Source organism: Psychrobacter sp. BI730, assembly GCF_013414195.1.
Classification (GTDB): Bacteria; Pseudomonadota; Gammaproteobacteria; order Pseudomonadales; family Moraxellaceae; genus Psychrobacter.
In genome coordinates this window covers 1-57,671 of the sequence record NZ_JAATTV010000017.1, presented here as the reverse complement: position 1 = coordinate 57,671, position 57,671 = coordinate 1, and the positions used below count along the sequence as shown (strand labels likewise).

Sequence of the window (57,671 nt, the reverse complement as noted above, 5' to 3'; positions counted from 1 at the left end):
GGCTACTAGCCAACCAATAACGAATATCAAAATAGCACCAATGATGGAACCGATAGGTCCACCGAGATAGCCGTTAAAAGATGTGTACATTGGGTTCATCTTATCCTCCTTGAAGCATCTTATATAACTCGCCAAAAACAATGTTCATACAGCGATTAGTGAGCAAGACATACAGATGGTTGTCATAAATAGTATTTTTAGAATCAGTTATATAGAGATATTATCGTTTTTGAGCATAAATTATTATCAGCAGTATCTCTTATTTATATTACAGTGACTTCGCTATCGATATTTGCTTATTTTTGATAAAAATTAACGCTCGGTTACTTATCTCCTTCACTAATTCAGCTTAGCTGATGTATTGATGGATTTAAAGACAGAAAGCTTTACCTGTTACTATATTTGTGTGATAACTTGTTATTATGATAGAAGATATTAACATAGACTATACATTGACCCGATAATTTCGTGCAAAGCGTGGTTCCCAAAACTAAGATTTGTTATTATAGAGGAATGTGACATCTCGCCACTATTCTTACAATTAGAGAGTACTTTATGAAAAAAATCACTACTTTAGGCGTTAGTGCACTTGCTAGCGCTATGTTGTTAGTAACAGGCTGTAGCACCAACAATGGCAATCAAGAAACAGCCGCTCAAAGCGTTTCCATTACTGAACAAAGCTCAGCTAGTGAAAAAGTAGGTTATAGCTTAGGTTTCATGATGGCAGAAGGCAATAAAGACGCTGTCAAAGATCTAGACCTAAATACTTTTGAAAAAGGCTTCCGTGATGGCTACGAAGGCAATGAATCAGCATTGACCCAAGAGCAAATGCAACAAGTATTGATGGACTATCAAAAAGAGCAAGAAGAGCAATTCGTTAAAGACATGGAAACCAAAGCGACAGAAAATAAAGCCGCTGGTACTGCATTCTTAGCAGAAAACGCTAAAAAAGAAGGCGTGAAGCAAACAGAGTCTGGTTTACAGTATAAAGTTATCAAAGCAGGTACTGGTAAATCACCAAAAGCAACTGACGTGGTTGAAGTAAACTACGAAGGTAAATTGCTTGATGGTACGGTATTTGATAGCTCTTATGAGCGCGGTGAGCCAATCGAGTTCCCACTAAACCAAGTAATCGCTGGCTGGACTGAAGGTTTACAGTTGATGAAAGAAGGCGGAAAATACGAGTTCTATATCCCATCAGACATCGCTTATGGCGAAGCGGGTAATGCTGGTATCGAGCCTAACAGCACGCTTATCTTTACTGTTGAGCTATTAAAAGTAAAATAAGTATCTAAAGCAGATATTGTTTAATTTAGGTACTTAGCCTACAAAAAAGCCTTCATATAATTGTGAAGGCTTTTTTATGGGTAAATATTTATGTCAACTTGATATCGAGCTTATAAAGCCGATATTAGGTTGGTAATAAACTATAGATTCTTTTGAAAGACTTTGGAGTTACGGCCATTATGGTATTTCTCTAAACGTGCTTCAGGTAAAGCGCTGGCGTCAACTTCAGCAAAGCCTTGCTCAACAAACCAATGCGCAGTACGAGTGGTCAAAACAAACAGCTTATACAAACCATGACTGCGTGCTTGCTGCTCTAGAAATGCCAATAAATCTGCACCGCGGCTACCACTACGGTACTCAGGGCGCACGGCAACACAGGCAACTTCCGCGGACTCTGAGTCTAACGTATGCAATGCTGCACAGCCCAAAATCATACCATCACGCTCAATCACACTATAATTATCAATCTCTTGCTCCAAGCGCTCGCGTGACCGGCTGACCAAGATACCTTGTTCTTCTAGAGGTGACAGCAGCTCAATAAGACCAACCACATCATCGATATTGGCACGGCGAATCTCTTCATAAGGATCATGGCTAATCAGCGTACCAGAACCATCACGTGTGAATAGCTCTTCTAGTAATGCGCCGTTTTTAGCGTACGAGATAATATGCGTACGATGGACGCCTTGACGACAGGCCAAGCTTGCACAATTCAAGAAATAATTGATTTCGCAATTTAAATCACGGTCACGTAAGAAGCGATCAACTTCATTAGGAATCATTTCACGTAATAAACGATCGTCGTCGTTGATACCCGCTTCTTCACCTAAGAAGATAAGCTTATCAGCACCTAGTGCTACGGCAGCGCTTAGGGCCACATCTTCCGCCAATAAGTTAAATACTTCGCCAGTCGCAGAGTAGCCCATCGAGCCTAGTACAACGATATGGTCATGAAGTAGGTTGTTTTTGATGGCTTCCACATCGATAGAACGCACTTCACCCGTCATTTGGTAATCAATACCTTCACGGATACCATATGGGCGCGCTGTCACGAAGTTGCCCGATATCGCATCGATACGAGAACCATACATCGGAGAGTTGGCCAGTCCCATTGATAGCTGAGCTTCAATCTGTAAACGAATAGCACCAACGGCTTGTAAGATAGATGGCATCGCTGCACGTGGCGTAATACGGATGTCTTGATGTAGCGGCGATTCAATATTAGCGTCTTTTAAGTTCTTCTCGATTTGCGGTCGTGCCCCGTGTACCAGTACTAGCTTGATGCCCAAGCTATGCAACAAGGCAAAATCATGAATAAGTGTGCTGAAGTTCGCATGATTGACCGCTTCACCACCAAACATAATCACGAAAGTTTTGCCGCGATGAGTATTAATGTAGGGTGCAGAGTTACGGAACCAATGGACGTATTCAGGGTTGATCTGGGGCATGGAGCTAGTAGTCATAATGGGAGCAGTAGTCGTTAGAATAAGAAAAGGGGCGCAGCAAAAAAATGCCTAACGCTAAAGATTTACCATAGCAAAAAACGCGGTTATGAGCTATCTTTTATTTCAGCTGTATTCAAGCATTCTTATTGCCAATCGCTGATATACACAACCTCAACACTGGGTTAATGTACGCACAAATGCTTTTTGTTATGCTAAGCGCTATTGCTTTACAGATGCTGAGCGAAGATAATCAGGTTAGATAAGTGAGTTCGTGTGTTTCATAGATTGCATGAACTATTTCACAGCGATATCTTATGTACATCGTAATGCTTTTTATCTGTTGAACAAATTATAAAAATAACTTAAGTTGCACCATCTGTGTTTTACCGATATATCAACCAGGGATAATGAAAATCATGAAAAAAAGTAACCAGTTTGCTAGCCCGTTCAGTGCTTGGAGCGGCCACCGCTTATTTCACGTTGTTGCCGGTACGCTCATCGGTGCAATGGTAGTCACACAAGCCTCAGCGATGTTACCAACACCAGAGCAAGCGGTTGATAGCTCAATGGCTATTCAGACAAATGCCAACAAGAACAGCAACTCAAGTGCTCAAGCCGTTAATAGTAGAATCACAGCGTCGTTGGTCAGCGTTGATGCCAACGGTCAAGAAGTGCTTGTCCCTGTAGATACCAATACTCGTTTGCAGTCAGGCAATGTATTGGAATATCAAGGATACTTTACCAATACCAATGCAGATCGCGTCCGTAAAATGACCGTTACGATGAGCATTCCAGAGCAGGTAGAACTATTAAAAACCGTTGCTCCTGAATTCCCATATGGCAGTGTAGATGGCAATAATTTTGCTCGTATGCCATTACGTACCAAGGTAGATAATCAACTACAAGACGTCGCGCTTAAATATTATAAAGCAGTACGTTGGGACCTAGAAGGCGTAGGTCTAAATGATACTGTCGCTGTAAAATATCGCGCGCGCGTTAAGTAGCCCTGAATTTTTGAATTAGAATTTAGCTAGCATTGATATAGTTAGCACTGAAAACTATCCATTTAGTACTGAAAGCTACCAATAAAAAAGCACCACAGTTTATAGCTGCGGTGCTTTTTTATTGGTGTGTTAGGGCTTTCAACAACTTTACTGATAAGTAAGTAAAAATACTGAGCTACAGCGTGGCATATTTGCTAATAGATTCCTCTTGGATAAGTTGTTTAATTGCATTGATCTGTGGCGTTGTAGCTTGAGCGCCTGCTTGTATCAGACTGCGTCGCTGCCTAGTATCTATTGAGCTGTTACGACCGACATTGGGAGTAATAACAATATCCGCTCGATCCCGCTCGCTCTGATTTGACGCGGAGCGATTAGCAGTCAGGTTGGGAGCTAGAATATTGTTTTCTAGAAAGCCCCAGAAGTCACTTAATGAGTTCATAGTCGGTATTTGATTATTAGTATTATCACTGCCTTGAGCTCCCGTTACATCTACAGCAATGACAATATCAGCACCTAAGTCATAGGCGCTATCTACTGGTACTAAACTGACTACACCACCATCGATATATTTTTTACCGACCTTTTCAGGAATGCGCGGGGCAATAAAAATATCAGGTACGCTACAGGACGCTTGTACGGCAAGCCCAGCGTCGCCAGTGGTAAAGACCGCTTTCTTCAGAGTGTGTTTTTCTGCTGCGATTGCCGCAAAAGCAATGGGGAAATCCTCTATGGTACGCGCATTCACTTTGCTATTAATAAAGTTTTTTAACTTAATACCTTCGATAAAACCTTGATTGGATAAAGTAAAGTCTGTGAGCTGGCTATCAGTAGTGGTCAGTGCCAATTGCTCAAGCTGTGCCGGCGTGTAACCACTGGCGTATAAGCTGCCAATCAAACTCCCCACACTTGTACCGACCACCAATGTTGGTTTGATACCGTTTTCCTCTAGAGCTTTGATGACGCCCACATGGGCAAACCCTTTTGCACCGCCACCACCCAACACCAGTGCGACAGTAGGGGCTTTAATAACAGGCTCTGGAGTTTTGGGAGTAGTAGATGTCAACGTGCTACACGCACTAATATAAAAACCGAGAATAGGTATTAAGCTCAACCTCAGTAGTTTTAGATTATGACGAATTAAGTTATGAAGCAACTGACGAGGCAAAATAGAAACAAGCATAGAAAAACACCTTATGAAATTGCCAGAATTCAAAAAATAAGACATCAGTTATTGGTATGATGAGGAGAAGCGGTTTATCTATAGTAGATGGACTGTATAGGTGCTATTTTACTAAATAGCCTAGCATAAGCAATTGTATTGTCAGCTATAATGAAATGAGTGGACTTTTTTATACGTACTATTAAAAATGCTCGATTTAGCATACAAAAATTAAAAATAATATTGTTAGGATCTTTAATGCCAATATCGGAGAGTCATGCCTCAGCCAACTCGTCAGATCACTTTAGATCTGACATACCGTTGTCAGCACTAGATATGCCAGTGTCTGCGCTAGCAGGTGTAGGGGTAAAAGTCGCAGAGCAGTTGGCGCAGTTAAATATCAAGCGGATATTCGATTTGCTATTACATTTGCCCCGTGATTATGAAGATCGTAGTCGACTGGTATCAATCGCTGATGTAGAGCATGGACAGTCAGCGCTAATTACTGGTCATATCGTTCATGTCGATACCAAGCGCAGTGGGATGACTGTGACGGTGGACGATGATACGGGTACGATATCGTTACGGTTTTTTAAGGTCTATCGTGGTCTGGTACAGACTATGAATTTGGGAACACGTTTACAGCTGTTTGGTGAAGTCAAAGTCAGCCGCTACGGTAAGCAGATACATCACCCTGAATATCAAGTTATCACTGACAATACAGTCATGACCGATACGGGATTGCAGCCTATTTATCCTACTGTCAAAGGTTTACATCAAAACAAACTGCGCACTTTAATTAAACTGGCATTGCAAACGGTTCGGAGCCAAGGTCTGCCGATGACATTGTTTACGGCTGAAGATTTTGCAGTTGTATCCGATTTGCCATTAGTGCCTTTTGAGCCATCTAAATCAACAGTATCAGAGGCCGAATATACCGAAGATATTTTCTCAACGTTAGCACGCAGTGTGCCTGACAATGTGACTAGCAATGCGATTGGCAATAGCGTATATAAACCCAATCCTTCTACCTATCAGGCAGATAATGACATACATAACGTCGCTGCCAGTATTGCTCAGCATAATGTCTATAATTTAACGATATTTGAAGCATTGGTACTGCTGCATACGCCGCCTACTTATACTAGCGCGTCTCAGCAATACAAACTATTCACTCAACTCAGTGCTCGTACGCATGCTGCCTGCCAGCGCTTGATTATTGAAGAGTTGACTGCGCATCAGCTCAGTCTGCTATATCGTCGCCAGCAGTTGCATCAGCATAAAGCACCCAAATGCACTACCAATAGTCCTCTTGCTGACAAGCTGTTTTCTGCATTGCTTTTTGATTTAACGGGTGCGCAAAAAAGAGTGATGAAAGACATCACTGCGGATATGGCGACCTCAATTCCGATGCTACGACTGGTACAGGGTGATGTGGGTGCTGGCAAGACGTTGGTGGCAGCAGGGGCGGCAGGCTATGCGCTCGATAGTGGCTGGCAGGTCGCGGTAATGGCACCGACTGAGATTTTGGCAGAGCAGCATCTACTGAATTTTAAGCAATGGTTTGAGCCATTGGGTATTGGTGTCGGTTGGCTCGCAGGTAAGCAAACGGCCAAACAGCGCCGCGAAGCATTGGAAGCAGTCGCAGAAAATACCGTGCAAGTGGTGGTCGGTACTCATGCACTGTTTCAGGAGCAAGTTCAGTTCGCTAAATTAGGCTTGGTTATCATTGATGAGCAGCACCGATTCGGTGTCGAGCAGCGCATGGCATTGACCAATAAAGGCGTGGCTAATAGCACACCTCACCAGCTAATCATGACCGCAACACCGATTCCAAGAACCTTAGCGATGAGCGTCTATGGCGATATGGATACTTCAATCATTGATGAATTGCCACCGGGGCGTACGCCAATTACGACGGTAACCATTGATCGCAATCGACGCGATGAAGTCATAGAACGTATTGCGATTAATTGCGAAGCGGGCAGGCAAGCGTATTGGGTATGTTCACTGGTAGAAGCGTCTAGTGTCTTGGATGCGCAGGCAGCCGAAGCCACTTATGAAGACTTAAATGAACGTCTAGATATTCGTATTGGACTGGTACATGGCAAGATGAAGTCTGCCGATAAGCAAGCCATCATGCAAGAGTTCAAAGCAGGTAATTTGGACTTGCTGATTGCGACGACTGTCATCGAGGTAGGGGTCGATGTACCCAATGCGTCATTGATGGTTATCGAAAATGCGGAGCGTTTGGGACTATCACAATTGCATCAGCTGCGCGGGCGAGTCGGACGTGGCTCGACCAAAAGCTTCTGTGTACTGTTATATCAAAAGCCACTATCGGAGACAGGTACTGAGCGACTAAACGTCCTACGCGATAGTACCGATGGCTTCGTCATTGCTCAAAAAGACTTAGAGCTACGTGGGCCAGGAGAGCTGTTAGGCAAACGTCAAACGGGTAACGTTGGCTACTATTTGGCTGATCTAATCCGTGATGAGCAATTATTTGCCATTGCTCAGCGGTTAGCGAAGCATTTGATAGCAGACCCTGCGCGAAAAGCAGATGTCAGTCAATTGATTCATCGCTGGATGCCTGAGGCAAGTCGCTATACCAATGCCTAGTGCTTAGTGCTTAGTGCTTAGTGCCTGCAAGTAGGTTCAGTATGTCATTGAACCTAGCTCTGGATATAATCAAACAGCATGGCCACAACGTTAACATTCTTTATAGACGATACTCAATCCATAGTCAGTCGTTGAATAAATCAAATATTCAACAGCTGGCTGCACGCGATCTTATTTCTTTAAATCAGTTGATATGCCTTGAATATTGAACATATATTCGATCTAAGTTTCAATTAAATTTATGAACGCTAGACCCTATATATAAAAATAAGATGATGACTAAATATATGCTATTCTCGATAATTTGATGGACTATTATAATAATAAACAGTGCTTTAGAGAACATCGTAATACTCTCTGTAAGTAACGCTCATAGCCCTATATCAGGCTATCCAAACATTGCTTCGATTGCGTGCCACTTTTTATTATTGCTATGACTGATTGATATTTTTAGTCATTCTATATCGAGTATTTTAATATTGACTGTACCTACAGAGAGCTATCATGAGCGATTTTGAAGAAACCCATTCTAAGCCGTCAGCTGAAGCTGAGTTGCCGCCATATCGTCAAACTGACACTGTATCTCAAAGGCCATCTGCGAAACCACCAATATGGTTGTGGCCCGTATTAGCAGCCGTGCTAGTGATTGGAGTACTGCTTGGCAAGTATTGGGGCAATGATAGTAATGCAGCTACAGATGAGTCAGCAACTTCTAACTCTGTCGCAAACGATCAGGCAACTGGTAGCGATGCTAGTATTGAGCAATCAGTACTCTCAGTAGAAACAATCAGTCCAAGCCAAGATGATATCGGCAGCACGCTCAGTGCCGATGGAACCATTAATGCTAAGGATATTGCGAACGTCAGTGCAAAAGTCAATGGTGTGGCTATCGAGCGTATCTTGGTCGAAGAAGGCGACCGCGTCAGAGCGGGTCAAGTTTTAGCCGTGTTCGACACCGATGCTATGGAGCAGAAAGTACTACAGGCGCAAGCAGATGTCGCAGAAGCGGAAGCAACCCTTGCCAATGCCAGCGCTGATGCTGCACGTGTGCTGCCATTGATCGATATCGATGCCATCAGCAAACAAGAAGCCGACCGCTACCGTACCTCGGAAGTCCGTGCCAGAGCTTCTTTGCAAGCATCCAAAGCCCGTTTGAGCAATCAGCGTTTAACGTTAGAGAACGCAAAAGTCGTCGCTCCTGTCAGCGGTATTATCAGTAAAAAAATGGTAGAAGTCGGTCAAGTGGCAGGTGGGGATCCATTATTTACGATTATCAAAGGCGGGGTTTTGGAATGGCGAGCAGATATAGATCCTAAGCTTATCGGGGATATAAACGTCGGTACGCCTGTACAAGTCAGTCTACCGGGTGGTGATACAGTGATGGGGCAAGTAAACCGCATCGCACCAACCGCAGACAACAACCGCCAAATTACGATTTATGCCAGCCTAGCTAGCAACTCAAAGATACGTGCAGGCATGTATCAAACAGGCGAATTCCTATTAGGAAGTACCAGCACGCAAACGATTCCTAATAGCGCCGTGGTCAGTAATGATGGTTATGATTATGTGATGCTCGTTACTGAATCGACTACTCGAGACGATCGATCAATGGGACGTATCAAGCAGCAGCGAGTCACATTGGGTGAGCGATTGGGCGAGAGCGTAGCAGTGCTAGAGCCTTTGCCAAGTGACAGTCGTATCGTAAAACAGGGCGGTAGCTTCTTAAATGATGGTGACCTAGTGCGCGTTGTTGATGGTGTAACTCAAACTAGTAAGCCAGTGCAGGCACAGCCATGAGCTTAAACGTCTCCGCTTATTCGATAAAGAACCCGCTCGTTGCTATCTTGCTATTTGTGCTGCTGACGTTGGGCGGCATTTACGGTTTCATGAAAATGAAAGTCCAGCAGTTTCCGGATATAGATTTGCCAGCGGTGGTAGTCACGGTGACGCTACCGGGTGCTGCGCCTTCACAGCTCGAAAACGATATCGCCAAAAAGATTGAAAATAAACTGACCAGTATCGAAGGCGTGAGTCATATTCGCACCACGCTACAGACGGGTGCGGCAACCATTGCCACTGAATTTACCTTAGAAAAAGACATTCAAGAAGCGGTAGACGATGTGCGGTCAGCAGTCGGTGAAGTACGTGGTGATCTACCAGCTGCGGCTAATGATCCTATTATTACCAAAGTATCTACTGCTGGGTTTCCAGTGGTTACTTACTCTGTCGCTGCTGAGAATATGAGCGTGGAGGATTTATCTTGGTTTGTTGATGATACCGTTACCAAACGACTATCTGATATACCAGGCGTCAGTACCGTGAGCCGTGTTGGCGGGTTGCAGCGTGAAATCACGGTTGCTGCTGACCCAATTGCATTAAGTGGTCTAAAGTTTTCTATTTCGCAATTATCGCAGCAAATCGCTGGTATCCAGCAAGACAGTTCTGGTGGGGAGGCGGAAGTTGGCAATACGACTCAGACCATCCGTGTTCTCGGTGCTGTTGAGCGAGCAAATGAGCTAAACGATTTGCAAGTGGCTGTCCCTACAGGAGGCACACAAGCTTTAGGGCGTATGGCAAAAATCACTGACGGCGCAGCAGATCCAAGCTCAATTGCCAAGCTAGACGGTCAAACCGTAGTGGCATTTAACATCACTCGCTCGCGCGGTGCCAGTGAAGTCGATGTAATGGAGCTGGTTGATGAAGAGCTTGCCAAGCTGACTGCTGATGTCGGTAACATCAGTATTGAAAAAGTCTATGATCGAGCCACACCCATTGCAGAAGATTATGAAGCTTCGTTAAGAATGCTCATCGAGGGTGGTCTGTTGGCTGTAGTGGTAGTCTTCCTGTTTTTGCGCAATATTCGCGCGACTATCGTTGCTGCGGTTGCTTTGCCATTATCAGTGATTCCAACCTTTTTGGGTATGTATCTGTTTGGCTTTAGTCTTAATATCATCTCACTACTGGCATTATCATTGGTCATTGGAGTGCTGGTTGATGATGCAATCGTTGAAGTCGAAAACATCATACGCCATTTACGCATGGGTAAGACGCCTTATGAAGCGGCGATGGAAGCCGCTGATGAAATCGGTCTGGCCGTTGTCGCGACTACTTTTACGTTGATTGCGGTATTTTTACCAACGGCCTTTATGGGCGGTATCGTTGGACAGTTTTTCCGTCAGTTTGGTTGGACGGCTGCCTTATCAATTTTTGCCTCGCTGATGGTAGCTCGCCTGATTACACCGATGATGGCAGCTTATATCTTACGACCTGAGAAAAAGCACGTCGAAAAACAAAGCGCGATGATGAAGTACTATCTTAAGATTGTGTCTTGGACCCTACATCATCGCTGGCTAACCATGGGTGCAACGCTTGTTTTATTTGTGGCCTCATTAGCTTTGGTTAAGCTGCTACCGACGTCATTTATCCCTGATAATGATATCGATCAAACTCGAGTGGCTATTGAGCTGACACCTGACGTCTCTTTGGAAGATACTGAGCGCGTGGCGGCGCTAGCAAGTGATCGTATTTTGGCTATGCCTGAGGTGACTAATATTTTTACTTCAGTGGGAGAGGCGCAGGCGTCGATGGGTGCGTCAGATGGTGGCGGCGGTAAGGCTGAAAACATTGCCGGTTTGGATATTGTGCTTGCACCGCGTGCAGAACGAGGCACCAAGCAAGAGATAGAGCGCAAAATTAGCAAACTGATGACAGAAGTGCCAGGAGCACGGTTCACAGTCGGGCTATCGAGTGGTGGTGAGAGTGGATATAACTTTTCATTAACCAGTACCAATCCGCAATTGCTTGAACAAACTGCACAAAAAATCATGTCTGAGATTCGGGGACTACCAAGTGCAGGCGCTGTGACCAGTGATCGCAGTCTACCACGCCAAGAGCTAACGGTAACGCCAGATAGATTGGCAATGGCTGACAAAGGGGTGACCACGCAAGATATCGCTACGACTCTACGTGTGGCGACTGTAGGCGACTACGAGCAGCAATTGTCCAAGCTTAATCTTGATACGCGCCAAGTACCAATCGTCGTACGTTTACCTGACGTGGCTAAGCAAAATGTTAGCCAACTAGAAGGTTTGTACGTGCCGAGTACTATGCCTGCAGGTCAAGGCGTGCGCGTCGGTGAGGTTGCTACGCTAGACTTTGGCACTGGACCTGCGCAGATTAGTAGATTGGATCGAGAGCGTGCCATTAGTATCACGGTACAACCTGCGAGTGGCGAGCTTGGCGATTTGGTACAAGCAGTCAAAGCAGTGCCGACTATGCAGCAACTGCCGCCTTCGATTACCATTATCGACCAAGGTCAAGCCGAAAACATGGCAGACCTCTTTAGTGGTTTTATCATTGCGATGTCCGTCGGTGTGGTTTGTATTTTAGGCGTACTTATTCTACTGTTTGGTCGTTTATTGCAGCCCTTTACCATTCTGATGGCGCTACCTCTGTCGATCGGTGGGGCGTTTGTCGGCTTGGTTATTACTAATAGTAGCTTATCTATGCCTTCGATGATTGGCTTTATTATGCTTATGGGTATTGCGACTAAAAACTCAATCCTGCTGGTCGATTACGCGTTGATTGCCCAGCGTCGAGGGCTGGCGCGTTTTGAGGCTATCGTAGATGCATGTCGCAAGCGTGCACGGCCTATTATCATGACGACCATCGCGATGGGTGCAGGTATGTTGCCCCTAGTATTTGGTTGGGGTGATGCAGATCCTACCTTTAGGCGACCGATGGCAGCAGCGGTACTGGGTGGTCTGGTGACCTCTACGCTATTGAGCTTGGTTGTTATTCCTGTCGTCTATACCTTAATGGATGACCTATCAGGATAGTTTGCTAAATGGCTGGCTCCACATGGTAAGCCTAGTGACCCCTAATAGTTACTTCTCATAGAGAGCCAAATAGCTAACCAACTAATGAGCCAAGACACGACACAATAATAGCAATCTGGAAAACGATGTATGATTAACACGCTCTCAATTAGGTCATATACTCGTCAAACTAGAGGGCATTCTCATAACTTTCATCAGATTGTTTTGCCTTTGCGAGGGGCAATAAATATCGAAGTTGGGAGCTATACTGGAAAAGTTATCCCAAGCGAATGTGTTGTGGTTAAGACAAATGAAAAGCACTACTTTAGCGCTGAGGAGAATGCAAAGTTTATCGTTGTGGATACAGATCTGTTGCCAGATAATGTGCTTCATTCATCACAAATTGTCTTTTCTATAAGTTCGCCATTGTTGGCATTTTTGGAGTTTTCAGAAAGTCAGTTAAGGTATCAAATCAATCCAGAAGTCGAGAAACTGATGTTTGATACCTTTTGTAAGCTTCTAGAACAACAAAATCTATTTGTGCAATATGACGCTCGAATTAGAGAAGTCGTCGCATATATTCATCATAATTTTGCTAAAAACCTTTCTGTCGAAGTGTTGGCGGATATCTCTTGTCTCAGTGCCACACAGTTTAAAAAGAACTTCAAATCGCAAACAAACCAGACCGTCACTGAGTACATTACAAAGATCAGAATGCAAAAGGCGCAAGCTTTGTTACTACATACTGATTCACCTATCGCTATCATAGCCGAACTGGTTGGTTATACGGATGTTAGTGCTTTTAGCCGCCGATTTTCTAAATATTTCGGTATTGCCCCTTCCAAATTAAAACACGTCTAACCAGACATACAAACCGTCTAATCTGCAAAAATTCTATTCTGTAACTCTCTATAATAATGTTATTCATTATAACGTTAGAGGTAGCTACTATGCTGCAGAATAAATCTAGTCTAAGTGCTGTTCTATGTGTGATAGCTGCCAGTGTCCTTTGGGGAACGACAGGTACAGCCTCTGCTTTTATACCTGATGTTAGTCCATTAGCCGTTGGTGCGTTTTCGATGGGGGTGGGTGGTGTATTGCTAGTATTGAATGCTAAGAATAATTTATTAAGCGATAGACAAAAAATATTTTCTCAGCCCAGTCTCTTATTCATCGGTAGCCTATGCGTTGCTATCTATCCTTTAGCTTTTTATTCCTCTATGAGATTGGCAGGTGTCGCTATTGGTACAGTGATCTCAATTGCTAGCGCACCATTTTTCACTATTATCATGGAGCGTCTGATTAGCAATAAAATAGTCACTAGTCGATGGGTGGTAAGTTTTATATTTGGTGTGGTTGGTGTTATTTTTCTGACTTTAGGGAAAACCCAATATTTAGATATAAACGCACAAGCAAATAATCGAATACTAGGCATTTTATTAGGATTAGTCGCAGGATTGACCTATGCCACATATTCATGGACAGCACGTCAGATGATAGAGAACGGGGTAAACTCGAAATCAGCGATGGCAAGCATGTTTGGTCTGTCGGCGATCTTATTGTTGCCATCATTATTATTAACAGGGGAAAACCTGTTTTTGGATGCAAAACATATAAGCGTTGCCCTATATTTGGCAATTGCGCCGATGTTCTTTGGTTATTTACTTTTTGGTCAAGCGTTGAGAGTGATTGAGGCGAGCAAAGCGACGCTTATTACGTTATTAGAACCTATTGTAGCCACTATATTGGCTATCATTATAATCGGTGAAACATTCTCTCCTATCGGCTGGCTAGGAATGTCACTCATGATAATCTGTCTCTTGCTGCAAGTAATAAAGACGCCAAAACTGACAGGTTATCGAGGAAGGCGTGCACTGTACAAGTAACAAAGCAATATAAGTAACAAAGCAATATTTCTGACGATAAGCAGTATTTTTGATGAGTTACTGCCTATTAAGTATGACTCTTTGTATGACGTTAGTCTAAAACTGGTAAGTTGAATGGATTAGTTGGGTTAGTCTTTTCTATAGTCTGTCCAATCAAATTAATTGAAGAAATTGTTTATATCTTATAGCACTATTTTAATTTTACTAATAGGTGAGTAGCTGCTAGAACGATAAACCAATCTCTACAAACTAATCTCTAAAAAACTAGAAAATAAGGAATAACTATGATTAATGCATACGCAGCAAAAGAAAAAGGTGGCAAGTTTGAGCCTTATGAATATGACCCAGGTGCTTTAGGCGATCACGAAGTAGAAATCGAAGTACATAGCTGCGGCATTTGCCATAGTGATTTGTCAATGTGGCAAAACGAATGGGGTATGACTCAATATCCGTTTGTCGGTGGGCATGAGGTTGCAGGTAAAGTCCTCAATAAAGGCAAGCAAGTCAAGCATCTAGAATTGGGCGATAAAGTCGGACTTGGCTGGCATAAAGGATACTGTAACGTCTGCGATCTATGTATCGATGGAGACCATAACCTATGCCCTGAGCAAGAAGGTACGATCATTGGTAACCACGGCGGCTTTGCAGATAAAGTACGCGCAAAAGATACTAGCGTCATCAAGATACCTGAAAGACTTGATTTTAACGCGGTAGGACCACTGTTATGTGGCGGTATCACAGTGTTCAACCCACTTATGCAGTACGACATCAAACCAACTTCTAGAGTGGCTGTAATTGGTATTGGTGGTTTGGGTCATTTGGCATTGCAGTTTGCCAATGCGTGGGGCTGTGAAGTGACGGCATTTACCAGTGAATCAAAAATGGAGGAAGCAAAAGAGATGGGCGCTCACCATTCACTAAACTCAAGAGACGATAGCGAAATTGAAAAAGCCGCAGGTTCTTTTGATTTAATCATCTCAACAGTGAACGTTGATATGAACTGGGATGTCGTGATCAAGACGCTAAGACCAAAAGGTAAGCTGCATTTTGTTGGACTGTTAGAAGCGCCACTAGAGATATCGGCTGCACCAATGATTATGGCTCAAAACAGTCTATCAGGCTCGCCAGTTGGCTCACCAGCGACGCTGCGTAAAATGCTAGATTTTGCTGCGCGCCATAATATTCAGCCAGTCACTGAAACTTATAAAATGTCTGAGATTAATGAAGCGTTTGAGCGATTAGAGAGTGGTAATGCTCGCTATAGAGTGGTGCTAGAGAGAGACTAAACGTCGTTACAGGCAACTTAATGTAGCCACCAAATAAGCGCAATAATAGTGATACTCTAATTAATAGATAGAGTGTCACTATTTTTTTGTATTGAAATTCTACTTTCTACCAGTTTTTAATACATGCGAATTATTTGGAACTGGATCTAAGTATTTTTATTTAATTTTTGCTCAGGCAATTATTACTATTTTTTCTAAACTGCTAGTAGGTCGTTCTAAAATTATAAAAACCCCCTGCTACTGAGTTTACAATAGCAGGGGTAAATACTTATCTTTTCAGATCTTACGTAGAGTAATTCTTCTTATTCTACCGTGACTGATTTTGCCAAATTGCGTGGCTGGTCGACGTCTGTGCCACGCATCACTGCTACATGGTATGACAACAGTTGCACAGGCACGCTGTAAACGATAGGGGCAAGCGTCTCGCAAACATCAGGTACATATACTAAGTGCAGTCTATCTTCCGCGACCATTTGACTGGCTTCACTAGCGAATACAAATAGCTCGCCATGACGCGCATGCACTTCTTGCATGTTGGCTTTTAATTTATCAAACATACTGTCTTTAGGCGCTAGTACGACGATAGGCATGTCTTTATCGACCAATGCTAATGGACCGTGTTTGAGTTCACCTGCCGCATAACCTTCTGCATGAATGTAAGAAATTTCTTTAAGCTTTAACGCGCCTTCTAGCGCAATCGGGAACTGTAGCCCGCGACCTAAAAATAGACAGCTTTTCTTATCCTCAAAGCTTTCACTCATGGTCTTGATAGGAGCATCAAGGTTTAAGCTGGCGTAGAGTTGTCCTGGTAATTGATGTAACTCACTTAATAACGTATTTAAGTGTTCGTCAGTCATGCGTTTCTGCGTGACACCAACTTTTAATATCAATAATATCAATGCCACAAGCTGAGTGGTAAATGCTTTGGTAGAGGCGACGCCAATCTCAGGCCCTGCTAACGTCGGCAAGAAAATATCTGTTTCGCGTACCAGCGATGAGGTCGGTACATTACATAATGCCAAGCTGACTAAGCCTGCTGGTGTTTGCTTCTGGATATCACGTAACGCTGATAAGGTGTCAGCCGTTTCACCAGATTGAGAAATACAGATGACCAAAGTATTATCGACGACGACAGGATTGCGATAGCGGAATTCGCTGGCAACCTCGACCGAGCAAGGTATACGGATAAGGCTCTCAAACCAGTATTTTGCGACCATACCGGCATGATAACTGGTACCACAAGCAATCACTTGCACATGACGAATACCTGACAACAGTGTCTCATGACGCTGTAAAAAATCGTCGCGTAGTTTAGTCGTTTCGCCATTATCCAAAGCCATCTCTATCGTACGAGCGACGGCATCTGGCTGCTCGTAAATCTCTTTGAGCATATAATGTTTGAACTCGCCTTTATCGGCATTGTGCTGGGTTGCATCAATCTCATGTATTTGACGTTGGACTTCAACACCATCTGCATAAACTTGAATGCTATTGCGAGTTAATTTGGCGATATCGCCTTCTTCTAGATACATAAAGCGGTTAGTCACTGGCAGCAACGCCAACTGATCTGATGCGATAAAATTCTCACCGATACCAACACCAATCACTAAAGGTGAGCCTAGACGTACAGTAATGAGCTCATCAGGGCAATCTACATGGACGATACCCAATGCAAAAGCACCATGCAGTAACGGGATAATGGTGCGTACTGCTTCTAACAAGTCAGGTGTCTTTTTGTAGATATCATGGATTAGATGCGCCACAACTTCAGTATCTGTCTGTGAAGTAAACACGTAGCCTTTGGCTATTAGCTCTTCTTTTAGTTCAGCGTAGTTTTCGACGATACCGTTATGAACGACCGCAATTTTGCCTGACACGTGTGGATGCGCATTACGTTGTGCTGGCTCGCCATGGGTTGCCCAGCGCGTATGAGCAATACCGATATGACCATCAAAAAACTCTGGATTGATAGCGACGGCATTAACTAGTGCCTGTACTTTACCTACTTGGCGCTCACGGTGTAGTTCACCATCACGAATAACCGTCAGACCAGCTGAGTCATAGCCGCGATATTCTAAACGCTTTAGGCCTTCAAGTAAGATATTAGCGATATTTCGCTCAGCAACGGCGCCTACAATTCCACACATGGCTATTCCTTAGATTTAAATTTTAGTAGTTCAATATATAATGGTGCAAGATCAAAAAATTTGGTTGGTCACTAATGATGAATCATCAACAGATAAATATGATGAAGCAGCACCACAAAGATTGCCGTACTGCTTAGGTTTATTCAAAAATGACTGAGGTTGGCTAAACCACCAATGAGCAATTATTTTTTAGTGGGTCGTTGGAAGTCATTTTTTTGTACCTGACGCGCACGACCAAATGCCAACGCACTACTATCAACATCTTTGGTAATCACAGAACCAGCGGCCACAGTAGCAGTATCGCCAATCGTCACTGGCGCGACTAAGCTAGCATTAGAGCCGATAAACGCATTATCTTCAATGATGGTTTGTGATTTATTAGCACCGTCATAATTACAGGTAATAACACCAGCACCGATATTCACGCCTGCACCGACTGTTGCATCACCGACGTAGCTTAAGTGATTTACTTTACTGCCTTGACCAATAGTCGACTTTTTAATTTCGACAAAGTTACCAACTTTGCTATTATCAGATAGTACGGTATCAGGACGCAAGTGCGCAAAAGGCCCGATATCAACACCAGCACCGATATCAGCGCGATCGATCACGCAATACGGTTTGATGTAGCAGGCATTACCAATCTTGGCATTTTTGATGACACAGCCCGCTTCGATATAGACGTTGTCACCCAAGGTACAGTCACCTTCAAACACCACATTAACGTCAATAAATACATCTTGACCAGCGCTTAACGTACCACGGATATCGACACGAGTAGGGTCGGCAAACTGTACGCCAGCTTCTTGTAAGTCAGCAACTAGCTTACGTTGCCAAGTGCGTTCTAGACTAGCAAGCTGTTGACGATTATTAACCCCTTCAATCTCAAACGTATGCTCAGGCTCAATCGCTGCGATAGTAATACCATCGGCAACTGCCATTTTGACGATATCCGTCAGATAATATTCTTGCTGTGCATTATCGTTAGAGAGCTCAGGCAAATATTTGTGCAGTAATGCATTATCGACGCAGTAGATACCGCTGTTAATTTCTTTAATACTTTGCTCTTCAGCATCGGCATCTTTTTGTTCAACGATGGCTTCAATATTACCTGCTTGGTCGCGTTTAATACGACCCAATCCAAATGGATTATCGACAGTCAACGTCAGCATCGACATACCATTAGTATTGGCAGTTTTTAATGCCGTTAGCGTCTCACAGCTTACCAATGGTACATCACCGTAAAGAATGAGACTTTGTCCTGACTTAGGTAAATCAGACAGTGTCACCTTGACCGCATGGCCAGTTCCCAATTGCTCAGTTTGAGCAACCCAAGTAATTGATGCTTGTGTATATTGATTGGTAATTTCTGACTTTACTTGATCGCCACCAAAGCCATGAACAATGATGGTTTCATCAACAGTTAACTGATGACAAGTATCTAGCACATGACCTAATAAAGACTTCCCAGCCAATGTCTGCAATACCTTTGGCTTTGCCGATTGCATACGTGTGCCTTTACCGGCAGCTAAAATAATTACAGAAAGAGGAGATGTCATAATAGGCTCGCAAATGTAACAAAATATAATATTGGATTATAGCGCAAATGTTCAGTTAGAAAAACACTGTGATGTGCAGGCTTTGTAATGAAACCTGCTGACAATAAATCAATCATCTATGCAGAAGAGTAGCGTTCAAATTGATAACGTTGCTGGGATTAGCGGTTGTAGAGTAGTTAGCTCAGTATCGTGGTAGTTAGGGTAGCTTATAACAGCACGCCAAACATAACCGCTACCCATACTACTGCTGCCATGATACCGGCGATGATGTCATCAAGCATAATGCCTAACCCACCAGCAACCCTTTTATCAGCCCATCCAATCGGTGGCGGCTTAACGATATCAAAAAATCGAAATAAGATAAAAGCGAAAACAATGGCGAAAATAGAAAGCTCTTGAGACACATTTTGCCAAAAGTTATCGTCAGCAATCCCCATATAAGACAAGGGTAGTAGGGTAATCCAAATACCAGCCCACTCATCCCAAACGATATGCGGATCGTCGTGACCTTGCATTAGCTCAGCAGTGCGTCCGCAAATCCAAACGCCCAAAATACAAGATAGAATTGTCAAAATGAGAAAAGGTACAAAGCCCAAACTCAACAATGGTATGGCAATGATTAACCCACCAACAGTACCCCAAGTGCCAGGTGCACGGCGCGGCAGACCACTACCTAAACCTAGCCCAAGCCAATAAACCACACGGTCAAGCATACTGGCACCGACCGGTAAGGGTGGGCAGTCATTTGCTTTACGGATGTCAGGCTTAGATAAGTCGTGATCAGTCATGGATTAGCCTGTAAAGTGTTGGTAACCAGTAAGATTGGGCCACGTTAAAAACGGTACGGGCTGAGTTGGCGTCACTGGCTGATTTTGATAAAACAGTTCAAGACGTGAGTTATCAGGAGACTTGGTATCTGTCGTTATAGGATCTGATAGTGCAGTTACCTCACCGATACAAGTAACAGACGTGTTGCCTATAGGCGGTTTGATATGTGCAGGCAAAGTAAATGCCAATTCATAGTCATCGCCGCCCGCTAGCTGACCTAACAAACGATCAGACAAATCGACAGTAGATAATGACTCGCTACTCGGTAGCTTGTCTAAATGGATGCGCATGCCTACAGAGCTTTGCTGACAGATATGACCAAGATCTTGGTAAAGGCCATCGGAGATATCTATCATCGCTGTTGCGCCTATCTTTGCCAATGCTGCACCTAGCGCAATACGCGGCGTCGGCATATGTAGACGATGTGCTAACTCGATACCTTGTGCGCTGTCAGGATGCTGTAAGGCAAAAGCGGCATCACCAAGTGTGCCTGATACATAAACCTTATCACCCACTTGTGCACCTGAGCGATAAATGGCTGGTGTATCTGCGGATAGCAATCCCTGAGCACTGATACTAAGTACTAAACGCTCGCTGCGCGTGGTATCACCACCTATCAGCGTCACGCCAAACAGCTGGCACGCATGAAATAAGCCTTTGGCAAACTCAGTAAGCCATTCGTGTTTTGCCAAACGTTCAGGTAGTGCCAGCGCTAGCATAATGCTATGCGGCGTCGCACCCATAGCAGCGATGTCTGAGACATTAACGGCCACGGCTTTATAGCCAATGGCAAATGCCAGTTCATCAACTCTTTGCCAGTCAGCATGAAAGTGACGACCTTGAACCAATGTATCAATACAGCTAACCAAGCGTGATCCTGTTGGCAATGCCACCACAGCCGCGTCGTCACCGATACCTTTTTCGATACCAGTTAATGGTGCATGTGTGGCCTGCATCTGTGAGAATATACGCTCAATCAGCTCAAACTCGTTCATGGTTAGTCTTAGTCTTTGGTATCGTTAGCGTTCTTCTTGCTCGCCTTAAAGTCACTGATATTTGCACTGGCTTTACTGGCACTACTGCGTTTAACATTGGCTTTGTTAGCACTGATACGCGGCTTGTTTGATGCAGTCGGCTCATCGACGATCGCGCTTTCTGTTTCAGCAGTCGCTTCGATATTGTCAGCTACCGTTACTTCAGCCGAACTCGCTTCAGATTGTTTAGCCGCCGCTTTTTGTGACGTACGTAGATTGGCATTGGTATCTGCTTGCACCTCTAAAGCGCGCAGCTCACCAGCCATTTTATCCAGTACCGCATTAATCAATTTGTGAGCATCAGTCGCCCCAAAGTGATTATTTAGCTTCATCGCTTCATCAAGCACGACTTTATAAGGAATCTCTACACGGTTCTGCAGCTCATACGCGCCAATCAACAAGATAGCGTGCTCAACAGTATCTAGCTTATCAACCTCACGATCGAGATGCTGACTGATAAGTGCATCGAGTGCTTCAATCTGCTCTGGGATGTCGCGCATCATTTCATGATAATAACCGATATGGACGGTATGCATGGCATTGGTTGCACGCGTGCGAGCAGCAATATCGTGCGGAGCATTGGCTTTCCAGCCAAGCTTACCATCTACATCAAAGCGGCGATCAGTGACGAGCCATTCGTATAGGCCTTGCATCGCAAAGCGACGTGCCTTACGGATAGCAGTGTGACTGGTCTTGTAAGAAGACTCACTCATATCGAATGTTTGATCACCCGCACTACTGCTCGCTATACGGGTAGCTTCAGCTTGTCCATCATTGGCTTGTGCGGTTTTCGCAGCGCTAATAGCGCGCTTGAGTTGGTCAGTCATAGGGGGTCTGTACCTAAATTTTTGAGATGATACCCAGTCAAAATATAAATTAGCAAAGTAACTTCTTAGCTATGCTGATTCAAAGCTTTAAAGGGTATGGAAATACGGCGAAAATTCAAAAAGTAGCCAATTGTTTCGATAGCTGGCTAGTGCTATGAGGTGCTGTTATTACTAAATAGCAGCACCAGTTAAACTAATAAATTTGAGCTTCAAAGCTTACGCTTCATCGATATCATCAATATCTAGCTGTGACAAAACAGCGATCATTTCTAGTACAACCATCGCAGCTTCAGAGCCTTTGTTGCCCGCTTTCGTACCAGAGCGCTCAATGGCTTGCTCGATGCTATCAGTAGTGATGATACCGTTAGCAACAGGGATATTATAATCCATTGCCACAGCGCTCAAACCTTTGGCCGACTCGCTAGCTACAATATCAAAATGCGGCGTGCTGCCACGGATGATTGCACCCAGTGCCACAATCGCGTCAAAACGATCTGATTCAGCAGCACGTTGGGCGACAAGTGGTAGCTCAAATGCGCCAGGCACACGAATAACAGTAATGTTGCTCCCCAATACACCATGACGGAGTAGGGCATCGATTGCACCATCAACCAATGACTCAACGACAAAACCGTTAAAACGACCGACAACGATACCAATGCGCGCATCAGTGTTTTGATGTAAGTTACCATCGATATGAGTCACGTCTTTGCGCTGCTGTTGTAAATTCGACATAAAAAATCCTTTGCTTAATAAGCGTTCAATTGAAATATAGGCGTCAATAAATAGCTAAATAGTCTGATGCGTTCAATCGATTCGGTCACCTATTGTTTTGGCGTTGCCCTAGTTAATTGAACGAAAATAAATGGTTAGCGCTATGATAGCATTTTTTTGGGTTTTATTTGTATATTACGAGCGTGCTAAAGACGCATCTGTATTCCTTGCGCTGCCATGTACTCTTTGGCCTCCAATACCGTGTACTCACCGAAGTGAAAAATACTGGCGGCAAGTACGGCATCGACGCCGCCTTCTAGTACGCCTTCTGCCAAATGTTGCAGGTTACCGACGCCGCCTGAGGCGATAACTGGTACATTAACACGGCTCGTAATCTGCTGCATCAGCGCCAAATCATAGCCTTTTTTGGTACCATCACCGTCCATCGAGGTGACCAGTAATTCACCAGCGCCCAGCTCAGCCATTTTGCTCGCCCAAGCAACGGCATCGATACCCGTTGGCTTACGACCACCGTGGGTGAAAATCTCCCAACGTGGTACGACAATACCATCGACGTTGATATCAGCGACACGTTTGGCATCGATGGCGACGACAATACACTGGTTACCAAATTTCTGTGCGGCTTCACCAACGAACTCCGGCGTAAATACGGCTGCTGAGTTAATGGCCACTTTATCCGCGCCAGCATTGAGTAAATTGCGGATGTCAGCGATTTTTCGTACGCCGCCGCCAACGGTCAGCGGAACGAATACCGTTTCTGCCATGCGTTCAACAGTATGATAAGTGGTATCGCGCTCATCATTGGTCGCAGTAATATCCAAAAAAGTAATCTCATCAGCGCCCTGTTCGTTGTAGCGTTTGGCTACTTCGACAGGATCGCCTGCGTCTTTTATATCGACAAACTGCACGCCTTTGACCACGCGGCCATTGTCAACGTCCAAGCAAGGAATGATACGCTTTGCTAACATAGGGTCTTTCACCTTATAATCAATTCATAGGCGCTAGTCTAGCAAAATCACTGCTATTTCAGGCAGGTTTTCGCAAGATTATTACGCTTTTCACCATAGTTTTATCATGCGCGGTACAATTGCTGTCATTACCGCATAAATTTATCCTATTTAACTTCTTATCCAATTGCTATAAGTGAGATGTCATGTCCGTCTATACCCAGTTAACCGATGATCAGTTTGCCGCCTTTTGCCAGAGCTTTGGCGTGTCTTTTGTGCGTGCCATTCCGATTACCCAAGGGATAAAAAACTCAAACTGGTTTATTCAAACGACTGACGATGTAGACGGCACATACTCTTACGTATTTACTTTATTTGAAGAGCGTCCGCCCGCTGATATCGAAAAAATGGCCGTTATTCTTAATCAATTGAATGGCAAGTTACCAGTCGCCGCGCCGCTAGCCGTTATTGAATCAAATGGTTCGCAAACGGACGGCGACGATAAGCGCTATGTCATCCATTATGAAGACAAAGCGATTACGCTAGTACCGTGTCTAGCAGGCTCACATCCGGATCAAACCACGCAAGCGATGTGTCATGACATTGGCGCGGCATTAGCGATGCTGCATGAAACGCTACAAGCACTACAACCAAGTGAGCAGTATGGCGTGCCTTTGTACCCATGGGCAGACGTGCGCGACCGTGAAATGCAGTTTATGCCAGGTGACGAAGCTAAGCTGATGAGCGATATCTGGCGCTCTTATTCGGAATTACCACTGGCAACCTTGCCAAAAGGCCTGTGTCATCTAGATATGTTTGCCGACAATACCTTATGGAATCTACAAAAAGGCGAAGCGCGTTTGACGGGTCTGTTGGACTTTACCGAAGTCAGTGTCGAGCATTATGTGATGGATATTGCTATTACTATCAATGATTTTTGTACCACGTGGGGCGTTGCAGAACAAGGCGAATCCGTTAACTTTGACCGCAGTAAAATGGCGGCGTTATTACAAGGTTATGAATCGATACGCCCGTTAAATAACGATGAAAACCGTGCACTACCTGTTATGCTGGCAAAAGCGGCAGTGATTTTCTGGTTATTACGCCTAAATGTGATTCACTACAATCGTACCGAAGGCCGTACGGGTGATAACATCATGGTCAAAAATCCTGACTTGATGAAACGCTTGGCCGCTTATCATTGGGCGCATGTTGAAAAGTCGCAAAATACCGTATTTGTACTATTAAGCAAACCAGACAATCAAATAGTTGGTGTATTTAGCAGTATCTCGCAAGCTGAGCAAGCGCAGGAAACATTAAATAGTAGTGAGTTTGCAATCAAAGAATATATGCTAGATCAATTATCGTAAGCATTGCTTATTCATTTATTCTAGTACCAATGCTAGTAATAATTTTAGCACCGAAACCTTAGAGGCGACCCCATGACCGATCAATTTGATAACTGGCACAAACTGGCGCGCTACGATACCAATATGCAGGGTGAGCTGCACGCAAACCTACTACGTAATAACGGCATTACCGTGTCCTTGCAACCGCTAAGCGCTATCCCAGGTATGAACTCGGGTATCGTTCTTTGGGTAGAAAGTACCGATCTGGCAGAAGCTCAGCGCATTTTGGATACCATCCCAACTGATGGTGCCGCCTTACTGGATGAAATGAGTGATGCTGACTTTGATGCGCTATCTGCCGCTCAAAGCAACCCTATTCAAGGCAACTCGACAATAAATGATGAACCGAGCATAAACGATGATTCGCTCAATAATAACAATGGCGGTAACGATTAAATGTGTCAACTCTTAGGAATGAACTGTAATACCCCAACGGATATTGGCTTTAGCTTTGCAGGATTTCGCAAGCGCGGCGGGATGACGGACAGTCATGAAGATGGCTTTGGCATTGCCTTTTTTGAGCGCAGCGAATGCAGCAATAATGACAAAACCAACGATGAGACGGCAAATGACTCAACGGGTCTGCGTTTGTTTCATGATAATCGTCCAAGCCACCTGTCACCAGTCGCCGATTTGGTCAATAACTACCCAATCAAAGCCATGAATGTCATTGCGCATATTCGTAAAGCGACGCAAGGGCAGAACTGCTTGGCCAACACTCATCCATTCGTCCGTGAAGTATGGGGCGAGCAGTGGGTATTTGCTCATAATGGGCAGATGAATAGCGAATTTATCAAACGTTGTCAGCGCTTGCAAGATAACGGCAACGCCTCACACTGTCAGCCAGTCGGTTCAACTGATTCTGAGATGGCATTTTGCTATCTGGTCAATCGTCTAAAAAGTAGCTTTAAATCGCGTCCTGATGACAAAACACTGTTTAATTTTTTGACCACGCAGTGTCGTTATCTCTCTGCCAATGGGTTATTTAATTGCTTAATATCGAATGGCAGGTGGCAACTGGCTTATGCGGGCAGCTTACTGTTTTATCTCACGCGTAAAGCGCCATTTGGTGAAGCCAAACTCGCTGATGATGATATGGCGATTAACTTTGGTGATGTGACTACAGACACAGATAAAGTCACGATTTTGGTCACTGTGCCATTGACTGAAAATGAAAAATGGCAACAGTTGGCCGTCAATGAGTGCTTAATTTTTCAAGACGGTGATGTCATTTATAAAGACAGCCCAAGCCAGCGCAAGTTTTTAACAGTGGACGAAGGCATTGCGATTGCACGCGCGGTTGGGGCGAGTGTTTAGCTGTTGCTTCTATTTTGAGTTATTAGAGAAGATAACGAAAGGTTATGGTCAAACTCCTATAGAAATAATCTACTTTAAGAAAGTTTTTTAAGAAGTATGACTATAAAATTTTAACTAGATTGAATTATATTCGCTCTTTATTTAATCATCTATTTTATACTTTGCTTTGATTGAGCTGATAATTTGCTGTGTTGATAGTGCATTTTGAGGAACATTAGATAAATTAAAACCTTTTACTACGACTTGAGTATCGTGTTTAGATACTACAGATGTGACAGGAGCAGATGTTGATGTATTGATGCGTGTTACACCACTGTAGCTATTTATCAAAGTGTTTTGCTGAGTTTGTGACCATTCAACGTTCTTAGCAATGGTACTTGTATCTCCTTGCAGAACAATAAAGTAAGGATAATTATTGTTTTGCATTATTTCAGCTGCCATCAAAAGAGCAAAATCTCTTGTTTTACTCTCAGAAGTATAACCATTACCTTGAAAATTGACAGCATACGTGTTTTTTGCAAGAGGAGTATCTGAGAAGCCACCTTTCATACCTTGAGCTTTATATGAGGTAGCACAACCCGATAGTCCTATGACAATACCAAAAAAAGCTGCAAAGAATAATGGCTTCATAGTTATCTCTTGAGGTTTGTGAATACACCAACTAAATATATGACAACTTGTACTAAAACTCGATAAGTTTAAACTAATGTTTTTTCTTAGGAAAATTGAGTAAAAACGAGTGGACATAGCATAGCTTACAAATAACCCCCACAACACCGTTTAAATTTCTCCCCAGAACCACAAATACACGGTTGCTTTTGTGTCACAGTCATCGCAATCGTCGGATCTAAGAAGTACCAGCGCGCATCATGATTAGCTTTGTTTGTAACCTTTACAAAAGCAGACAGTTCATGGTGTGCCTGTACTTTTTCTTCTAAACTAGCGGTATTATCTTTTGCATTAAAGTAAGCCTTAAATTCAACCTGTGCATGACGTTTACCAAGTTTTGGCGTGTGCTCTACAATCTCTAATCCTGCCCAATCTGTCTCTTTTGCCCAACTCTCAATCGCATTGACATCAAGAAAGCTTTGCTGCGTAGGCACTGTGGTCTTAACGATATACTCTGGCTTTACGAGCACAAAGGCACTATAGCGCGTACGCATAAGCCGTTCGGCTGTTTCCACTTTTGAACCATCTACTTCTTCATTATAAAACGCATCATGATATGGCTGGCAGCAGTCTTGGTAGGATAAAGTAGAGCTTGTCGTATCTGGTGTTGGATTGATTTGGCAAGGGCAAGTACTTGGGTAAGATTGCATGTTTTACTCTAATTTTTGTTTGGGTTTATTCGTTTAGGCTCAGTGGTCTTATGATAACTTTATTGCAGCATGCTTTTTATTAATTCTGGCAATATGCCGACTTTGAGCTGCGCCCATGCTGAAGGATCACTTAGTCGTGACCAAAACATCTCAAAAGGTGGGGCGGCATACACCAGTAGCCCCAGAATAGTATATAAAAGCAGATACCACCATTTGTCTTTTGGCTGATAAAATTTCATTGCCGTGCCCGATGAACGTTTCATTTTCATATTGGACAGATTGACGCTATACAGCTCGTCCAATGATAAGTGCACCATCGCGCCACCAAATAAAAACAGCCCATAAAACCAGCTAGTCGTCAGTGGTAGGTGCAAGCCATAATAACTTAGGCACGTCAGACCCAATCCCAGTATCGCCATATACGGCACAGAGTGGATGACGCCGCGATGCACCGTCATAGTAGTAAAAATATGAAAAACCACGTAGCGCATGAAACCGTAGCCTGCTAGCCACAATACTATCAATGCCAGTAAGCTCAAGTCACTACGCCAATGCATGACCAGACCAAAAGCAAATATGAACGAGGTGATATTAAAACCGAGCTTAATCGGTGTTGAATTATCAGAATCCAAGTCTGGCAGCAATCCACCGATAGTACCAAGCGCTACGCACACCAAAAACCCTGAATCATCAATCAATCCAGCTTTATAAACCGTCAAACTCAGTGTGCCGCTGACCATAAAGGCGACATTTAAGTGGGTATTAAAATTTGCCATAAAACTCATTCATCCATAGCGCTCAAAAAGTCCTTTCGAGCGGCGTATCTAGCAGTAAAAAAGCGCACCATGATACCATAGACCGTCCATACGTCTAATAGAGATAGCCCGTAAGAGAGAGCTTCTATGCCTGCCAATGATTTACCCGCCACACTTAACTCTGATACTCATACTAAGCAGCTGCCGGTAGTAGAAGGTCAGCTTGATAACAGCTTTGCTGATATTGATTGGCAAGCACCATGGTTGTCACATATCGTTCAACTACATTACCTCAGCAACAGCATTGAGCATCTTAGTAGGCCAAGTCAGCAGAATAGCTTAAGTGAATCGGATAGTTTAGATGAGCACGATATAAATGCTTCTGACATCAATACGCCTGACACGATTGCCAAAGTCTTAAAAACGGCGATGATGCAGCAGGCTGAACATTTGCAACAGCCGTTACCACATACTAAACCTGCTCATGACCACAAATCTCAGACGCTACAGTTCGTCTCTCAAAATGCATTGCCTGAAGGGGAAGCCTATGAACATTTCATCGGCACAACTGGCAATATCCCGACGCGTGACAACTTACATGACTTGTTTAATGGCAGTATTTGGCTGACCTTTCCAAAGACCAAAGCGGTGTTAAACTATCACCATATGCTAGAAATCGCTAAGCAAGGTATTAGTGAGCGTCGAGGGCGTGTGCGCGACACTATTACTGTCTTTGATGAGAATGGGGCGGTGCTAGTGACTTTTGATGCTAATATCGGTAAAGCATTAGTCAATTTTGACTGGCAGGCAAGTTTGGTGAAACCACGTGCTAAATGGGACAACCCAGCACAACCAAATACAAATGTTCAAGCCGCAGTCTATATCTTTGGGCATGCCTTGCTAGAGCAGTTGGTACATCCTCGCAAACCTCTATGCGCTCACAGCATTGTCATTCACGTTGCACAAGAATTCTTTACCCTATCCTTAGCTGAACGTATGAGCTATTTGGATGACAAGGTTGCCGAATACATGGACACATTACTGTCAAAGGATGACGTGACACCGCGCCAGCTTGCGCCGCTTCCTATTTTAGGCGTGCCGCATTTTTGGGCAGAAAATACCAATACTGACTTTTATGAAGATAGCTATGTATTTCGCAGTGGACGTCGTCAGAAAAATAAGAAATAAATAGGAATGAGTCACTTAGGATTGGTTAGCCAAACCTTTGTTACGTTTACGATTGTGCCACGATTTGACAACGTCCAGACGTTAACAAAGACTCATATGTTTGTTATGGTAAAAGGACGTTTCTGTTAAACAGGAAAGAGATGGTTATCTCTTTTGTTAACACAGAGTCACATCAGACAGTTTAATAAAACTGCTTTGCTGATTAAAGATATATCGATCATCTATTGAGCCACCCGTTATACATAAACTTATAATAATTTATGTCTAGGATCTATAACAACGATAAGGAAGCTATCATGAGTGATATTTTTAATGTAAAAGACACCCTTTCGGTTGCTGGCAAGGAACATGCCTACTACAGCCTGCCGAAGCTGACCGAAACTTATGAGCATATCAAGACACTACCATTTTGTATGAAAGTGGTATTAGAAAACCTATTGCGTAACGAGGACGGCGGCCAGTCAGTTGGTAAAAACCATATCGAAGCGGTTGCCAACTGGGATGCAGGGGCTGAGGCGTCAAAAGAAATCGCCTTTATGCCAGCGCGTGTGGTATTACAGGATTTCACTGGTGTACCTTCAGTAGTCGATTTGGCGGCGATGCGTGATGCAGTGGTCGAGCTTGGTGGTAAGGCTGAGCAGATCAATCCGTTTATCCCTAGTGAGCTAGTTGTCGATCACTCTGTACAGGTCGATGCTTATGGCCGCGAAGATGCGCTAGATTTGAACGAAAAAATTGAATTTAAGCGTAATAATGAACGCTATGAGTTTTTGCATTGGGGCAAGCAAGCCTTTGAAAACTTCGTCGTGGTACCGCCAGCGACAGGTATCGTGCATCAGGTTAACCTTGAGTATTTAGCCCGTGTGGTGATGGCAGCAGACGTTGATGGCGAGCTGACAGCTTATCCGGATACGGTATTTGGTACAGATAGTCATACTACGATGATTAATGGTATTGGTGTGCTTGGTTGGGGTGTGGGCGGTATCGAAGCTGAAGCCGCGATGTTAGGCCAACCGTCTTCGATGCTGATTCCACAAGTGGTCGGCTTTGAGCTAAAAGGCAAGCTAACCGAAGGCGTCACGGCGACCGATTTGGTACTACGTGTCGTTGAGATGTTGCGTGCACATGGCGTAGTGGGCAAGTTTGTCGAGTTTTATGGCGAAGGCTTACACAGTATGCCGCTAGCGGATCGCGCCACCATTGCCAACATGTCACCAGAGTATGGGGCGACTTGCGGTATTTTCCCAATTGACCAAATGGCGATTGATTACCTGCGTCTATCAGGCCGTGATGAAGAGCAGATTGAGTTGGTTGAAAAGTATGCTAAGGCGCAAGGCTTATGGCACGATGCCGATACACCTGCGGCGACTTATTCAAGCAAATTAGAACTAGATCTGTCGTCAGTACAGCCAGCACTTGCTGGTCCGAACTTGCCACAGCAGCGTATCAATTTGTCTGATATGCATGAGAAGTTCGGCGAAACGCTAGAAAAAATGACCAAAGATCGCAAGTCAGAAGTAGAAGGCAAAGTACGCTTTGATCAAGAAGGCGGCGAGCAAGAGCAAGCTGAACACTTAGCGGCTGAACCGAATATCGAAGTTGATACCAGTGATGACAATGCAGGTTACGCGCCAGCAAATAATGTCTTCTCAAATGTCAGCATCGATGACAAACAACACAAACTACGAGACGGGTCGGTAGTTATTGCTGCTATTACTTCTTGTACCAATACTTCCAATCCAGCGGTAATGATTGGTGCAGGTCTAGTGGCTAAGAAAGCTGCTGCCAAAGGTCTTAAAGCCAAGCCTTGGGTGAAGACATCGCTCGCACCGGGTTCTAAAGTGGTCACCGACTATTTAGAAAAAACCCATCTGATGGATGAGCTAGAAAAGACAGGCTTTTACCTCGTCGGTTACGGGTGTACCACTTGTATCGGTAACTCAGGGCCATTATCAGAAGAGATCGAAAAAGGCATTGAAGAAAACGACTTAGTCGCAGCAGCGGTACTGTCTGGTAACCGTAACTTTGAAGGTCGTATTCACTCGCATGTCAAAGCCAGTTACTTAGCATCACCACCACTAGTGGTTGCCTATGCGCTAGCCGGTACAGTCGATATCGATCTGACCACCCATCCACTAGGACAGGATCAAGATGGCAATGATGTATTCCTAAAAGACATCTGGCCAACTTCAGAAGAAATTAACGAGTTAATTGCCAATAATATCGATGCTGACATGTTCCGCAAAAACTACGGCGAAGTATTTGATGGTAGTGCCGCATGGAACGCAATTAGTTCAGCGGATAGCCAATTGTATCCATGGGATGAAGGGTCAACCTATATCAAAAACCCACCGTTCTTTGATGGTATGACCATGGAGCCAGAAGGCATTCCTGATATCGAAGGTGCGCGTATTTTAGGTCTATTTGGTGACTCAATCACCACCGATCATATTTCACCAGCAGGTAATATCGATCCAGACTCACCAGCAGGTAAGTACTTGCAAGAGCGCGGTGTGATGGAAGCAGACTTTAACAGCTATGGTTCGCGCCGTGGTAATGATGCAGTCATGACTCGTGGTACCTTTGCCAATATCCGTATCAAAAACACCATGATGGGCGGTAAAGAAGGTGGCTATACCTATTACTTCAAAGATGACAGCGCTACGCTACAAGATGGGGAAGAAATGCCTATCTATAACGCAGCGATGAAGTATAAAGAAGACAAGCGTCCACTCGTCGTACTTGGTGGATCAGAGTATGGTTCTGGTTCGAGCCGTGATTGGGCAGCTAAAGGTACCATCCTGCTAGGCGTAAAAGCCGTATTGACCAGCTCGTTCGAGCGCATTCACCGTTCAAACCTAGTCGGTATGGGTGTGCTGCCATTGACGTTTAAAGACGGTCAAAACGCAGAGACATACAAACTAGATGGTTCTGAAGTGCTGAGCATCACAGGTCTAGATAATGGTGAGAGTAAAACAGCCACGGTTACGGCTACGCGTGCTGACGGATCGGCAGAAACCTTTGAGGTAAATGTCGGTCTACAAACGCCAAAAGAGCGCGAATATGTGCGTCATGGTGGTGTATTGCACTATGTACTACGTCAATTAGCTGCTGAGAGCAAAGAAGCAGGCTAGTAGTTAGTTAAGCTTTATATGACAAAAAGCCCAATCTCCGTCAAAGTAGGGGGTTGGGCTTTTCTATGGAAGACGTTTTTTATTCTTGTTACTTTACTCTTCAAGCCTTTTCAGTCAACAGCTTAATTCCTAGCCCCATAAATACGACACCACTTGTTTTATTCATCATGGATTCAATTTTTGGATTCTCTCTTAGTTTTTTGCTGAACTTTGACGCCAGCAGTGCCAAACTCAAGCACCATATAAAGCCAGTGGTGGCAAAAGTCAGTCCCAACATCAAAAATGACAGCATGCCATAAGCATAACTAGCGTCGATAAACTGCGGGAAGAACGCCAAGAAAAATAAAGCGACTTTTGGATTAAAAGTATTGGTCAACACACCTTGCTTATATATTTGCCAACCATCTACAGACTTTCGGCTAGTCACGTTCGGATCTTTGGATAAATTGTTTGCTATCGAGCTCGAGTTTTTGCTCAGTAGCATTTTTAGACCCAAATAGCACAAGTAAGCCGCACCGATATATTTGACGATCATAAAAGCGGTAGGGGAGTTGGCAAGTAAGACGGACAATCCTAGCGCTGCCAATAACGTATGTACCAAAATACCCGAAGTAATGCCAAGAACAGAATAAAACCCTGCTGTTTGCCCCTGTGAAATACTACGGGTGATGATGTACATGCTATCCGTACCTGGCGTTAGGTTTAACAAAATAGCCGCCAAGATAAACCCTAGATAATTCTCGATACCAAACATCGCAATCACTTCCCTTTAATCACGCCAAGCCCCATCATTTATAGTATGTGGCTGTATTTTATAAATATGCTTATCAGGTCGATATTAACGAGTATTAGATAGGTTGGCAATAGTGCTATCAACAGTAAGCTAGCAGCGATTAATAATAAGCTAACGACAATAGAATAGAGGATGTTGAGAAATGACAGACATAAAAAAGCCCAGTCACCGTATGATGACTGGGCTTTTTTATTGTTCGCTTACTAGTCTAATCTGATGCTAAGCAAAAGTGCTAGTAAGTGACGCCGAATAGTGGCGTCCCCAGGGGGATTCGAACCCCCGTTACCGCCGTGAAAGGGCGGTGTCCTAGGCCTCTAGACGATGGGGACGCATAGAGTGTTATAACCAGTGGTTACAACGGTACTTCACAATATCAGATAGCTTAGTAAATAAGCATTGCCTAGGTGCTGATATCGTCCTACTAGCGAGTATTTATTATTACGTTTCAGTAATACTGAGCGTTGCTATAAATAAGTATGGTGGAGCTAAACGGAGTCGAACCGTTGACCCCTTGCATGCCATGCAAGTGCTCTACCAACTGAGCTATAGCCCCTCGCTAAGAGTGTGCATATTCTATGTAAGAGCGGCAGTCTTGTCAACCACTATTTTAAAAATAATTCATAAATATGCAAAAAAAAGTGATTTAGCCTGTTTTAAAGGCTCAACAAGCCCAAATTAGCGTGGATTTTGCTTAAGTGCAATCTCTTTTAGGGCTTTATCGGTATAAAACTCTTCTTCGCTACCATCAGAAAAAATAATCGCACAGCATTCAGTTGGCATATATTGACCGCCTTTTTCTCGGATCGTTCTTATACCTTTGACGCCAATGATGTCATATTTGCCCAATTTATCTAGATTATGCTTGGTGTAACTACAGTAAGTGCTGTATATCCATTTTAAATCTTCGAAGTCTTGGCCCTTGGTCAGGGTTAGAGTTGCATCAAAAAGCTCCTTTACGATGGCATCATAATATTTTTGGGCTTCTTTTAGCGTGTTAAAGACATAGTCTTTGCTTTCTATTGTGACGGTTTTTGCGGCCATGTTTGTTTCCAGTTCATAAGAAGGTTTAGTGAGTTATAAAATATACAGCCCATCTATTTTATAGGTTCTTATCTAGAACTTGTGAGTTTTACAAACATACTATTCGAAATAGACTATTAGATAGCATTACCACCGGCACTATTCCATGCTTTAGTAAAGCCTATTACAGGAAAGTATGTTTTTTCATTATTAAACTGAATCTCAATAGGTGAGATAGCTATCTTAAACAGGTTAACAACGTAACTATGTCCACGATCTGTTTCAGGAGTCATACTTAGATAGAAATTACCTGTATCATTATACTTTTTACACCACTGCAACATTTTTACAGCTTGTCCATTAAATATAATCGTACTATTTTTAGGAATAGTACTTTCATAGCTGCAAGTACTATTTCCTAAGGAAGAATGATCAGTAAAATAGATTCTTTGATTTCCTGTTCTTGAGTGATTGATCTCAGCTTCAAAATACTTAACTTCGTCATCATAGTCACTCTTATACTCAATTAATGCTTTACCATTTTTAAGGTCATCCCAAGACACATATCTTTCGATTTCTGTGGCATAACTTTGTGTTGAAATCATACTGCCTAGAAATAATGATATTAACAGCTTTGTAATTTTCAAATTTTTCATCTCCAAATGAATTAAAATATGTAAGGCTTAGGTAAGAGTCTACAACATTTTAGTTTTATTGAGAAACTCAAATTTTTGATAAGAAAAAGCGTGAATTTTGCTATTGCAAAACCCACGCTAATTAATCTTAATTTACAGAATAAACTTCTTTCAAGAATGTTTCGACGAGTAGGAGTTTAGGTGATTTTTAATAATGAAAGCTCCAGCAGTACTACTCAGCAGCAGCCAAAAAGTCTGGCAATTCTGCCGCTTGTTTCTCAAGTTTTTTCAGTTTCTTTTTACCGAGGCCACCTAATACATCAACGGCGTGACGCAAGCGAGTCAAGGTCATGTCAGCGCCGATAATCGCCATAGAGTTCATGACTGGCGTCGATGAGGTGCTACCAGCGATAGCGATAAAGAACGGCGCCATAAAGTCACGCATCTTAATATCTAGATGCGCAGCAAGGCCTTTTAGCGTGGCGTAGATATTTTCTTCTGACCACGTTGGTAAGACTTCTAATTGCCAAAGCGCTAATTGCAGCATCTCGATAATTTGCTCAGGGGTGAGTGATTTATGAGTGAAGCTCTCAGCATTGATGTCAGGTAGGTTTTGGAAGTAGAAACCACCCCAATTAACCGCATCAGACAATAGCTCGATACGTGGCTGAATCGCCGCTGCGATAGCGGTTAGCTTGTCACTGTTGCTGGCCCACTCAAGGATTTTATTCTTTAGCTCTTCAGGGCTAAGCGCACGTAGCCATTCTGCATTGAGCCAGTTTAGCTTTTCGATATCGAAGATAGGGCCACCAAGCGACACACGCTGAATGTCAAAGCTGGCAATCATTTCTTCTAGCGTAAACTGCTCAGCATCATTGGGCATTGAGTAGCCCATACGACCGAGATAGTTTAGCAGCGCTTCAGGTAGCACGCCTGCATCACGATAGTAGGTGATAGAGGTTGGGTTTTTACGCTTAGACAGTTTTGACTTATCTGGGTTACGCAGTAGCGGCATGTGGCAAAGCGTTGGCATTTCCCAACCAAAATAATCATATAGCAGTTGATGCTTAGGCGCAGAGTTCAGCCATTCTTCACCGCGCATGACGTGGGTGATTTCCATCAAGTGGTCATCAACGACGTTGGCTAAATGATACGTTGGCATGCCGTCTGTTTTTAGCAGTACTTGCATATCGACTTGAGTCCAAGGGAACTCAACGGTGCCACGTAACATGTCTTGTACCTGACAAGTGCCTTCGGCCGGTACACGCATACGAATCACATGCGGTTTGCCCTCGCTTACCAATTGCTCAGTTTTTTCTGGAGCAAGATGAGCGCAGCGACCATCATAACGTGGGGTTTCGCCATTGGCCATTTGCTCAGCACGCATAGCGTCTAACTCTTCACTGGTACAAAAACAGCGGAACGCATGGTCTTTTTCTATGAGTATCTCGGCGTGCTTTTTGTAGATATCGCTACGCTCGCTCTGACGATAAGGGGCGTGTGGGCCGCCAATATCTGGGCCCTCGCTCCAATCCAGACCAACCCAACGTAGGGCGTCCAAAATCATTTGTTCTGATTGCTCAGTCGAGCGAGTCTGATCAGTGTCTTCGATACGTAAGATGAATTCGCCGCCGTGAGCTTTGGCAAAAGCCAAGTTAAACAGGGCAATATAGGCAGTACCTACGTGTGGGAAGCCAGTTGGTGATGGGGCGATACGCGTACGTACAGGGCGCGTGCTGTCAGTAGAGGTTTGCATGATAAAAGTCTCAAAGTTTGCTATCGATATAAGCTATCAGTATAAATAGCGATGAAAGATATGAAGTCGATGTTAAGAAATAGCGTAAAATATAGCGCTAGTATAACAGAGACATGTGATATTTTTAATGAAAAGCCCTTCTAGTGCTTGACTACAGGTGTATCCTTGCGATAATAATGCTAAGCAAGTCATAACTTGTTTATTTTCATCTAATTACTGGCCAGTACGGTCGTCATCTATTGAGTTGTTTGTGTCCCTATCAAAGTCTAAGCCAAAATCGAAAGCCAGTCCTTCTGCCGCCGCTGATCTCTCTGAGTCAGTGTCCAATCCTTCTGTTATAAAGGATGCGTCTACGCAAGATGTCGATCTGGATGTTACTCACGCCCGTCATGAGGGCGATATCACGTCTGATGAATTAAGTTTTGTCCATGATGCGGTGCTGCTGCAAGAGACTGTCGCAGCAGTACTGGGTGTAAAATCCTTGCCTAAGCAAAAAGAAGGCGACCAAAATAGCTTAAATATAAGTGGTATCTATGTTGATGCGACCTTTGGCCGTGGCGGCCATAGCCGACTGCTATTAAGTCAACTCGCAGATGACGCCACACTGATTGTCTTTGACAAAGATCCGACAGCCATCAGCGTGGCGCAAGAGCTGGCAAGCAAAGACAGCCGTGTGCGTGTGGTGCATGATAGTTTTGCGACGTTGACCGACAGTCTGGCTGCTATGGGCATCAGTGAAGTTGATGGCTTGATGGCGGATTTGGGCATTTCATCACCGCAGATTGATGACGGTAGTCGCGGCTTTAGCTTTATGCGTGACGGGGCAGTAGACATGCGTATGGACACCAGTCGTGGCCAGTCAGTTGCCGAATGGCTCGAAACAGTCGATGATGAAACGTTGGCCAATGTGCTTTATGAGTTTGGCGAAGAGCGTCATAGCCGCCGTATTGCACGCGCTATCAAACAGATGGAGAGCTACGAGTCTACGCTTGAATTGGCAGAAGTGATCAAAGTAGCGCATCCCAACTGGCAACGCGGTAAACATCCAGCCACACAAAGCTTTCAAGCCATGCGTATTTTTATTAACAATGAGCTGGGCGATGTTGATGACTTTTTAGCGCAAAGTATTCCTATCTTAAAGTCAGGTGGACAGCTTGCAGTCATTAGTTTTCACTCATTAGAAGATCGCCGTATCAAGCAGTTCTTGCAGCGACATAGCAAAGGGCAGTATCCAGAAGACGAAAACCTGCCAATGCCGCCGAATCGCCCGCGCTATTTTAGCAAGCCGAAACGTGTTGGCCCAAGCAAAGCTGAAACGAGTCAAAACCCGCGCGCGCGTAGTGCATGGCTGCGTATGGCAACGCGTACTGACACAACTTATGAGCAGGCAACAGGGCTATAGAAGAACATCATGACGGCATAAGTCATAGTCGAATATGATTATTGAGTAGTCTAAGATTGCTAATGTTTGTCTAAATGATGCGCAAATGTCCTAATGGCTACGCCACTGTTAAAAATCTGTAAATATTGTCTGTTAGGCTCAGCAGTTGGTTTTTATCTGCTTAATAGTTGAGTGGCTTTATATGTAGTACAGCCATGCAACGTGTTTGGTTTTGGTATGACCTATTGATAGCCATGAGTTGTGATGACTTATGGCTCCTGAATATATTAGCTATTGAATGTGTTTTTTACATTCGGTTTTTTGAGTTTAGTTTTTACATTTATAAGTGTCTTTGGTTTTATATTTATCGATGGTATGACCGAATAATGACACGTTCATCTTTCGCAATCCGTTATCTACTCTATCGTTTACGTTCACTTTTTTGAGATCGTCATGGCAATATCTGACAAACCTGCGAATCGCCGCACTGCTACACCTTATAATACCGATGTCGGCGAGCTGTTCGTGCGCCGATTTAATGTGGTGAGCATTTATGTGGTCGTGCTACTGCTATTGGCAGCCACGATTGTATGGAGTGGTATCAAAACTGCCGAAGAAGTTCAGCAATATCATCAGGACTACAAAACCTTGCAAGACATGAAAAAACAAGAACGTAAGCTACAAGTAGAGCATCAGCGTCTATTGATTGAGCAGCAGACCTTTAGCGCCACTCCGCAGATTGCCAGTCGAGCGGTTGCTGAGTTGGGTATGTATTCACCAACATTAAAGGATAAGCTGATTATCCAACCTGGCGTCGCAACTGCATTGGTGCCAGTGGTTACAGAAGACTCAGATGAGGATGCATCTGACGTCATCGGGCCACGTGTCTCTACCGATATTTCTCCTGAAGAACCAGCGACGGAGGCAGGACAATGAGTGAGAAAAAGCCTAAATCCACCGCAAAAAACACCAGCAAAAAACCAGCCAGCGGCAAGGTAACCAAACCTCTCCGCCGAGCCAGTGCGGCTAAATCTGGTCAGACGAGCAGCAAGCCCGATAAAGCTGCAAGCAATCGTAAGGCAAAATTGTTTGGACGCATCAAAAAAAGCGACACCCAAGGCGCTTATACCAGTGTAAAAAATCGCAAAAGTAAAATGGTTTTTTCGAGCAAAGCGTCAGGTGCGTCAGCTCTCGGTGGTTTCGAACAAGACAAAAACCGTTTTCGTATGGTCTGGGGTCTAGCGCTGGTCATATTAGCGCTACTGATTAGCCGCGCTTATTATATTCAGGTTGCTAATGCACAGTTCTATCAAGACAAAGGCAATGAGCTCATTACCAGTGAGCGCACCCAAAAATCCTATCGCGGTATGATTACCGACCGTAATAATCTACCGCTTGCAGTCAGTGCGCCGCTCGCGACAGTTTCGTTTAGTCCGCATGATTATTCTCGTGAATATTACGAGCTAAAGCGCATTATCATCACCAACCCTAGCAGTCCACAATTACAGGCGCGTATGCAAAAGCGTCTAGATAATATGGACCTGACAAAGCTAGCCGCTGCTGCCAATATCTCGGTCGATGAGTTGAAAAAAGTCACGGCCATTGATGACAGTATCGATGTGACCGATGAGAAAGCGGTAAAAGCTGCTTTGCCATCTGGCGCAGGATCGCACTATTTGCCACTGCTTAATAAGGTCACACCTGAGATTGCCCAAAGCGTCAGTTCGCTTGATTTCCCTGGCGTCTACGAAAAGAATTTCTTTCAGCGTTATTATCCGCAGCCACAGTCTAATGCGCAGCTGCTGGGCTTTATGGGTCAAAACGCCAAAGATCCTGAAGGCGGTTACGAAGGCCGTGCTGGTATTGAGCGTCAGTACGAAAAAGATCTGGCAGGTGATGACGGAAAAGTACTGGTTCTAAAAGACGCCAAACAAAACAGCCTAAAAGAAATCAAACAGATCGAGCCAGAAGTACCTGGCAAAGATGTGGCATTGACGATTGATTCGCGCTTACAGTATTTGCTGTATAAAGAGCTAGAAAAAGCTGGACGCTTACAAAAAGCACGCTGGTCAACAGGTATGATCGTTGACGTGCAAACTGGTGAAGTATTGGCGTTATCGACATGGCCGTCGTTTAACTCGAACAACCTTAATGAGATGACGGGTGAAAATCAGCGTAACCGCGCACTGTTAGATGTGTTCGAGCCAGGTTCGGTGATGAAACCGTTTACCGTGGCGGCAGCGTTAGACTCGGGAAAGTATACGCCAACCACTTTAATTGATACCAATCCTGGTTCGATTCGCGTACGTGGCTATACCATTCGAGATCATAATAATTTGGGCATGATTAACATGGCCACGCTACTACAAAAATCCAGTAACGTTGCCTCTACCAAGATTGCGCTATCACTGCCAGCCGATGCTATTAGTAATATGCAACGACAGTTTGGCTTTGGCTCAAAGACACCTTTGCAGTTCCCAGGTGAGGGCAGTGGTCTAATCGTTACGCCAAAAGAGAAAGAAACCTCGCGCCGTGCAACGGTCAGTTATGGTTATGGTCTGCAAGTGACATTGGCACAGGTTGCACAGGCGTACTCAGCCCTAGCAGCAGGTGGAGTCATGCATCCATTAACTTTAATTAAAGATGATAAGTCGCAGCCAAGCAAACGTATTATGGCGCATGAGCAGGCAATGTCGATTGTACAGATGCTTGAGAGCGTGACTGAGCCTGGTGGTACGGCAAAAGCCGCTGCCATTGATGGATATCGTGTGGCAGGTAAGACAGGTACGTCACGCCGTATCAATCCAGACGGTGGTTACTATACGGATCAGTATCGTAACGTCTTTGCTGGTATGGCACCTGCATCCAATCCAAAGCTGGTAGGCGTAATGCTTATCGAAGACCCGCGTGGTCAGATTTATGCTGGTCTAACGGTCGCCCCTGTCTTCCATAATGTAATGAAAGAAGCATTGCGATTGTATAACGTGCCTTTGGATAAGCCACTAAAAACGGAAGCGCAGTAAGCGTTCAATTATTTTAAATGTCCAGTTCTACTGAGCTGACACGTTTTAACTGTTTAGGATTTATCTATGACTATATCATCGCTAGATAGCGCTACTGTTACTTTACAACAGCTTATAAATGCCAATAAAAGCCAGCAGCAAAAACTGGCTGAGCAGCTTACAGCGATGATAGCAACATCGATTCAGAAAGCATCTAATCAGGCGAGTTTAGATCAAGCTCAATCTATTGCCCATATTCCGTTTCAACAGTTTCGCTTAGACAATCGCCAGTTGGAAGCGAATGACGTATTTGTCCTTTTAAAAAGTCAAACAGCCAATTCTGAAAAAAGTCGCGACTATTTACTGCAAGCCGCTGAACAAGCCGCGTTTATTCTCTCAGAGATTGACCCTAGTATTTTGCTTAGCGAAGCAGATAATTCCTCAAATACCATTAATGAACCGCAGACAGATAGTATTGCTAATGCACAGCAGCAACTAGCAGCATTATCATGCCATGTATTATACGTTCCTAATATTCGTGACTTTTTAGGTAGCTTAATTCAAGCGCGCCTCCAATATCAGCAGCCAGTGACTCTACCGACTGTGGTTGCGGTAACTGGTACGAATGGTAAAACAACCATCAGTCAATTAGTAGCACAGCTTACTCAATTGATGGATCAGAGTAGCGCAGTAATGGGTACTGCAGGTAATGGTAGACTTGGTGCTCTGGTGCAAGCCAGCCATACCACGGGCGATGCGTTAGCTGTCCAGCAGTTCCTATATCAAATGGGAACAGAGCAAGCAGAAATATTAGCATTAGAGGCCAGCTCTCACGGGTTGGACCAGCAACGTCTACAAGGTATGCCAGTCACTGTAGCGATTTACACCAATTTGAGTCGTGACCATTTAGACTATCATGCCGATATGGCAGAATATGCCGCTGCCAAAGCAAAGCTGTTTGATAAAGCTCATTTCCCAGATTTAACCCATGCCATTATCAATATCGATGATGAGCACGCTCAGGTTATGTTAGAGATGGCAAACGCCAGCGGTTTAACGGTATGGACATACAGTTTGGATTCATCAAAAATTGCTACTTTTGTTGCCGCTGATATCATACCAAGTCTGCAAGGCGTCAAAATAAATCTGCGCACTGATTTTGGTAATGAGAGAACTGACAACATAGAGATTGTCAGTCCATTATTAGGTCGCTTCAATGTAGCCAATTTGCTCGCAGCGATCGCAGCTGTCGTAGCACTTGATACTGACTTGGCTATAAATATTGAGCGTATTGCGCCTGCTGTTGCACAGTTGCAAGGTGCAGTTGGGCGTATGCAGCGTGTACCGTCAAATGATGGCTGCTTTATCGTTGATTATGCGCATACTCCAGACGCTCTAAGCCAAGTGCTGGCAAGCTTAAAAACCCACTGTAAAGGTCAGCTTTGGGCAGTATTTGGTTGCGGCGGAGATCGTGATGCAGGCAAGCGACCGTTGATGGCACAAGCAGGTCTGGCAGGTGCTGATCAAGTTGTTCTGACTGCGGATAATCCACGTACCGAAGACCCAAATGTAATTTTGCAAGATATGCAGGCTGGTATGACAGCTGAGCAATATCAACGAACCCATATTGAACCTGCCCGCCAAACCGCTATTGAGTATGCAGTTAGTCACTCAGGTGTAGATGATATCGTTGTCATCGCAGGCAAAGGTCACGAAACCTATCAAGAGATTAACAACGTTCGTTATGATTTCGATGACAGTGTTGTTTTGCAGCAGGCATTGAATCAAGCGGGACGTGTGTAATTGATTGGCTCGCGTTACATGCATTAGTAAAAATTGATCATTAAATATAAAAATTAAGTAGTCATCATATAAGGTAATCATTATGACAGCCGACACCGATAATACTGCCCAATCGCAAGGACTCTATGTCTGGCAAATGGACAATCTGCTCGCAGCGACCACGTCGCTCGATGGGCAGTGGCAACTACCACAAGGCCATACAGCAGAGCAGACGGCCTTGTCCAGTAAACGTATAGCCACCGATACCCGCACGATAAAGCCAGGTGATATATTTTTGGCGCTAAGCGGCGATAATTTTGATGGTCACGATTACATCGAGACAGCAGTATCAAAAGGCGCAGTTGCCGCTGTCGTCTCGCGTCCTATCTCGTTGTCAGGTCCAAATGCTATTCCGCAATTGGTAGTCAGCGATACTCGTTTGGCGCTAGGTCAATTGGCAGCGTATCGTCGTCAGCAGCATACAGATTTGACTGTAATTGCTATTACGGGCTCTAGCGGCAAGACCACTTGCAAAGAAATGCTTGGCAGTATTTTTGGTAGATTGGCACCGACCTTGATCACTCGTGGTAACCTCAATAACGATTTGGGTGTGCCAATGATGTTGCTTGAGCTATCAGACCATCATCGCTATGCTATTTTAGAGTTAGGCGCAAACCATATTGGCGAGATTGCTTATACGACTGAAATCGTTCAGCCTGATGTGGCCTGTATCTTAAACATCGGTACAGCGCATTTGGGTGAGTTTGGTAGCCGTGAAGGTATTTGCCAAACCAAGGCTGAGATTTACCATACGTTGACGGACGCGCAGTTTGCAATCGTTCCTGATAAGGATGATTTTACCAATCAGCTACGCCGTATCGCTGAAAAGCATACCTCACATGTGATTGGCTTTGGTAATACGGATGTGAGTGCAAGCCATCTAGACGTAGAGCCTGAACGTAGCGAATTTAAGCTACATATCGGTAACCAAGTCCATGATATCAACTTGCCATTGGCAGGTGAACACAATGTCAATAATGCCTTGGCTGCTGCTGCCTGCGCGCATGCGCTAAATATTGAAGTGAGTGATATCGTCATTGGGCTTGAAAATGCGCGTCCTGCTAAAGGTCGTCTAAATAGCCAGATACTTGGTATGCATCGTCTCATTGATGATACTTATAATGCCAACCCACATTCGGTACGCGCAGCAGCCAAAGTACTGGCGGCGCAAACGGGCACCCAAGTCATGGTCTTGGGTGATATTGGTGAGCTGGGAGATGCGGCAGTCAGTGAGCACCAAAGCTTGGGACGTACCATTGCCACTACTGGTATCAATGTGCTGCTTTGTGTTGGTGAATATGCCCCTTATACCGTTGCGGGTGCGCAAGAAGTGTCTGATATCAGTGCTCATGCCTTTGCTGACAAAGACAGTTTATTACAGTATTTACAGCCGTATTTGCAAGCGCAACAAGCTAAGCCTTGTACTGTGTTGTTCAAAGGCTCTCGTTCCATGGGAATGGAAACACTTATTCATGCGCTAGTAGAGGAGTAGGCGGTGTTAGTTTGGTTGTTTGGCTGGCTTGGCCAGTATTATTCGCCGTTTTCTGCGGTTTCTTCGTTGACACTGCGAGCATTGCTTGCCGTTGTTACCGCCCTTGTATTTAGCATGATGTTTGGTGGCCGTGTCATTCGGCACTTACGATCGCTCAAATATGGTCAGGCCATTCGTAATGATGGGCCTCAGTCGCATTTGGCCAAGACTGGTACGCCAACCATGGGCGGGGTATTGATCCTAAGTGCGATTGGTATATCGACGCTACTATGGGCACGACTAAACAATCCTTATGTTTGGATTTTGCTCGTGGTCATGGTTATCTTCGGCGCCGTAGGTTGGGCTGATGATTGGCTAAAAATTAAGTACAAAGATCCAAAAGGCTTAATCGCTCGCAAAAAGTATTTTTGGTTGTCTATGGGTGCATTGTTTGTCGGTGTATCTTTGTATTATATCGCCACACTACAACCCGATATCAACACCACGCGCGAGATGCAGGATCTACTATTGCCAGTATTCAAAGACTGGATGATTCCATTTTCAGCGGTGCCATTTGGTATTGGCTTTATCATCTTTACTTACTTTGTGATTAATGGTGCTTCTAACGCAGTCAATCTAACCGATGGTTTGGATGGTTTGGCGATTTTGCCAGTCGTTCTCGTCGCTGCAGGTTTGGGTGCGATGGCCTATGTATCAGGCGATGTACGCTTTGCTGATTACTTGCATGTGCCTTATATTCCTTATAACTCTGAGGTCATCATCGTTTGTGGCTCAATGGTCGGAGCAGGTCTTGGTTTCCTATGGTTCAACGCACATCCAGCACAAGTATTTATGGGTGATGTTGGCGCACTAGCACTAGGTGCAATGCTAGGTACTATCGCCGTTATGACCCGCCAAGAGATTGCCTTTGCGATTATGGGTGGTTTGTTTGTCGCAGAAGCGCTATCAGTTATGTTGCAGGTTGGCTCGTACAAACTGCGCAAAAAACGCGTCTTCCGTATGGCACCGCTGCATCATCATTTTGAGGAAATTGGCTGGAAAGAAACGCAAGTGGTAGCTAGATTTTGGATTATTGCCATTATTCTTGTCATCCTTGGGCTAATGACGCTAAAACTGCGTTAAGCTATAACCGCCAAATATCTATATAGATATTTGCAAAACTCCAAAAAGCCGTTTCAATCGTGATTGAGGCGGCTTTTTGTCGCTCAGGACCCATGAATTTTGTTAAAATGCCAAGCATACTGCTATCACTTTGAGATGCCCGTGTCGTTATTTATTTGTCCACTTTGTCAGTCACCGCTACAACCCGCCGCAGATACTTGGCGCTGTGATGGTAGTTTGCACCCTAAGCAAACTTCACATCCCTTTGATGTAGCGCGTCAAGGCTATGTTAACCTGCTGCCAGTACAACAGAAAAAGTCCAAAGCACCTGGTGATAGCCAAGAATCTATCGATGCACGTAAGCGGTTTTTAAATCATGGTCACTACGCACCACTCCAAAACCTAATTAGTCAAAAAATGACAGAGTTGCTGTCTAACGATGAGCTAATAGATAAGCAAGATAACAAGTCAGTCAATTGGCTCGATATTGGCTGCGGAGAAGGCTACTACACGCAGGCAATGGCACAAATGGGATCGGATGTTATAGACACGCTGATAGCCGCTGACATCAGTAAGCCTGCAGTGGTTGAGCTGGCTAAGGTTAGTAAACTATCAGGTCGTCTATGGTATCAGCCGTGCCAAGAAGATACTACCAAGACGACAGCGGTCTACCCATTAGTGACCAGTGCTGCACATTTACCATTACACCCACACAGTGTGACGGGGATTAGTAGTATCTTTAGCCCTATTTTGCCCGAGGCATTTGATAATGTATTGATGGATAATGGCTATCTGGTTATTGCCAAACCTGATGTCGGGCATTTGGCAACGATGCGTGATGCGCTATTTGATGATGTGCGTGAGCATGACTCTGATAAATTTTTGCAAGAATTGGCACCATATTTTACGTTGGTTGAGACCTGCCGTGTCAGTACAGAGCTGACGTTATCCGCAGAGGATTTGGCTGATTTGACGACGATGACACCTTATGCGTACCGTGCCCGCAGCGAAAAAAGGCAAGCACTACTGGCAGCAGTAGAAAAAGAAGCATTTAGCACAGAGGCAAAGTTTGTGGTTTATATTTTGCAGAAAACGTCTGTTTAGCACATTTAGCACATTTAGAGCATAGCAGTATGGGGTATTGCTATGCTCGTTTTAAACATTAGCCATTAACTCCTAATGAGTTAGGTTTTTCGAATACCAAAAATATTGATATCAGGAAATTTGGCTTAACCGTTTCCGTATTTGCATTCTTTATCAATCAGCTAGTCATTCGCGTTTTTATAAATACTCTGTCTACAATGCTTACCGATGAATCGTAAATACGCTGTCATTTAACCAAACATTACGCCAATACCTAACATGCCTTTGATTGTGCATGCCCTCGTAACAATCGCAACCTTTCTTCAAGTTTCATAAATCTACTTAATACTAGAATCATTTATCATTCTCTTTGTCGATAGAGTAAAGCTTTATCACGATAGTTCCTTTAACACTAAGTGAATTATCTATAACTACTCTAAATATGAATTCAAAGGAATAAAATGATGAAAAAGATACTAGTTAGTTCGATTTTAGCCGCTACTGCTTGTTTGTCAATGGTTGGTCAGGCCAATGCTGCGCCCAGTTATGACCAACATCATAAAGTCCAAGTACAGCAACAAAAACACAGCAGCAGTAAAGCGAGTAATAACTATAAGCATGCCAAAGCTAAGGCAGCAAAGTCACATCACAAAGCTAACGTAGTGGCTGCTAAGCACAAAGTAACAGCCAAAAATGTTCATGCTAAAAACAGCAATACTAAAAACAGCCACGACAAAAACAATCATGATAAAAACAACCATGATCGTCGCTCATAAAAATACGATCCTAGCATCCAAAAATAGCGCCTTCATTAGGCGCTATTTTTTTGTTTTTATATGACAATATTGATCGTTACTAGTTAGGTGAACACTACTGACTGATAAACGTCATTGATTTAGAAGTGCCGCTTTTATTAGGCTGAGTGAGTGTGACTTTACTACTCAAAACATCGCCTTTGGCATTGATTTTATAGCATTCTGACGAAGTACCTGCAGCACCAGAAGTCAAAAGTAGATTGCCTGAGGTTTCTATACAGAGCCACGCCGTGTTATTTGTATCCTGTGTGAGCGACCAGTCCTGCTTATAGGTAGCGGTTTTCTGACGCATACTGCTGTCAGCATACACGTTTTCAGTGATAAGCTGACTTGAGTCGCCTACAGTAGCCATTTTAGGGATACTCGTCGTTTGGTTAGCGATTGAATACTCACCCGTACTGTCCGTAAAACCATGGAACACCAATGGGTTTAGCGTAAAGTAATTGATAGCGACGGACTGATCCGTAATCTGCTGATTCACTGTGTTGATTGTGCTGACTTCTGCGCCTTGTACCATCTTATTATTAAAGCGCATGCTGCCTTTAGGGGTTATTTGAATATCTGCGGCTACGCTTTGTCCGCCGACAGTAGCGACCAATTTTTCACTCCGTTGTTTGGTATAGATATTGAGTAATGCAGTCTCAACTGGGTATTGAGTGACTACGTTAGCAGAGTTGTTATTTTGATTGGTATTACCTGTTGCCATGCCGCCCATGCCAGTAGCGCAAGCACTCAATCCGAGTCCTGCTACGATACACATTCCTAGTGTTTTCATCGTTATATCCTTTAGTTTATTTAAATAAATATTACCAATATCTACTATAATCCAATTTTTGGACAATGGCATCTGCCGAGTACCAGTGACTCTATTGTGATTACATTTTTGTACGGTATAGCAATGATGGTAAATATAGATATCAAGCTAGATTGAGCGCCACAGAAAAACTCAAAGCCTTTTCGTATAAGGGTCTGGGAATAAAATTAAGCTGATAATAAAACGAATTATAATAGAGTATCTACTCATTTTATGAGTCACTCTCAGCCCATGGTACGAGTTTTTTAGATTGGTCAATTAATGTGTTATTTGACGAGGTATATAGTTATTAGACTCATACAACACCCAGAATTAAGGCTAAACAGAAGTGTTTCAGACAGCAGTAGAGAATAAGTATAGACTGAAAGTCTTACTATTAAAAAGTATAAAAAATATCTAAAGAAGGGTAGAACAAGATAGAAAAACTGAGGTTTTGCTTAAGCAGAATAAGATTGGCGGTGAAGGAGGAAGTCGTACTGTTTATACAAGATATTGATTTTTAATTAAATTTTATTTATAACTATAGGTATAGACCAACTATTAGACCAACACCTTCTAAGTATTGGATGCGAGACAAATAACGGGATTTATATCTTGACTAAGTGTAACTAAATGTTTCTATGGCGCTATTTGGTTTTAAACATATACTATCACTAAAAAAGCGTTTTTTGCTTCAGGATATTTTAATATATCATTAATATATGAATTGAGCTACAGCACTAATAGAGAATACTTTCAACAGTAAAGTGATAGAAAAATTCAAGTTTAACTTTGAGTATGGATCTCGTATTGTGTACGGATAAAAAATTACTTTACTGATTCTATTCTCAACGCTGATGCTATAAAGGACTCATACTGCGTTAAAAGTCTTGTTAAGGTATTAATCTTATCCTTAATTTAAGCAGTATCTAGAAACATTTTAGCCATCAGCAGTATCTATTTTTTCATTCTATATAGTCTTCAATAAGCTTGCCGCCAAAAGAAATCCTCTACAAGAAAAGACATTAAGAAGTTCATTATTATCAAAAATTTAAGTCTTCTCTACAACTGAGATTAGTATTAGGTTCAGCTTTGTAAAGGCTCAAAAAACATCACACTCGTTTCAGTAGGTGCATAAGGCTTATTGTCAATATTCTTAGGAATAACGACCATTTCTCCAGAATTTACTTCTACAGTCTTGTCTCTTAATATAATAAATAATTGTCCTGATAATACATAAAATAACTTGTCCTCATGTTCATGACGATGCCACTCGTATTCGCCTTCTAATTTGGCTAGCTTGACGGTTAATTGATTAAACTGTGCGATATCAGTAGGTTTCCAGACCTCTTTAATATTATTAAGCTCGTTTTTTATATTAGCTATCAGCAGACTCATTATTACTCCATATTAGTAGGTTAGTTACAGCTATTTATGTATAATTGATAATCATTTACATTAAAATGATTGTTTGTTGCTATTTACTTTAAGATTCAGTAACCCACTATTTATCCAAATAAAACGATTCTTATCTGGATATATCATAAAACGTCTACTATCTACTCGCTTAAACCACCTACTAAAACATCGTGATTATATTAATATGGCAGACCTAAATACATTTTATGATCATTATCAGGATAAATATTGGGCTTTTGATCGCTCTGATTCTGATTATTTGATTAAACGTCCAATCTATAATGGAGGTTTTGGCTATGGCGATCTATTGAGCTTACATAACGGTATCGTGCTAGGTCGAAACTGTATTACTAATAGCCAACCTTTGGTTGAACCCGCTGCACCATTTTCTTGTGATGTGGGTATGCACTTAATTGTAGATGCGAACTATAATTTGCATGCTAGTAATTTACGTGCTGATACAATCATTCACTCACAGCAAATTTGGCGACGATCAGGAGATTTTGGCAATATAAGCTCTACTGTTGATACTGAGTATTTGCAAAAACCATCCATAAATAGTCATGTAGTATCGATCGATTTCAATCAAGACTTATTATCACGTTGGGCAGAAAGCTTCGCTCTACCGACATGGCTATTATCATCTAACCAAGATCCTGAAATGATCCAAGTTAGACTATCAAATCAGCCACGCTTACTTGCTCGTGCTGCTTACATTCTCTCATTACCTTGCCGTACGTTGAGTGATCGATTAACTTTAGAAAGTCAAGCCTTACTCCTCTGCCAAGATATACTAGGCATACAGGATACATCAGGCCAATTAATGAACCAAAGAAGTCAAATTGATCAGGCAGTTGACATCATTCGCCAAGAGTACAGTAATAAACTAACAATCTCCTTGTTGGCCCAACGAGTGGGTATAAATGAGTGCTACCTAAAACAACAGTTCAAACAACAAACGGGTAAAACAATTGGTAGCTTTATCCGTGAATTACGTATGCAAGAAGCAATGCGTTTGTTGTTGGATGAATATAAGAGCGTTCAAGAAACTGCATGGTATGTTGGATATCATGATCCTAGCAATTTCAGTAAGGCTTTCGCCAAATTTTATGGCGTTACACCCACACAACTTATCTAGTCAAACTATTTCTGTCAAGCCGCTACTATTCCCAAAAATCCGCTAAATAACCATTAGCTATATACAACTTATTTAAGCCAATCCTATATTGCGCTTGAGCTCATCTAATCTTTTAACTTTATTAAATGATTAGGTGCCGTTCTGAATAATTTCCTTTATTCACGGTATAACTTCCCAGTTTCACCTTATATTCAACTTACCTATTCAAATAAGCATAGTATGATTGATTCTAATTTATATGTTGGTGACAAAAATTCTAGCAACGAGTTTTATAGACTGTTGATGATATGTTGCAGCGTAATAAAAAGTCATTCGTATCCATATAAGTAAGAAGAATCTCAATAATGCGCTCACTATTTCTGTTGCTTATTTTACTCTGTGTCACTTCTTTAATGTTGGGGTCAAAGCAGACATCAATTATCGCGCTTTTTAATTTATCAAGTGACGCATGGTTGACTCTAACGGCCAGCCGTATACCACGGTTAATTGCGCTCATACTGACAGGGGTAGGTTTGTCTGTCAGTGGGGTTATTTTGCAGCATATTGTTCGTAACAAATTTGTTGAACCAGCAACTTCAGGCGGTTTGGATGCAGCCAAACTTGGTATTTTGGTCTCGCTTACTATTCTCCCTAATGCTAGTACGAGCAGTAAAATGATCTTTGCGATGATTTTTTGTTTTACAGCAAGCTTACTTTTTATTCTTATTATTAGCCGTATAAAATTTAAAAGCTCGGTACTCATTCCTGTCCTTGGTTTGATGTATGGCAGTGTGCTGAGCTCAATAGCAGAATTCTATGCCTACAGAAATAATATTTTGCAAAGTATGCAGGGATGGTTATTGGGAGATTTTTCAAGGGTTGTGCAAGGTCATTACGAGCTGATTTATATTATTTTACCTATCATTATTTTGGCTTATGGTTATGCTCATCGCTTTACCGTCTTGGGTATGGGTGAGGATATGGCTGCAAGTCTGGGACTGGGTTATGCATCAACAGCCGCCTTAGGCCTTGTATTAGTCTCAGTCACGGTGGCCGCTTCAGTCATTACCATCGGTGCCATACCTTTTGTGGGGTTAGTTATTCCAAATCTGGTCGCTCTAAAGTACGGAGAAAACCTGTCACGGACATTGCCAATTGTCGCCTTAGGTGGTGCTTGCTTATTACTGATATGCGATGTTTTTGGAAGATTGATTATTTATCCTTTTGAGGTTCCCATTGGTCTTACGGCTGGCGGGGTGGGCGGTTTGATATTCCTTATATTAATCATGAGGGGTGTCAAGTGAGTGCAACTGTGAAGATTCGAGTAACCTTGATACTCATTATATTGTTGGCTTTTGTTTTTTTGTTTATAGGATCTGGGCTAGATTTTGACTACTTAATTCCTAAGCGCTTAATGCGCCTAGCTACTATCGTTCTCGGAAGTATTTGTTTGGCTTTTTCAGCTGTCGTTTTTCAGACCGTTGTTGGTAATCGTATTCTGGCACCTTCTGTAATGGGCTATGAGGCCGTTTATCTACTGTGGCAAGTGTTGCTACTTTTCGTGATGGGCACGAATGGTCTGATGATCTTAGGTGTCAGTGGCAACTTCATCGTATCAATTATATTGATGCTGATATATTCGTGGGTACTTCAGCACTGGCTCTTCCCGCAATGTAAAAATGATGTCTACACATTGTTGTTATTTGGATTGGTATTGACGATGGTCATCGGTACGATTACGCAATTCATTCAACTTCGCATTAGCCCTGGTGAGTTTTCGATTTTTCAGGGCTTAAGCTATACCTCATTTAACCGGTCTCAGCCACAAACCTTGCTTTATGGAACGTTAGCGGTAACCACCGTACTTTGGGTTAGCCGTAAAACCTTACCTGTCTTAGATGTGATGGCTCTCGGCCGTGAGCAGGCACAATCCCTTGGGGTGAATCATACCAAGTATGTCAAACGGTATTTGGCTCTCATTGCTATTTTGGTGGCAGTGTCCACAAGCTTGATTGGCCCCACGGTGTTTATGGGGGTGTTTGTTGCCAATATCGCGTATGTGCTTGCAGGAAGTAATCATCATAAAGTCACATTACCCATCGCTTGTGCCATTACTATTGCCATCTTTCTAATGGCGCAAATCTTTGTTGAGCATGTTTTTAATTATAAAACCAGTGTCAGTATTCTCGTCAATCTTGTAGGTGGCATATATTTTCTCGCGCTGACAGTCCGCACTAGAGGCTTTACATGATTACCATTAACGATGTCCATAAAAGCTATGGCAAAAAAACGGTTCTTTCTGGCATCAGTCTAGAATTTGAGGCAGGCAGTGTGACTTCTTTAATTGGTCCTAATGGCGCTGGAAAGTCCACCTTGTTGATGATAATGGCTAGGTTGTTGGAGCCAAGTAGTGGTCATGTGGCCTTTAAAAATTGCAACATTCGTGAGATTCGCACTTCTGAATATGCACATCATGTGGCAACACTGAGGCAGTCTCCAGGTTTCAACCTACGATTGACTGTGGAAGAGCTGATTTCCTTTGGACGCTTTCCCTATAGCCGTGGTGCCTTAACTAAAGAAGATCGAAACATTATTGATGAAGCCATTGATTTTTTGGCATTAGAACCATTGCGCCATGCTTATTTGGACGAGTTGAGTGGAGGTCAGCGACAAATGGCCTTTTTGGCGATGACCATTGCGCAACAGACGGATGTGTTGCTACTAGATGAGCCGCTAAACAACCTTGATATGAAGCATGCGGTACAAATCATGCAAGCCTTACGTCGTTTATGTGATGAACAAGGGCGGACAGTAATTTTGGTGATTCACGATATCAATTTCGCTGCCAATTATTCTGACCATATTGTGGCTTTGAAAAATGGTGAGCTGAGCTTTAGTGGATTGTCTGAACAGGTCGTGACAGAGTCCAACTTGAGGGAATTATACGATCTTGATTTTGAAATTATTCGTAGTGAACGTGGTTGCTTATGTAACTACTTCAATTTATCAGGGGTAAAAGTATGAATTTGAATAAGAGAGGCTGGGTTTGGATAATAGCTATTTCGGCAGCTGTATCAATACAAGGATGTGAAAAACCATCTACTGAACAGACACAGGCGTCACAAAAGCTTGAAACACCTATCACTATTGAACATGAGCTTGGGACGACAGTGATTACTAATCAGCCACAGCGTGTCGCGGTATTAGATATGAATGAAGTCGATTTTTTGGATCAACTGAATGTTCCAATTGCAGGAATGGTCAAAGATTATATTCCTCACTTTCTTGCTCATTATAAAGAGGATGCATCAGTAGAAGATTTGGGCGCTATTGTTCAGCCAAATATGGAACGTATCCATGCGCTACATCCTGACCTGATTTTAATGACGCCACTTCATGCCGCTAATTATCAAGAGCTGTCAGAAATTGCACCAACCCTACATTTTGATGTGAATTTCAATAATAGTCAGCAACATATAGCGACTATTAAAAGTCACTTACTAACACTGGGTCGTATTTTTGATAAAGAAGTATTGGCGCAAGAAAAGGCAACGCAGCTAGGGACGAGAGTCAAAGAAATTCAAGATTTCACGAAAAACCGCCCGGAGAAAGCATTGGTTGTTTTACATAACAATGGAGCTTTTAGCAATTTTGGGCTGCACTCGCGCTATGGTTTTATTTTTAATGATTTGGGTGTCAAGCCAGCAAGCACACTTGACGATACCAGCCTGCACGGTCAGCCTATTTCTAGTGAGTTTATACAGCAAGCAGATCCTGACATCATCTATATCGTCGACCGTACTGCGGTTATGGAGCATCGCGCGACCATCAGCCCTGATGACGTGAGCAATCCGTTACTGCGTCAAACCAAAGCATGGAAAAACGGCCACGTTGTGTTTGTTGATGCCGATGCATGGTATATCACTGCAGCCAGTCCGACCTCGTTGAACATCATGATGGATGATGTGTTAAAGGGTTATCAGACGACCTCTTAAAGACAGCAATCTCTTAAAGACATCAATGCATCACGGATACTATCGTTGATCTAATTTAAGAGTGGTACAAGGCAACTGAGTACAGATGTATATGTCATATTTCAAGCGAGGTTAACGCTGTAACGCTTTTATAGTGGATTGACTATATCAGATAATTAGTATTGCCAAGAAAGGCAGGCAAGTTGCTCAATCGAAGCTAAAATAAGTTATTTTTTAGCTTCGTTATGTAAATAGTTATCATTTGTATTTTTATTATCATTATTTTTTATTAGCTTAATACTTATTTGTTTATCAAAACGACAGGATATCGCTATGTCTCAACTTCAACAACATTCAAGCCAACACCCCAACGTCAAGCAATCTTTCACAGAGCACAAACCATTTTTTGTTCTCAATTATTTTGTCTCAGCAAAACTGGCACTTTTATGTGGGGCAGCTGCTGGTACTGTATTTTTGGGCATGCCCGCCGCTTATGCCCAGACCAACGGTACGCCAGTCAGTAGTACAGAAGCCACTGATATGACCATTACTGCACAAAACCAGAGCACAGAAGCGGATCAAGACCTACCAACGGTCACACTACCAGCAATCACGGTTGAAGCTGATGCTGAGGAGAACTCTAACTATGCTGGCGGGCAGGTGACATACACCAATAATATGGGGTTTTTGGGTAATAAAGACTTTTTAGACACGCCATTTAGTGCCATCAGTTACACCGATAAATTCATCGCTGACCAACAAGCGGTAGATATTACCGATGTTATTGCTGCAACGGATCCCGCTGTTTATACCAGCGGTGCCAGTGGAGAGAGTCTTGAAAGTTATTATATTCGTGGTTTTGCGTCGAGTAGTAATGATGTGACCGTCAATGGATTGACTGGTATGGCACCTTACTATCGTAGCTCACCTGAAATGTTTGAGCGTGTTGAGGTGCTTAAAGGCCCATCAGCAATGCTCAATGGCATGTCTCCCAACGGCTCTATTGGCGGTTCTGTCAACCTAGTCACCAAACGAGCAGGGGATGAGCCGCTGACACAGCTGACCACTAGATATCTATCAGACTCACAATTGGGCGCGCATGTCGATATAGGTCGCCGCTTTGGTGAAGACAAGCAATTTGGTGTTCGTGTAAATGGGGCTTATAGAGAGGGTGATAGCGCCGTTGATGATCAAGAAAAGCAAGCGCAATCAGCAGCTATTGCACTGGACTGGCGCGGTGAGCGTGCACGAGTATCCGCTGACCTTTATACGACAACAGACCATGTGGATGGGCCGACTCGAGGAGTTACATTAGCATCAGGTGTTGATATTCCTAGTGTTCCAGATCCAGATACATTATTAAATCCCAGTTGGGCCTATTTTGAGACTCAAACCAAAGGGGCCATAGGACGCGCTGAATTTGATATCAATGACCAATTGACAACGTATGCCTCCATGGGGGTAACCAAATGGAATTATGACGGACTCAGTGCAGATAATGCTCAGATATCTAATACTGATGGAGATATCAGTACCACCGTTGGATACGTAGGCGATGACAACGAAAGACAGTCGTTCGAAGTCGGCTTAAATGGTCAATTCCAAACGGGCAATATTGGACACCAAATAGCAGTCAATGCCACCCGCTATGAAGAGAAATACAATTTGTATGCAGCAAGATTCCGTGGTGTCAGTGTTGATACCAATATCTACGACCCTGTGTGGGGATCCAGACCTGATTTAGATCTGAATCCGCCACTTTTAACTGCGACAGACACCGAATTGACCAGCTATGGCATTGCAGACACGTTATCGTTTGATCAGGATAAATACCAACTCACCTTAGGGGCTCGCTATCAACAGCTAAAAACAGAACAAACAGGCGGCATGTTATCAACAGGTACCAAATATGATGAAAATGCCATAACGCCGTCAGTGGCGCTCTCAGTAAAGATAACCGACCAGACATCTTTGTATGCAAATTATATAGAAGGACTAAGTAAAGGAGCTACAGCACCAACAGATGCAGAAAATGCTGGCGAGATATTTGCGCCTTATAAGACCAAACAAAAAGAAGTCGGTATAAAAATCGATCTTGGTAATTTCTCTCATACTCTAAGTGCTTATGAAATCGAAAAACCCAACGGTTATACCGATACCGATACCAATATTTTTTCTTATGCTGGCGCTCAGCGTAATCGAGGCGTGGAGTGGGGCGTGTTTGGCTCGCCTGCTGAAAATGTACGCTTAATGGGTGGTATCAGCTATATTGATGCTAAGTTGACTAAAATGAATGATGGGGTTAATGAAGGTAATCAAGCGGCAGGTGTGCCAAAGTGGCAATCTAAAATCGGCGTAGAGTGGGATTTACCTCTCGTAGAAAATTTGACGCTAACAGCAAATGCAAATGCGGTGTCTAAACAATATCTCGAAAATGACAATATACAGTCCCTACCAGGTCGTACTATATATGGTGTGGGTGCGCGCTATTTGACTTCTGTTAATGACAAGCCACTGACACTGCGCGGTAGTGTCGAAAACGTGATGAATAAGGCCTATTGGACAACGGCACATTACAACGATTTGGCCATAGGTGAGCCGCGTACGTTCTTGCTGTCAGCAACGATGGATTTTTGATTTATCGAACATCCATCTAATTGTTTAGGGTGAGCTATGCTGAAGAAACCGTACAAGTAAACTTGGTAAACTAACGACTCAACGAGGAGTTTACCATGACCAAGAA

The 57,671-nt window shown here is 43.4% G+C and carries 46 protein-coding genes and 2 tRNA genes (1 of these 48 running past the window's edge); 27 read left to right on the top strand and 21 right to left on the bottom strand.

Annotated elements, in window-relative coordinates; all coding sequences use genetic code 11:
* Positions 1-99, bottom strand: partial view of a mechanosensitive ion channel gene (locus tag HCZ91_RS12315; protein WP_057762135.1) — the beginning only. Its footprint begins 1,566 nt before the window's first position; the window shows 99 of its 1,665 coding nt (coding positions 1-99); the start codon lies at positions 97-99; its stop codon lies beyond the left edge, outside the window.
* 456 nt (positions 100-555) lie between these two features.
* Here HCZ91_RS12315 and HCZ91_RS12310 point away from each other — a divergent pair, with 456 nt between their 5' ends.
* Positions 556-1,287, top strand: a complete 732-nt coding sequence (locus HCZ91_RS12310; RefSeq protein WP_057762133.1) for an FKBP-type peptidyl-prolyl cis-trans isomerase — start codon at positions 556-558, stop codon at positions 1,285-1,287.
* Between the two features lie 140 nt (positions 1,288-1,427).
* Here HCZ91_RS12310 and argA read toward each other — a convergent pair whose 3' ends face one another.
* Complete coding sequence (gene argA, locus HCZ91_RS12305) at positions 1,428-2,750, bottom strand: amino-acid N-acetyltransferase (protein ID WP_179799602.1); 1,323 nt, start codon at positions 2,748-2,750, stop codon at positions 1,428-1,430.
* Between the two features lie 398 nt (positions 2,751-3,148).
* Here argA and HCZ91_RS12300 point away from each other — a divergent pair, with 398 nt between their 5' ends.
* A complete protein-coding gene (locus tag HCZ91_RS12300) occupies positions 3,149-3,736 on the top strand; it encodes a hypothetical protein (protein WP_179799601.1) in 588 nt (195 codons plus the stop codon).
* A 175-nt stretch (positions 3,737-3,911) separates the two neighbouring features.
* Here HCZ91_RS12300 and HCZ91_RS12295 read toward each other — a convergent pair whose 3' ends face one another.
* The gene (locus tag HCZ91_RS12295; protein ID WP_179799600.1) at positions 3,912-4,916 is read right to left on the bottom strand and encodes a patatin-like phospholipase family protein; all 1,005 of its coding nucleotides are present in this window, start codon (positions 4,914-4,916) and stop codon (positions 3,912-3,914) included.
* Between the two features lie 237 nt (positions 4,917-5,153).
* On the opposite strand from HCZ91_RS12295, the gene recG reads away from it, so the two are divergent.
* The 6 genes from recG (at position 5,154) to HCZ91_RS12265 (ending at position 15,506) form a co-directional block, all read left to right on the top strand.
* On the top strand, positions 5,154-7,517 hold the full coding sequence (gene recG, locus HCZ91_RS12290; RefSeq protein ID WP_179799599.1) for an ATP-dependent DNA helicase RecG: 2,364 nt from the start codon (positions 5,154-5,156) through the stop codon (positions 7,515-7,517).
* Positions 7,518-8,021: 504 nt separating this feature from the next.
* The gene (locus tag HCZ91_RS12285; RefSeq protein WP_179799598.1) at positions 8,022-9,314 is read left to right on the top strand and encodes an efflux RND transporter periplasmic adaptor subunit; all 1,293 of its coding nucleotides are present in this window, start codon (positions 8,022-8,024) and stop codon (positions 9,312-9,314) included.
* On the top strand, positions 9,311-12,355 hold the full coding sequence (locus tag HCZ91_RS12280) for an efflux RND transporter permease subunit (protein WP_179799597.1): 3,045 nt from the start codon (positions 9,311-9,313) through the stop codon (positions 12,353-12,355). Before HCZ91_RS12285 ends, HCZ91_RS12280 begins: the two co-directional genes overlap by 4 nt.
* Before the next feature lie 129 nt (positions 12,356-12,484).
* Positions 12,485-13,195, top strand: coding sequence for an AraC family transcriptional regulator (locus HCZ91_RS12275; RefSeq protein WP_179799596.1), 711 nt, complete (start codon positions 12,485-12,487; stop codon positions 13,193-13,195).
* 89 nt (positions 13,196-13,284) lie between these two features.
* Positions 13,285-14,220 carry an EamA family transporter gene (locus tag HCZ91_RS12270; protein WP_179799595.1) on the top strand — a complete coding sequence of 312 codons (936 nt, stop codon included), beginning with the start codon at positions 13,285-13,287 and terminating at the stop codon, positions 14,218-14,220.
* A gap of 284 nt (positions 14,221-14,504) precedes the next feature.
* Entirely contained in the window at positions 14,505-15,506 is a 1,002-nt protein-coding gene (locus HCZ91_RS12265; protein ID WP_179799594.1) for an NAD(P)-dependent alcohol dehydrogenase, read from the top strand.
* Between the two features lie 302 nt (positions 15,507-15,808).
* On the opposite strand, the gene glmS is transcribed toward HCZ91_RS12265, so the two are convergent.
* The 7 genes from glmS to hisF all read right to left on the bottom strand — a co-directional run bounded on the left by glmS (position 15,809) and on the right by hisF (position 23,604).
* Positions 15,809-17,653: a glutamine--fructose-6-phosphate transaminase (isomerizing) gene (glmS, locus tag HCZ91_RS12260; RefSeq protein WP_179799593.1), complete on the bottom strand. Its 1,845-nt coding sequence runs from the start codon at positions 17,651-17,653 to the stop codon at positions 15,809-15,811.
* Positions 17,654-17,835: 182 nt separating this feature from the next.
* Positions 17,836-19,212: a bifunctional UDP-N-acetylglucosamine diphosphorylase/glucosamine-1-phosphate N-acetyltransferase GlmU gene (glmU, locus tag HCZ91_RS12255; protein WP_179799592.1), complete on the bottom strand. Its 1,377-nt coding sequence runs from the start codon at positions 19,210-19,212 to the stop codon at positions 17,836-17,838.
* Between the two features lie 206 nt (positions 19,213-19,418).
* On the bottom strand, positions 19,419-20,000 hold the full coding sequence (locus tag HCZ91_RS12250; protein WP_179799591.1) for a phosphatidylglycerophosphatase A: 582 nt from the start codon (positions 19,998-20,000) through the stop codon (positions 19,419-19,421).
* 3 nt (positions 20,001-20,003) lie between these two features.
* The gene (gene thiL, locus HCZ91_RS12245) at positions 20,004-21,035 is read right to left on the bottom strand and encodes a thiamine-phosphate kinase (protein ID WP_179799590.1); all 1,032 of its coding nucleotides are present in this window, start codon (positions 21,033-21,035) and stop codon (positions 20,004-20,006) included.
* 8 nt (positions 21,036-21,043) lie between these two features.
* On the bottom strand, positions 21,044-21,901 hold the full coding sequence (gene nusB / locus HCZ91_RS12240; RefSeq protein WP_179799589.1) for a transcription antitermination factor NusB: 858 nt from the start codon (positions 21,899-21,901) through the stop codon (positions 21,044-21,046).
* 216 nt (positions 21,902-22,117) lie between these two features.
* On the bottom strand, positions 22,118-22,636 hold the full coding sequence (gene ribE / locus HCZ91_RS12235) for a 6,7-dimethyl-8-ribityllumazine synthase (protein ID WP_179799588.1): 519 nt from the start codon (positions 22,634-22,636) through the stop codon (positions 22,118-22,120).
* 185 nt (positions 22,637-22,821) lie between these two features.
* Positions 22,822-23,604, bottom strand: coding sequence for an imidazole glycerol phosphate synthase subunit HisF (hisF, locus tag HCZ91_RS12230; RefSeq protein ID WP_101205985.1), 783 nt, complete (start codon positions 23,602-23,604; stop codon positions 22,822-22,824).
* A 185-nt stretch (positions 23,605-23,789) separates the two neighbouring features.
* Between hisF and HCZ91_RS12225 the strand changes: the two genes are divergently transcribed.
* From HCZ91_RS12225 to HCZ91_RS12215, 3 genes are all read left to right on the top strand, one after another.
* Positions 23,790-24,953 (top strand): homoserine kinase, encoded by a 1,164-nt coding sequence (locus tag HCZ91_RS12225; RefSeq protein ID WP_179799587.1) that lies wholly within the window; start codon positions 23,790-23,792, stop codon positions 24,951-24,953.
* 72 nt (positions 24,954-25,025) lie between these two features.
* Positions 25,026-25,388, top strand: coding sequence for a hypothetical protein (locus HCZ91_RS14010; protein WP_257020062.1), 363 nt, complete (start codon positions 25,026-25,028; stop codon positions 25,386-25,388).
* Positions 25,389-26,309, top strand: coding sequence for a class II glutamine amidotransferase (locus HCZ91_RS12215; RefSeq protein WP_057762068.1), 921 nt, complete (start codon positions 25,389-25,391; stop codon positions 26,307-26,309).
* Between the two features lie 141 nt (positions 26,310-26,450).
* On the opposite strand, the gene HCZ91_RS12210 is transcribed toward HCZ91_RS12215, so the two are convergent.
* From HCZ91_RS12210 to HCZ91_RS12200, 3 genes are all read right to left on the bottom strand, one after another.
* A complete protein-coding gene (locus HCZ91_RS12210; protein WP_179799586.1) occupies positions 26,451-26,939 on the bottom strand; it encodes a hypothetical protein in 489 nt (162 codons plus the stop codon).
* A gap of 125 nt (positions 26,940-27,064) precedes the next feature.
* Entirely contained in the window at positions 27,065-27,628 is a 564-nt protein-coding gene (locus tag HCZ91_RS12205) for a YchJ family protein (protein WP_179799585.1), read from the bottom strand.
* A 59-nt stretch (positions 27,629-27,687) separates the two neighbouring features.
* Positions 27,688-28,404, bottom strand: a complete 717-nt coding sequence (locus HCZ91_RS12200) for a metal-dependent hydrolase (RefSeq protein WP_179799584.1) — start codon at positions 28,402-28,404, stop codon at positions 27,688-27,690.
* Between the two features lie 126 nt (positions 28,405-28,530).
* Between HCZ91_RS12200 and HCZ91_RS12195 the strand changes: the two genes are divergently transcribed.
* Together HCZ91_RS12195 and HCZ91_RS12190 are read left to right on the top strand one after the other, a co-directional pair.
* The gene (locus HCZ91_RS12195) at positions 28,531-29,571 is read left to right on the top strand and encodes a DUF3025 domain-containing protein (protein ID WP_179799583.1); all 1,041 of its coding nucleotides are present in this window, start codon (positions 28,531-28,533) and stop codon (positions 29,569-29,571) included.
* A 296-nt stretch (positions 29,572-29,867) separates the two neighbouring features.
* Positions 29,868-32,705: an aconitate hydratase gene (locus HCZ91_RS12190; RefSeq protein WP_179799582.1), complete on the top strand. Its 2,838-nt coding sequence runs from the start codon at positions 29,868-29,870 to the stop codon at positions 32,703-32,705.
* Positions 32,706-32,805: 100 nt separating this feature from the next.
* Here the strand turns inward: HCZ91_RS12190 and HCZ91_RS12185 are convergent, their stop codons facing one another.
* The 6 genes from HCZ91_RS12185 to gltX form a co-directional block, all read right to left on the bottom strand.
* Positions 32,806-33,459, bottom strand: a complete 654-nt coding sequence (locus HCZ91_RS12185; protein ID WP_179799581.1) for a LysE family translocator — start codon at positions 33,457-33,459, stop codon at positions 32,806-32,808.
* 292 nt (positions 33,460-33,751) lie between these two features.
* A tRNA-Glu gene (locus tag HCZ91_RS12180) sits at positions 33,752-33,827 on the bottom strand.
* Positions 33,828-33,975: 148 nt separating this feature from the next.
* Positions 33,976-34,051 (bottom strand) — tRNA-Ala (locus HCZ91_RS12175).
* Positions 34,052-34,173: 122 nt separating this feature from the next.
* A complete protein-coding gene (locus HCZ91_RS12170; RefSeq protein WP_179799580.1) occupies positions 34,174-34,539 on the bottom strand; it encodes a hypothetical protein in 366 nt (121 codons plus the stop codon).
* A gap of 116 nt (positions 34,540-34,655) precedes the next feature.
* Entirely contained in the window at positions 34,656-35,174 is a 519-nt protein-coding gene (locus HCZ91_RS12165) for a hypothetical protein (RefSeq protein ID WP_179799579.1), read from the bottom strand.
* Between the two features lie 211 nt (positions 35,175-35,385).
* Positions 35,386-36,912: a glutamate--tRNA ligase gene (gltX, locus tag HCZ91_RS12160; protein WP_179799608.1), complete on the bottom strand. Its 1,527-nt coding sequence runs from the start codon at positions 36,910-36,912 to the stop codon at positions 35,386-35,388.
* 397 nt (positions 36,913-37,309) lie between these two features.
* Here gltX and rsmH point away from each other — a divergent pair, with 397 nt between their 5' ends.
* The 8 genes from rsmH (at position 37,310) to HCZ91_RS12120 (ending at position 47,586) form a co-directional block, all read left to right on the top strand.
* On the top strand, positions 37,310-38,311 hold the full coding sequence (gene rsmH / locus HCZ91_RS12155) for a 16S rRNA (cytosine(1402)-N(4))-methyltransferase RsmH (RefSeq protein WP_346342197.1): 1,002 nt from the start codon (positions 37,310-37,312) through the stop codon (positions 38,309-38,311).
* A 432-nt stretch (positions 38,312-38,743) separates the two neighbouring features.
* Positions 38,744-39,226 carry a cell division protein FtsL gene (locus HCZ91_RS12150; protein WP_102092109.1) on the top strand — a complete coding sequence of 161 codons (483 nt, stop codon included), beginning with the start codon at positions 38,744-38,746 and terminating at the stop codon, positions 39,224-39,226.
* Positions 39,223-41,313, top strand: coding sequence for a penicillin-binding protein 2 (locus HCZ91_RS12145; protein WP_057762051.1), 2,091 nt, complete (start codon positions 39,223-39,225; stop codon positions 41,311-41,313). The genes HCZ91_RS12150 and HCZ91_RS12145 overlap by 4 nt, the downstream gene beginning before the upstream one ends.
* A gap of 66 nt (positions 41,314-41,379) precedes the next feature.
* Positions 41,380-43,095: a UDP-N-acetylmuramoyl-L-alanyl-D-glutamate--2,6-diaminopimelate ligase gene (locus tag HCZ91_RS12140; protein ID WP_179799577.1), complete on the top strand. Its 1,716-nt coding sequence runs from the start codon at positions 41,380-41,382 to the stop codon at positions 43,093-43,095.
* An 82-nt stretch (positions 43,096-43,177) separates the two neighbouring features.
* Entirely contained in the window at positions 43,178-44,626 is a 1,449-nt protein-coding gene (gene murF / locus HCZ91_RS12135; protein ID WP_179799576.1) for a UDP-N-acetylmuramoyl-tripeptide--D-alanyl-D-alanine ligase, read from the top strand.
* 3 nt (positions 44,627-44,629) lie between these two features.
* Entirely contained in the window at positions 44,630-45,748 is a 1,119-nt protein-coding gene (gene mraY / locus HCZ91_RS12130; RefSeq protein WP_179799575.1) for a phospho-N-acetylmuramoyl-pentapeptide-transferase, read from the top strand.
* Between the two features lie 135 nt (positions 45,749-45,883).
* Positions 45,884-46,831, top strand: coding sequence for a putative RNA methyltransferase (locus HCZ91_RS12125; protein WP_179799607.1), 948 nt, complete (start codon positions 45,884-45,886; stop codon positions 46,829-46,831).
* A 443-nt stretch (positions 46,832-47,274) separates the two neighbouring features.
* Positions 47,275-47,586, top strand: a complete 312-nt coding sequence (locus tag HCZ91_RS12120; protein ID WP_179799574.1) for a hypothetical protein — start codon at positions 47,275-47,277, stop codon at positions 47,584-47,586.
* A gap of 94 nt (positions 47,587-47,680) precedes the next feature.
* Here the strand turns inward: HCZ91_RS12120 and HCZ91_RS12115 are convergent, their stop codons facing one another.
* Positions 47,681-48,400, bottom strand: a complete 720-nt coding sequence (locus tag HCZ91_RS12115; RefSeq protein WP_179799573.1) for a hypothetical protein — start codon at positions 48,398-48,400, stop codon at positions 47,681-47,683.
* Between the two features lie 1,104 nt (positions 48,401-49,504).
* Complete coding sequence (locus tag HCZ91_RS12110) at positions 49,505-49,816, bottom strand: cupin domain-containing protein (RefSeq protein ID WP_179799572.1); 312 nt, start codon at positions 49,814-49,816, stop codon at positions 49,505-49,507.
* A 205-nt stretch (positions 49,817-50,021) separates the two neighbouring features.
* On the opposite strand from HCZ91_RS12110, the gene HCZ91_RS12105 reads away from it, so the two are divergent.
* The 6 genes from HCZ91_RS12105 (at position 50,022) to HCZ91_RS12080 (ending at position 57,565) form a co-directional block, all read left to right on the top strand.
* Positions 50,022-50,975: an AraC family transcriptional regulator gene (locus HCZ91_RS12105; protein ID WP_179799571.1), complete on the top strand. Its 954-nt coding sequence runs from the start codon at positions 50,022-50,024 to the stop codon at positions 50,973-50,975.
* A gap of 344 nt (positions 50,976-51,319) precedes the next feature.
* Positions 51,320-52,258: an iron chelate uptake ABC transporter family permease subunit gene (locus HCZ91_RS12100; RefSeq protein WP_179799570.1), complete on the top strand. Its 939-nt coding sequence runs from the start codon at positions 51,320-51,322 to the stop codon at positions 52,256-52,258.
* Positions 52,255-53,205 carry an iron chelate uptake ABC transporter family permease subunit gene (locus HCZ91_RS12095; RefSeq protein ID WP_179799569.1) on the top strand — a complete coding sequence of 317 codons (951 nt, stop codon included), beginning with the start codon at positions 52,255-52,257 and terminating at the stop codon, positions 53,203-53,205. The genes HCZ91_RS12100 and HCZ91_RS12095 overlap by 4 nt, the downstream gene beginning before the upstream one ends.
* Complete coding sequence (locus HCZ91_RS12090) at positions 53,202-53,978, top strand: ATP-binding cassette domain-containing protein (RefSeq protein ID WP_179799568.1); 777 nt, start codon at positions 53,202-53,204, stop codon at positions 53,976-53,978. The genes HCZ91_RS12095 and HCZ91_RS12090 overlap by 4 nt, the downstream gene beginning before the upstream one ends.
* Positions 53,975-54,949, top strand: a complete 975-nt coding sequence (locus HCZ91_RS12085) for a siderophore ABC transporter substrate-binding protein (RefSeq protein ID WP_179799567.1) — start codon at positions 53,975-53,977, stop codon at positions 54,947-54,949. The genes HCZ91_RS12090 and HCZ91_RS12085 overlap by 4 nt, the downstream gene beginning before the upstream one ends.
* Before the next feature lie 312 nt (positions 54,950-55,261).
* A complete protein-coding gene (locus tag HCZ91_RS12080) occupies positions 55,262-57,565 on the top strand; it encodes a TonB-dependent siderophore receptor (protein ID WP_179799566.1) in 2,304 nt (767 codons plus the stop codon).
* Positions 57,566-57,671 lie beyond the last annotated feature (106 nt).

Excerpts from the sequence above, each read along its gene's own strand:
- HCZ91_RS12310 (WP_057762133.1), top strand. The coding sequence starts at position 556 with ATGAAAAAAATCACTACTTTAGGCGTTAGTGCACTTGCTAGCGCTATG.
- argA (WP_179799602.1), bottom strand. The coding sequence starts at position 2,750 with ATGACTACTAGCTCCATGCCCCAGATCAACCCTGAATACGTCCATTGG.
- HCZ91_RS12300 (WP_179799601.1), top strand. The coding sequence starts at position 3,149 with ATGAAAAAAAGTAACCAGTTTGCTAGCCCGTTCAGTGCTTGGAGCGGC.
- HCZ91_RS12295 (WP_179799600.1), bottom strand. The coding sequence starts at position 4,916 with ATGCTTGTTTCTATTTTGCCTCGTCAGTTGCTTCATAACTTAATTCGT.
- recG (WP_179799599.1), top strand. The coding sequence starts at position 5,154 with ATGCCAATATCGGAGAGTCATGCCTCAGCCAACTCGTCAGATCACTTT.
- HCZ91_RS12285 (WP_179799598.1), top strand. The coding sequence starts at position 8,022 with ATGAGCGATTTTGAAGAAACCCATTCTAAGCCGTCAGCTGAAGCTGAG.
- HCZ91_RS12280 (WP_179799597.1), top strand. The coding sequence starts at position 9,311 with ATGAGCTTAAACGTCTCCGCTTATTCGATAAAGAACCCGCTCGTTGCT.
- HCZ91_RS12275 (WP_179799596.1), top strand. The coding sequence starts at position 12,485 with ATGATTAACACGCTCTCAATTAGGTCATATACTCGTCAAACTAGAGGG.
- HCZ91_RS12270 (WP_179799595.1), top strand. The coding sequence starts at position 13,285 with ATGCTGCAGAATAAATCTAGTCTAAGTGCTGTTCTATGTGTGATAGCT.
- HCZ91_RS12265 (WP_179799594.1), top strand. The coding sequence starts at position 14,505 with ATGATTAATGCATACGCAGCAAAAGAAAAAGGTGGCAAGTTTGAGCCT.
- glmS (WP_179799593.1), bottom strand. The coding sequence starts at position 17,653 with ATGTGTGGAATTGTAGGCGCCGTTGCTGAGCGAAATATCGCTAATATC.
- glmU (WP_179799592.1), bottom strand. The coding sequence starts at position 19,212 with ATGACATCTCCTCTTTCTGTAATTATTTTAGCTGCCGGTAAAGGCACA.
- HCZ91_RS12250 (WP_179799591.1), bottom strand. The coding sequence starts at position 20,000 with ATGACTGATCACGACTTATCTAAGCCTGACATCCGTAAAGCAAATGAC.
- thiL (WP_179799590.1), bottom strand. The coding sequence starts at position 21,035 with ATGAACGAGTTTGAGCTGATTGAGCGTATATTCTCACAGATGCAGGCC.
- nusB (WP_179799589.1), bottom strand. The coding sequence starts at position 21,901 with ATGACTGACCAACTCAAGCGCGCTATTAGCGCTGCGAAAACCGCACAA.
- ribE (WP_179799588.1), bottom strand. The coding sequence starts at position 22,636 with ATGTCGAATTTACAACAGCAGCGCAAAGACGTGACTCATATCGATGGT.
- hisF (WP_101205985.1), bottom strand. The coding sequence starts at position 23,604 with ATGTTAGCAAAGCGTATCATTCCTTGCTTGGACGTTGACAATGGCCGC.
- HCZ91_RS12225 (WP_179799587.1), top strand. The coding sequence starts at position 23,790 with ATGTCCGTCTATACCCAGTTAACCGATGATCAGTTTGCCGCCTTTTGC.
- HCZ91_RS14010 (WP_257020062.1), top strand. The coding sequence starts at position 25,026 with ATGACCGATCAATTTGATAACTGGCACAAACTGGCGCGCTACGATACC.
- HCZ91_RS12215 (WP_057762068.1), top strand. The coding sequence starts at position 25,389 with ATGTGTCAACTCTTAGGAATGAACTGTAATACCCCAACGGATATTGGC.
- HCZ91_RS12210 (WP_179799586.1), bottom strand. The coding sequence starts at position 26,939 with ATGAAGCCATTATTCTTTGCAGCTTTTTTTGGTATTGTCATAGGACTA.
- HCZ91_RS12205 (WP_179799585.1), bottom strand. The coding sequence starts at position 27,628 with ATGCAATCTTACCCAAGTACTTGCCCTTGCCAAATCAATCCAACACCA.
- HCZ91_RS12200 (WP_179799584.1), bottom strand. The coding sequence starts at position 28,404 with ATGGCAAATTTTAATACCCACTTAAATGTCGCCTTTATGGTCAGCGGC.
- HCZ91_RS12195 (WP_179799583.1), top strand. The coding sequence starts at position 28,531 with ATGCCTGCCAATGATTTACCCGCCACACTTAACTCTGATACTCATACT.
- HCZ91_RS12190 (WP_179799582.1), top strand. The coding sequence starts at position 29,868 with ATGAGTGATATTTTTAATGTAAAAGACACCCTTTCGGTTGCTGGCAAG.
- HCZ91_RS12185 (WP_179799581.1), bottom strand. The coding sequence starts at position 33,459 with ATGTTTGGTATCGAGAATTATCTAGGGTTTATCTTGGCGGCTATTTTG.
- HCZ91_RS12170 (WP_179799580.1), bottom strand. The coding sequence starts at position 34,539 with ATGGCCGCAAAAACCGTCACAATAGAAAGCAAAGACTATGTCTTTAAC.
- HCZ91_RS12165 (WP_179799579.1), bottom strand. The coding sequence starts at position 35,174 with ATGAAAAATTTGAAAATTACAAAGCTGTTAATATCATTATTTCTAGGC.
- HCZ91_RS12150 (WP_102092109.1), top strand. The coding sequence starts at position 38,744 with ATGGCAATATCTGACAAACCTGCGAATCGCCGCACTGCTACACCTTAT.
- HCZ91_RS12145 (WP_057762051.1), top strand. The coding sequence starts at position 39,223 with ATGAGTGAGAAAAAGCCTAAATCCACCGCAAAAAACACCAGCAAAAAA.
- HCZ91_RS12140 (WP_179799577.1), top strand. The coding sequence starts at position 41,380 with ATGACTATATCATCGCTAGATAGCGCTACTGTTACTTTACAACAGCTT.
- murF (WP_179799576.1), top strand. The coding sequence starts at position 43,178 with ATGACAGCCGACACCGATAATACTGCCCAATCGCAAGGACTCTATGTC.
- HCZ91_RS12125 (WP_179799607.1), top strand. The coding sequence starts at position 45,884 with ATGCCCGTGTCGTTATTTATTTGTCCACTTTGTCAGTCACCGCTACAA.
- HCZ91_RS12120 (WP_179799574.1), top strand. The coding sequence starts at position 47,275 with ATGAAAAAGATACTAGTTAGTTCGATTTTAGCCGCTACTGCTTGTTTG.
- HCZ91_RS12115 (WP_179799573.1), bottom strand. The coding sequence starts at position 48,400 with ATGAAAACACTAGGAATGTGTATCGTAGCAGGACTCGGATTGAGTGCT.
- HCZ91_RS12110 (WP_179799572.1), bottom strand. The coding sequence starts at position 49,816 with ATGAGTCTGCTGATAGCTAATATAAAAAACGAGCTTAATAATATTAAA.
- HCZ91_RS12105 (WP_179799571.1), top strand. The coding sequence starts at position 50,022 with ATGGCAGACCTAAATACATTTTATGATCATTATCAGGATAAATATTGG.
- HCZ91_RS12100 (WP_179799570.1), top strand. The coding sequence starts at position 51,320 with ATGCGCTCACTATTTCTGTTGCTTATTTTACTCTGTGTCACTTCTTTA.
- HCZ91_RS12090 (WP_179799568.1), top strand. The coding sequence starts at position 53,202 with ATGATTACCATTAACGATGTCCATAAAAGCTATGGCAAAAAAACGGTT.
- HCZ91_RS12085 (WP_179799567.1), top strand. The coding sequence starts at position 53,975 with ATGAATTTGAATAAGAGAGGCTGGGTTTGGATAATAGCTATTTCGGCA.
- HCZ91_RS12080 (WP_179799566.1), top strand. The coding sequence starts at position 55,262 with ATGTCTCAACTTCAACAACATTCAAGCCAACACCCCAACGTCAAGCAA.